Genomic DNA, 57,671 nt, shown 5'->3' with positions numbered 1-57,671 from the left:
GCAGAGGCCGGACCGCAACACAAAAAATCGGAGGATTATCTGACATGTCTAATCAGTACGTTTTCAACGACCGTCTGCCGCTCGCACCGCTTAAGATCGCTGCACTTGAGAGCTGCCGTGATCTTGCGCAGAAAGTCAATGACCACATCGTAAACTTCCGCCGCAACGATACGGAAGAATTAATTCGCCGTCAGGGCAATTTACAGTACCGCGGCTACGATGTTGACTCCTACCTTCTCGACTGCGCATGCCCGCGTTTCGGAAGCGGTGAAGCAAAGGGAATCGTAAATGAATCTGTTCGCGGAACTGATATTTTCTGCATGGTCGATGTGACAAACCACTCTCTCACCTACAAGATGTCCGGATATGTAAACCACATGTCCCCGGATGACCACTACCAGGATCTTAAGAGAATCATCGGCGCTACGGCATCCACCGCACACCGTATCAACGTTATCATGCCGTTCCTTTACGAGAGCCGTCAGCATAAGCGTACTCACAGAGAGTCTTTAGACTGCGCAATGGCGCTTGAAGAGTTAGTAAGCATGGGCGTGTCCAACATCATCACATTTGATGCACACGACCCGCGTGTACAGAATGCGATCCCGTTATCCGGTCTCGACAATTTCATGCCGACCTACCAGTTCGTAAAAGCACTGTTTAAACATGACAATACCTTAAAGATCGATAAAGACCACTTAATGGTCATCAGCCCGGATGAGGGTGCTATGAGCCGTGCCGTATATCTCGCCAACAACCTCGGCGTTGATATGGGTATGTTCTACAAGAGAAGAGATTACTCCAAGGTCATCAACGGAAGAAACCCGATCGTTGCCCACGAGTTCCTCGGAAGCTCCGTTGAAGGAAAGACTGTGATCGTCGTTGACGATATGATCGCCTCCGGCGAGAGCATGCTTGATACTGCAAAAGAGTTAAAGGAGCGCAAGGCCGAGAAGGTCGTTGTATGCTGCACCTTCGGTCTCTTCACCGCAGGCTTCGAGAAATTCGATGAGTTCTACCAGAAGGGCTACATCGACAGCGTTGTCACAACAAACTTAAACTACCGTTCCCCGGAACTCTTTACAAAGGAATGGTATGTGGAAGCTGATATGAGCAAGTACATTGCTGCCATCATCAACTCCTTAAACCACGACGTTTCCATCGGAAACTCCCTGTCCCCGACAGACAAGATCCAGAAACTTATCAGAAAGTACAACGAGGGTCTTCTTTAATTTTAAATCTCAGAGAATATTTACGCCGCCCGGCTTTCCATTATGGATTCCAGGCGGCGTTTTTTCAGATTCTACACATTTCAGGTGCAGAATCCCATTAAAAAAAACGGAAATTCCAACATTTCTGCAGGAATTCCCGTTTTTATTTCTTACAGCATCTTAGTTTCCGTTCACACGTCTCACTTTATTGATGTCAAGCTTATCTGTCGCGGTGAAATCGAATTCGATCGCAAACTGTACATTATCCGGAAGCGCCTTCTTCTTTAATACCTCAAAATACTGGGACGCGTCTTTAATGACGAGTCCTGTTGTATTCCAGTTATCGCCAGGCAGGATCCATACCTTTAAGTTTCCGACCTTCAGCTCATACGGAAGTTTCTGGGATACCCATTCGGTCTTTCCGTACTTGGCAAGGCAGTTATAGACATCTCCCATGGTCAGCTTTCCTGTGGATCCGTCGAAGAGATCTGTCTTCTCGTAGGTTGTTGTTCCGCCATTGTCATGAGCTTCCTGAAGAGTGTCCGCATTCAGTTTCAGGTTTCCTGAATTCACGGCTGCTGCCTGCGTCGGCTGCGGATTTGCCTTTGTGGTCTCCACCGTTTCCTTAACTGCTGCTGTTGTCTCTTTCACAGAAGCCGCCGTAGATTCCTTCTCAGAGCTTCCTGTCGTCTTCTCTTCTGTATCTGCCTCAGTCTCATCCTCGGCAGCATCCGTCTCATCCTCTTCAGCGGTCTCATCCTCATATGGATTGTGGTCTAAAAGTTTTCCATCCACATCCGCATAACGGCCATCTGGAGTCGTATCATCCACCAGCATTCTGCCGTCATCCTCAAAATAGTATACCGCACCGTCAAGCTGCTGGTATCCCGTCACCGCACTGGCGTAGAGACGTCCCGCTGCCGGATTGAAGTAGTAGGAGCCGCCAGTCTCATCTGTATACCAGCCAAGTCTCCAGGAACCATCTTTGTTCAGGCAGTATGTATAGTCGCCTCCGCTGATCACTCCCGCGTCATAGTTTGACGGAGCCAGCGCAAAGGCACGCTTATAATACTTGGAAGCGCCTTCCACGTCCCCTGCTTCCAGAAGTTCATCTGCCTTCGCGTAGGACTCGTCTGCAGCGGAGGAACGGTAGCTGTCCAGTTCTTCTTTATAACTTTTATTTCCAGGTCTCATGGAAACTGCCTTCTCCCAGAATCTCAGGCAGGCATCCACATCCTCGAGTTCCAGATAATAGGAAGATGCGGAATTTAAAAATTCATCAAGCTGGTCATCTGTCACCGTGGAATTCTGGTTTACGAACCGCTCAAGACCACCCTGCACGATACTCTCCGCCTCTTTTACTTTTCCTGCATCTACATATGCGCTGATCAGCATGGAGTATGCATCGATCCGGTCTGGCGCCTCATTGATCACAGCCTTTAAAGTCTCGATCGCCTGATCGTTCTTTCCTTCATCGTAGCAGTACTGTCCGTAGGCAACTCTTGCCTCCAGCAGGGCATTTTTAATACTTGCATCATTCTGATCTGCTTTCTGAAGAACTGACACTGCATTTTCATAATCATCCATCATGGAATATGCTTCCGCAAGCTGCAGGGAATTCTCCACGGTGACACCATCGAGTTCCTGAAGTTTTAAAAGCCATGGGATCGCTGTCTCGTAATCCTCGTTGTCTGTCAGGACCTGGCAGATCGTGCGGACACAGTTATCCTGTTCTTTTTCCAGAGACGTATCCTTTGTCTTCTCATATCCCTGCTGCAGGATCGTCATAGCTTCATCGTACTCTTCATTTCCAATATAGGCTTTGGAAAGCTGGATATAGGCTTTGCTGTAATCCGGATCCAGTTCAATACATTTTAAAAGGGATTCGATGGCACTCTCGTAATCCTCTTCCCCGACGTACTGGGATCCTTCCTTATAGAGATTCTCCGCTTCCGTCGAACTTGCCTGTGCCGCCTGAGTCACATCGTTCACTGAAGCGTCTTTCTTGCCGCAGGCGGAACAAAGTACCACCGCTGTGGCCATAATCAAAAACCATTTTCTCATTCTAATTCCTCATTTTTTGCCGGAGTATTTTGTCATAGAGCAAAATTTTATCCGATTTGCAGTTTGTTTTTTATCCGGCTGATTTAAAGCTTACCAGTTTATAACTATACCATTTTTCTCTCTTTCTGTCCAGATGGAAGTCAGAGGAAAACTATGGCAGAATTTCGGCAAAAACAGGGACCAGCCATACAGCTGATCCCTGCAGTCATCTTTTATTCAGTTTTCACGAGGATCTTCAAAGCTTACGCCTCTACTTCTCCGCCTGCCGTTCTCGCTTCCACTTCCTTCTTCTGAACATCGCCAGGAGCCTGCTCATAGCGGCTGAATTCGTAGGAGAATACGCCGATACCGCCGGTCATGGAGCGGAGGTCTGTGTTGTAGCCGAACATCTCGGACATCGGAACATCAGCAACGATCTCCTGCTTTCCACCATGGAGAGAATTCATTCCGAGAACACGTCCTCTTCTTCTGTTTAAGTCACCCATAACATCTCCGGTAAACTTATCCGGAACAACGACTTTTACGGAAGCAATCGGCTCTAAGAGAACCGGGTTAGCATCCATAAAGCCCTTCTTGAAGGCCAGGGTTGCAGCCATCTTGAAGGCCATCTCGGAGGAGTCAACCGGATGGTAGGAGCCATCGAGGAGCGTTGCCTTGATGCCGACTACCGGATAACCGGCTAACGGACCCTTTGTACAGCATTCCTGTACGCCCTTTTCAACTGCCGGGAAGTAGTTCTTCGGAACTGCGCCGCCGAATACTTTTTCTTCAAAGATATAAGGTGTCTCGAGATCGCCGGACGGCTCGAAGGACATCTTAACGTCACCAAACTGTCCATGTCCACCGGACTGTTTCTTATAACGGCCAGGAGCCTCCACTTTCTTGCGGATCGTCTCGCGGAACGCGAATTTCGGTTTGGAGAGTTCCACATCGACTTTATAACGGCCGAGAAGCTTGCTGACGGTAACTTCAAGCTGCTGATCGCCGATTCCGTAGAGTAAGCTCTGGCGGTTCTCGGTATCGTTCACAACGCGGAGTGTCAGGTCCTCTTCCATCATTCTTGCGAGTGCGCTGGAGATCTTGTCCTCGTCGCCCTTTGTCTTTGCGGCAAAGCGCATATATGTATACGGGGTGGAGATCTTCGGTTTGTGGTATACGATCGGAGCAGATCTTAAAGCGATCGTATCGCCTGTCTGTGTCACGGAGAGCTTCGCGACGGCACCGATATCGCCGGCCTTCAGCTCCGGAACCTCGATCACGTCCTTACCTCTTAATACATAGACTTTCGCGATCTTCTCTTCTGCGTCCTTATTTACATTGTAGAGAGTGCTGTCCGGTTTTAATGTGCCGGTGCAGACCTTCATCAAGGAATATTTTCCGATAAACGGGTCAACGATGGTCTTGAATACTCTTGCGGAGAGGGAAACCTCATCGTTGTATTTTGCGGTAAAGTGCTCGCCATTTGATACGTCAACGCCGACACACTCGCCCTTATCCGGTGACGGGAAGTAGCGGTCGATAGCATTTAATAATGCGTTGAAGCCCTGGCAATTGATGCCGGAACCCATCATGACCGGAACAATAGAACCGTCGCATACGTGGGTCTGTACTGCGGTGTAAATCTCATCCTGTGTAAACTCTTCGCCGGAGAAGTAACGCTCCATGTACTCTTCGCTTGTCTCGGCAACAGCTTCGATCAGGGCGTCGCGGATAATTCCGAGGTTCTTCTTTGTGTACTCCGGGATCTCGCAGTCCTCATAGTCGGACAGGTTTGTGAAGCGGCGGCCCTGCATCTTAACTGCGTTTACGAAGCCGACGAACTTCTCGTTCTCACGGATCGGTACCTGGAACGGAGCGATCTTTCTTCCGAACTTCTTCTCAAGTTTTAAGATCAGTTCACGGAAGGACGCGTGGTCATCATCCATGTTTGTTACAAATATGATTCTCGGGAGTTTATATTCTTCACACAGATCCCATGCTTTTTCTGTACCAACTTCAATTCCTGCCTTACAGTTTACGACGATGATCGCTGCGTCAGCGGCGCTGACTGCCTCTTCCACCTCGCCTACGAAGTCGAAATAGCCCGGAGTGTCAAGAAGGTTGATCTTGATCTTTCCCTCGGCACCTTCGTACTCGATCGGAACCATCGTAGTGGAGATCGAGAACTGTCTCTTAATCTCTTCTTTGTCGTAGTCACTGATCGTATTGCCGTCAGCAACTTTGCCCATTCTCTTTGTAACGCCGGTCAGATAAGCCAGTGCCTCGGCTACCGTCGTCTTACCGGCGCCGCCGTGGCCTAAAAGTACAACATTTCGGATCTGTTTTGTTCCATAAATATCCATATGAATCCCTCCCGTATATGTTTTTTTGCCATTTTTCAAAAGACTTCCGCAAATTACGGAGTTCAGATGTTTTGGCTATACTGCTTATTGCCTATGGTCATATTTTACCAAAACTTTTCGAATTTTTCAAGCTAAATATCGAAATTGCACAAAATATTTTCTGTCATTTTTCGATTGTGGTGGAAAATATGGGTGTTTCAAACGAAAATCTATCAAAAATTGACATCCGCATTCTATTTTTGTAAATTTTTTCGGCAGACACAGATCTTTCTTCTTCTCTTTTCTCTGTTTTGTAGGCAGACATGCGACGCACACCCACAGATTTGCAGATCCTGGCAACGTTTGATTTATCACTTTAAAGTATTGATTTTTCTTGTTGACATTCATATCCCTGTGTTATAAAATCGAAGGGACAAAGGAGGAGCTGTACAATGTCTGATTCTACATTTGGTTTTATCGGCCTTGGTCTGATCGGCGGATCCATCGCCAGAGGCCTTCGACGTGCAAATAAAGATATTACAATCATGGCGTACATGCGGACCCGCTCAAAGCTTGAGCAGGCAAAAGCGGACGGGACCATCGACATGATCCTTGACGGGATCGATGAGACACTCTCCGCATGTGACGTTATTTTTCTCTGCACCCCTGTAGAATACAACGCGGTATACCTCGAAAAGGTACGCCCGTTTCTGAAACCTGGTGCGCTGATCACTGATATCGGAAGCACAAAGACAGACATCCATCAGGCGGTGGAACGTCTGGGTTACGAGGATGTGTTTGTCGGCGGCCATCCGATGGCGGGTTCTGAAAAGACCGGCTATGAGAGCTCTACGGACCATCTTCTGGAGAATGCCTACTACATTATTACACCTACAAAAAAATCCACACCGGAGCAGATCGACCGGATCCGTCAGGTTGCCCTGGGTATCGGTGCTCTTCCCATCGTTCTCGACTACCATGAGCATGATTTTTCCGTCGCGGCCATCAGCCATCTGCCGCACCTTGTGGCATCCAGCCTCGTTAATCTTGTCCATGACAACGATTCAAAGGATGAGATCATGAAGCGGCTGGCCGCGGGAGGTTTTAAGGATATCACACGTATCGCCTCCTCCTCCCCTGTCATGTGGGAGCAGATCTGCATGACGAACACAGAAAATATTCTGGTGCTCTTAAAGCGGTATATCACTTCCCTGGAATCCATTTGCGACACGCTGGAAAACCATAACGGTGACGCGATCTACAAGATGTTCGAGGAATCAGGCAAATACCGTTCCACATTCCCGAACCGCGGACAGGGTCCCATCGAGCGGGATTACTCCTTCTGTGTGGATGTTTTGGATGAGCCGGGATCTATTTCTGTCCTCTCTGCGATCCTTGCCGCGAAGGGAATCAGTGTTAAGAATATAGGTATCAATCACAGCCGTGAGGAAGGTGAGGGGGCGCTCCGGATTTCTTTTTATAAGGAAGATAAGAAGAATGAGGCGGCGGAGCTTTTGAGAAGCCATAACTATGTTCTGACAAAGTAAGACCTGCTGTTTCATTCAGGTATGATCCAGCATATTTCGGTGCCGCATGACTGCCTGTTATACACAGACTGCCGCGTCAAAATATGCACCAGCTTTTTTATCAGTCCGTATTAAACATAAATCTACGAGGAAATTTATATGAAATTACGCAAAGCAGATCACGTCCGGGGCGAGATCACGGTCCCGGGCGACAAGTCCATCTCCCACCGCAGTGTCATGTTCGGATCCATTGCGAAGGGAACTACAGAGATCCATAACTTTCTGGAGGGCGCTGACTGCCTCTCCACCATCGGCTGTTTCCGCCGCATGGGAATCGATATCGAAAATAAGAATGGTGTTGTCACTGTCCACGGAAAGGGCATGCACGGACTGGCTGCCCCTGCCGAGACCCTGGACTGCGGCAACTCCGGAACCACCACAAGACTCATCTCCGGTATTCTCGCGCCGCAGAATTTCGACGTGACGCTGACAGGTGACGAATCCATCCAGAAACGTCCGATGAAGCGCATTATCGAGCCGTTATCCATGATGGGAGCTGATATCAAGAGTGTCCGCGGAAATGACTGTGCGCCGCTCAGGATCTGCGGAAAACCGCTTGCAGGGATCCATTACACTTCCAAAGTCGCATCTGCCCAGGTAAAATCTTCGATCCTGTTGGCCGGACTCTACGCAGACGGGCTCACAAGTATCACGGAGCCACAGGTCTCCAGAAATCATACGGAACTGATGCTGAAGTTTTTCGGCGCAGAGCTGGAATCAAAGGGAACTACCGTTACGATCTGGCCGGCAACAGAGCTTTTTGGAAACCGGATCGATGTGCCGGGAGATATCTCCTCTTCCGTCTATTTTGTGGCAGCAGGCCTGATTCTGCCAAATTCCGAAGTTCTTATTAAGAATGTAGGCATCAACCCGACAAGAGCCGGACTCATCAAGGTCTGTGAGGCTATGGGCGCTGATCTCACCCTGTTAAACGAGGATCACGAGAACGCAGAGCCGACAGCCGACCTTCTGGTCCGCACAAGTTCCTTAAGGGGCTGTGTCATCGAGGGCGATATCATCCCGACTCTCATCGACGAGCTTCCGACCATCGCCATGATGGCATGTTTCGCCGAGGGGACCACGGTCATCCGCGATGCCGCTGAGTTAAAAGTCAAAGAATCCAACCGTATCGCCATCATGGTCGAAAACCTGCGCGCCATGGGCGCCGATGTGGAGGAGACTGAGGACGGCATGATCATCCACGGCGGAAAACCGCTCCACGGTGCCGTCGTCGACAGTCACAAGGATCACCGCATCGCCATGACCTTCGCCGTAGCTGCCCTCGCTGCGGACGGGGAGACTGAGATCATTGATGCGGACTGCGTGGATATCTCTTATCCGGCATTTTATGAGGAGTTGGAAAAACTTACAAAATAGTAAAAAGACCCGAATCTATCTGGTACTTCTCCAGAGATGGATTCGGGTTCTTTTTATAAAAACGCAAAAAGCCGTCCATTCCAAACAGTTTTCATCTTCACACAGAACAACAAAAAAACCCTTGATTCACAAGGGTTTCATCAGCAAGCTCCCGGCCGGACTCGAACCGGCGACCTACGCATTACGAATGCGTTGCTCTACCAACTGAGCCACGGAAGCACCTTTAAAAAATGCTGCTGCATAACGCAACAGCAAGTGACCTGTCCGGGAATCGAACCCGGGTTTACGCCGTGAGAGGGCGTCGTCTTGACCGCTTGACCAACAGGCCTTAGTATTTAAGTAAGTCGAGGCGACAAGATTCGAACTTGCGACCTCTGCGTCCCGAACGCAGCGCTCTACCAAACTGAGCCACGCCTCGTCTCGATTACGTACGTAAGTATAATATAGATTTGCGGAAATGTCAACAGCTTTTTTTGATTTTTTTCTATTTTTTGCATTTTATCTACATTATCTACATTTTCTACTCTTCTTCCCATTTTTAATCCGTCACACATGCCTGACGGATCAAATTTTTGAAAAGAAATTAACAGAAAAGTTTTCTTTTTAAACAGAATAGTGTTATAATATCCGAAAGAGAACTCATCGCATCTGCTTATCTCACTCATGAGGTCCCACTTCTTTAAACGCCGGATCATAACAGCCTTTCCGAGCGGGAATATCATCTCCATCTGGGAGAAGCACTCTGCGAAGATATGCTGTGATCCTGAAAAGAATTTGTCAGCCTGTACTGACCGTGTTCACACATCAGAGTTCATGTGCGTTCAACTTAAATTTTCCGTAATTTTATATCCAGAGGGGGCGTTTTTATGAAAGCAATCAGAATCCTTCTTTCCATTGCCATGCTGATCGCTGCCGGTCTCGGCGCTTTCAATGTAATTCCGTTGCGAACTGCGTACTTCACACTGATCATTCTTGTGGCGATCACTGTGAGTATCCGGATCATCCACCGGATCGCCGGCAACGGCGCCCCAAATACCATCATCCGGATCATCAGCGAGATCATCGCGTCCCTCTGTATCCTCGGCTTCGCATTCTTTACTTACCGCACGATCGGATAGATTTACGAGATATAATCGCAGGCTGGAAAATCAAAATCCATGCCTGCGATTGTTCTATATAAGATCACTTTTTCCTATATCTAACATTATATCCATTAATCCTTTTAAAATGCGCCCTTCGCATCTGATGAAAAAAATTTATCCCATCTACACAAATGTTTTTCGCTCTTTCTAAAACATATCTTACTGCAATAGAAAATCGTCCTCTGCTTTTATAGCAGGGACGCTTTTCCATTACCAGTCATCTATTTTTCTAGCGAGTCCTGTTGGTATGAACCACCACATAACTAATAAAATTATCAGTATTACATCCACTACCTTCCCTAAAAATTGCAAAGGAATCATAGCAAATCCTATGATAGGTAACGTTAATATCTGGATTATATATTGTACTAATTCCCCCAATGAGAAAGAGCCAAAAAACTTCGGCGGCGGATCGTCATAAGGGAATTTTTCACGAAAATCATAAGGATAGAGTAAATGTTTTATATACAATACAACTGCGGTAATTATAACACATTCCGGGTAAAACTTTATATATTTCAAATTTCATTGTTACCTCCCATCTCTACATCATCTTCTTGATCGTCTCGCAGAGTTCCGCTACAGCGGTCTCCTCGTTTCCGTTCTTGATATCTTCCACCACGCAGGTTTTGATGTGGTTGGATAAGAGAACTTTGCAGAAGCCGTTTAAGGCAGACTGGACGGCAGATACCTGAACCAGGATATCCGGGCAGTAGCGTTCGTCCTGAACCATAGCTTTGATGCCACGGACCTGCCCCTCAATGCGGTTTAAGCGGGTCAGAAGATCTTTCTCTTCCTTTTCTGTTCTATGTTTGTGGCGGCAGTGACAGACAGCGTCATCGGACGGTGTTTCTGTTTCGGCAGTCACCGTATTTGCTGCTGCTTCTGCTCCTGTTACCCCTGTTGTCTCCATATTTATATTTACTGTCTCCGCTTCTCCGGCACAGCAACATGATTTTTTCTCCATGCACAACCTCCCCAATCTTACGTTCCTACGATATCATGTTTTCTTCTCTGATCTGCCTCACAGGCATTTGCCTATATAGCAGGAAAGCCACCCCGGGAATCTTTCATCCCGGGGCAGCTGATATTCAATCATTTTTTGCAGTCAACTCTCAACCGATCACCTTGTAATCCTTATCCTCGATGGCTTTTTTAAGCACTTCGGTCGGAACATCTTTTGTGAGTGTCACCGTTGCGGTTCCTTTTACGTGATCTGCCTCTGCAACGGATACGCCGTCAATGGCCTCAAGTGCTTTTTTTACAGTTGCCTCGCAGTGCGGACACATCATACCTTCAACTTTTAATGTCTTTTCCATCATGTTACTCTCCTTTTCTTTATTGTTATGGATTTTTGTTTTTATCTTTTTGTCCCTGTCGGAACGCCGGATATCAAAGAAATTTAAGCGCAGGGCGTTGGATACAACGCAGAAGCTGGATAAGCTCATGGCTGCGGCACCAAACATCGGATTCAGTTTCCAGCCGAATACGGGGATCCAGAGTCCCATGGCAAGCGGGATCCCGATCACATTGTAGAAAAATGCCCAGAACAGATTCTCGTGGATATTCGTAAGCGTCGCACGGCTTAAGCGGATCGCTGCCGGGACATCGGATAAGCGGCTCTTCATGAGGACCACATCCGCTGCATCGATGGCGACGTCGGTTCCGGCTCCGATGGCGATTCCCATATCGGCTCTTGTGAGGGCCGGAGCATCGTTGATCCCGTCACCGACCATGGCAACCTTGCCTTTTTCTTTCAGCTTTCGGATCACGCTCTCCTTGCCGTCCGGAAGGACTCCGGCGATGACCTCGTCGACGCCGGCCTCTTTTCCGACCGTCTTTGCAGTGCGCTCATTATCACCGGTCAGCATGACTACATGGATTCCCATGTTCTGGAGCTCCCGGATTGCCTGTGGACTGTCTTCCTTGATCATATCCGCAACAGCGATGATGCCCACAAGCTTCTCATTCTCCGCAAAGAATAGCGGAGTCTTTCCGCTCTCCGCGAGAGCTTCGGATTTCTTCTTCATATCTTCCGGAACAGCCACATGAGTTCCGATAAACTTCATGTTTCCGCCGTAGATCGTATTTCCATTTAATTTCGCAGAAAGTCCGTTTCCGGGAAGTGCCGCAAAATCTGTCACATCAGCTGCGGAAAGCCCCATTTCCTCACCCTTTAAGAGGACTGCCTTCGCCAACGGATGCTCGCTCTTCTTCTCGAGAGCGTATGCCATGGAAAGAAGTTCTGACTCGCTCACTCCCTCTGCCGGAACGAGATCTGTCACGCGGGGTTCCCCGCTTGTGATGGTTCCTGTCTTATCCAAGGCAACGATCTCTACTTTTCCCGTTTCTTCCAGAGAAACTGCTGTCTTAAAGAGAATTCCGTTCTTTGCTCCCATTCCGTTTCCCACCATAATGGCTACCGGCGTTGCAAGTCCTAAAGCACACGGACAGCTGATGACGAGAACGGAGATTCCTCGGGCTAAGGCGAAGGCCATGGTCTCGCCTGCGAGGAGCCAGCCGATGGTCGTGATGATCGCGATCGTGATCACGGCAGGTACAAATACGCCGGATACCTTATCGGCTATCTTCGCGATGGGCGCTTTTGTTGCCGCCGCATCGCTGACCATTTTTATGATCTGGGAGAGTGTGGTATCCTCTCCGACTCTCGATGCCTCGCAGCGGATAAAGCCGGACTGATTTAATGTCGCAGCCGAGACAGGATCACCTGCCGCCTTATCCACCGGAATGCTCTCCCCGGTGAGGGCAGATTCATTTACTGCGCTGTTTCCCTCTAAGACGATACCATCCACGGGTATATTTTCACCGGGACGGACCACGAAAATATCGCCTTTTTTAACCTGGGCGATCGGAACTGTAGTCTCAACGCCGTCCTTTTCGATCACAGCGGTCTTCGGGGCCAGCTTCATTAAACCTTTTAAGGCATCTGTGGTGCGTCCCTTTGATCTCGCTTCCAGCATTTTCCCGACGGTGATAAGGGTTAAGATCATCGCCGCGGACTCAAAGTAGAACTCGTGCATATAGCTCATGACTGCATCCGCGTTCCCTTTTACCTGAGCATCTGTCATCATAAACAAGGCATAGGTGCTCCAGGCAAAGGAGGCACTGGAGCCCAGTGCTACCAGAGTATCCATATTGGGAGAACCGTGGAGCAGACCCTTAAAGCCACTGATAAAGAATTTCTGGTTGATCACCATAATGATCACGGTAAGAAGGAGTTGTAAGAGTCCCATCGCCACATGATTTCCGTTGAAGAAAGCCGGAAGCGGCCAGTTCCACATCATATGTCCCATGGAAAAATACATGAGAACCAGAAGGAAACCGATCGAAGAAACGAGTCGTTTCTTTAAGACCGGGGTCTCATGGTCTTCCAGGGCAGATTCATCATAGAGAGTGCCGTTTCCGGATCTGTCTGCCTTTTCCACTCCTTTTACGGACGCGCCGTAACCAGCAGCCTGAACTGCCGCGATAATTTCTGAGGAGGAAGCTGTACCTTCAACACCCATGGAGTTCGTGAGCAGGCTCACGGAGCAGGATGTAACGCCCGGCACCTTTGAAACTGCCTTCTCCACGCGGGTCTGGCAGGCAGCACAGCTCATTCCTGTCACTGTATACTGTTCCATATCTGTCGTTCCTTTCTATTTACATATACCAATACGGGGTATACGTAAATAATAGCACGAATTCAAAAAATGTCAAGAATCGTATTTGAGATTTTTTCTTTAAAAATGGACTGCGATTAGGAAGTCATGGCTGCATAACGGCTTTATACGATGTAAAGCCTTCCCTCTGATACCATCTTTTTCGCGGTATCATGCCGGTGTAAATTCTCTTACTTGCCGGTCGTTCCAATGTAATTGATTCCTTCTCCATCCAGTACATCACTGCCGATAAATTTCTTTTCTTCCGGATTGAAAACAAAATCAGACACTTTATATCTGGCAGTCCGTACATCCCGAAGCACTATATGCATTTTTTCCTGTTCGTCCTCCCAGATATCCGCCTCCGGTATACCTAACTGGATCATTTCATCTAAAAATACATAGGAATCCTCTCCGGAAACTGCCTGTATCAGAAATCGACAGCTGTCATCCATGGTCAGTTCTCCATCTATGAGCATATCTTCCTGCACATAGATCTGAAGTTCCCATTGTGAGTCTTCGTGCACAAAAGGGCAGGAAGAATAGATTGCCATTCCTTGTAAATTTCCTTGCGCATTCCCGATTTTCCGCGGTTCTTTCGCTGTTTCTGTCAATTTTTCTTCCATCCCCTGTTTCAGACACCCGGAAATTTTGAAGGTAATTGAATCAATTTGAAGATTGGTTTTCTGATGACGTGAAATAGAAAGTCCAAGCGTATACATGTCCGCGCTGCCATCATCTTTTACACATTGAAATACCATCTCACCATTTCCATCCTCCAATGCAATTATATGAAATTCTGAAATATTTTCCGCAATGTTATGATAATCGCTTACAAAAGTTTCTGGTTCCGACACGATTGACCATTCTCTGCTTTTGTTATCATTATGAAGTTCCAGCAGTAGAGAACCTCCATCAACAGTTTTCGCCGACCACTGATCTCCATCGACAGTAAATGATACTGGTTTATAGGGTCTGTTTAAAAACATGACCAGCGCACCAACTGATGCGCATAGCACAGCAGTTAAAAGGATCATCGTTTTCTTTTTCATACCAATCTCACTCCTTATTAACATGATAACGACATACTCGCAAAAAATCATAACCATCGACGGAATACCATCTCTACTGCTTATCTCTCCGGAATAACTCAACCATCATGATCACAATCCCCAGAACAACGAAAAGGATCGCCATGCCAAACACTTCCGACAGCCCCATTTCCGCCACCGTAGTCATAAATCTCCCCGGTGGAGTTGTCCATCCGGACGTCAGATTACTTCCCGCAACAAACAGCACCGCCATCGCCCAGATACTTCCGATCAAAGATAAAAAGCCACCGATCAGCACTCTCTTCATTCCGCATTCCTCCTCACTGAAAATCTGTTACCACTCACACTTTTTTCATCCTGTTACATTTCCAATTTCTTTCTATCCTTCTCCTGCCTGAACATTCCATATTTTCTGGAATTCACATGTTTTCTGCCAATTTTATTATAGCATACGGTTCTTTTTAATGGAGGATTCTAATGAAATCGTACATGTTTCGTAAGGATTCCGTAACTTCCCATTCATCGTGCAGGAAGCTGCAAAAAGTCTCCGGAACAGATCAAAAAATTTTCCAATCTGTCCCAGAGACTTTTTATCCTGTCACAATCCATATCCTGCGATCCCGGTCTTCCTATGAGACCAAAAATGCGCTATTTCAGTATTCCTTCTATTCTTTTCATACACTCCTCAATCGTCTTCCTCGGTGCCGCCACATTGATCCTCTGGAATCCGGTTCCTGTCTTTCCGAAGATCTTTCCGCTGTCCAGCCACAGCTTTGCGTCGTAGATGATCCGCCGGTCCAGCTCATCGGCATCGATTCCGGTCCCTCTGAAATCCAGCCACAAGAGGTAGGTTCCCTCGCCGTCAATGACGTTCACTCCCGGCATGTTGTCCTTCACATATTTCTTTACGTAGGCGATATTTTCCCAGACATATTTGAGCATGTTCTCATACCATTCATCGCCCTTCTCATACGCCGTCTGTGTCGCCACAAGTCCCAGTACGCCCAGCTGGCTGATTCCCGCGGCATCGACCTGATGCTGAAATTTTTGTCTCAGCTCCTTATTCGGGACAAATATATTCGAGATCATCATGCTGGCCAGGTTGAAGGTTTTGCTCGGAGACGTGCAGACCACGCAGATGTCCTCGAACTCCTTCTTGATGGACGCAAACACCGTATGTTCACCCCGAAACACAAAATCGTTGTGAATCTCATCGCTGACCACTGTGACGCCGTGCTTCACACAGATATCTCCCATTGCAGTCAGTTCTTCCTTCGTAAACACTCTTCCTGACGGGTTGTGGGGATTGCAGAGAAGGAACAGCTTCACATCATGTTCCACGATCTGCTTTTCAAAATCAGCCAGGTCGATATGATACCGGTTATCGTCCCCCAGGATCAGGTCATTGCTGACGATCACACGGTCATTGTCCCGGATCACCTCGGAAAATGGATAGTAGACCGGCTGCTGGATCAGTATGCTGTCACCGGCCTTTGTGAACGCCTTTACCGCCATTGCCAGGGCGAATACCACGCCCGGAGTCTTGATCAGCCAGTCCTCTTTGATCTTCCAGTGATGATGCCGTTCCATCCATCCTGCCACCGCGTTAAAATATACTTCCTGGGTATCACTGTAACCGAAGATTCCATGTTTTGCCCGCTCGATCAGCGCATCCTCCACGTAGGAAGATGTCTTGAAATCCATGTCTGCCACCCAGAGCGGGAGGACGTCCGCCGGCTTTCCTCTCCTCTTTGCAAAATCATATTTCAAGCAGTCTGTTCCGCGCCGCTCGGCGATCTCATCAAAATTCAAATTTCTCTCTGCCATGCCGAAATCCTCTCCTCTTTTCGCGTTTCTGATCCTATTTCAATCCCTTAAATACTTCCGTTAACTCCGCGAGAAGGTCCTCGATATCCTCGATTCCCACAGATACCCGGAGCGTGCACGGCGTGATTCCATTTTTCAGCCGTACTTCCTCCGGCACATCCGCATGGGTCTGGGTCGTCGGGTAGGTGATCAGTGTCTCCACGCCGCCGAGGCTCTCCGCAAATTTGATCATTCTGACACTCTCGAGGATCCGCAGCGCATGTGCCTCTGTGTCCACATCAAAGGTCAGCATTGCGCCGAATCCTCTTGCCTGCTTTTTCATGATCTCATATCCCGGGTGTTCCTGAAGTCCCGGATAATATACATGTTTTACAACCGGCTGTTCCTTCAGCCAGTTCGCGATCTTGATGGCATTCTCCTGGGACCGCTCCATGCGGATTCCAAGAGTCTTGATGCCTCTTAAGATCAGCCAGCAGTCGAACGGTGCGAGCCCGGCTCCGGTCGTCTTTATGATAAACCGAAGTTTTTCCTGAACTTCTTCGTTGTTTGTCACGATAAATCCGGCTAAGGTATCGTTGTGTCCGCCCAGGAACTTCGTTCCGCTGTGGATCACGATATCCGTGCCGAGTTTTAACGGATTCTGAAAATATGGGGACAGGAATGTGTTGTCGACGATCAGGTAGAGTCCGTGTCTTTTTGCGATCTCCGCGATCTTGGAAATATCAGATACGTTCATCATCGGGTTCGTCGGCGTTTCAATGTAGACCGCCTTCGTGTTCTCCTTTATGGCACCTTCGATGTCATCCCTGGAACAGTTTAAGTATGTAAACTCATATCCGTTCTTTTTCGAGACATTGTCGAACAGACGGACACTTCCGCCGTAGAGATCTGCCTCAGCGATAATATGGTCACCCGGCTTGAAGATTTCCATAAGCAGTGTGATCGCCGCCATTCCGCTCGAAAGGGCGAAAGCATCGATGCCGCCCTCCAGGCTTGCAACCACCTTCTCAAGCTGCTCTCTCGTCGGATTCTGAAGTCTGCTGTAATCGTATCCGGTGCTTTTTCCGACACCTGCATGGGCGTAAGTCGCTGTCTGATAGATCGGGTAGCTCAGTGCTCCGTAATTATCTGTTTTTCCTTCTGTTTCCTCTAAGTGTAAACATCGTGTATTAATTCCTCTCCCCATATCTTTTCACTCCTGTCTTGTTTTCTCTTGTAAATAGAAAGTTCATATTCCTACTATCTCCATAGGATATTTGATAATAATCTACCACCGGACGGCAGTTCTGTATAATCTTTCTATTTTATGGTTACATATAGGGAAAACCTATAACTAGTCGATAAAAAGAAACACCAATCCGGGGCATAGAACCGAATCATTTTCTAAAAAAGGTGGGAGTCTTCTCGACTGAAATAAAAAATGAGCAACAAAACCGGATTTACACCAGTCTGCTACTCGTTCATCAACAATGATATCGTCTTCTCGACAAGCTTCGCATACACCCGCTCCACAAACCACGGCTCCGTAGATTTCTTTAACGCCTCCTCCGGCGTAAACCAAGCGACCCCACTGTTCTCATCCGCCTTCACAGACACCTGTTCCTCAGAATCCGCCTCCAGGAGATACGTCACATTCAGATGCAGGTGACTGGACACATACCGTCCTTTTTTCACATGTCCGTCGACGGTGAGCGATTCCAGCGAAAAAATCTCCTCCGACACTGGCCGCACATCGGAAATTCCTGCTTCTTCCTTCACCTCCCGGATTGCAACCGCCAGAAGATCTGTCTCCCCATCCGCATGCCCGCCAAGCCATGACCAGGAATGATAAATATTGTGATACACCATAAGGACTTTACTCCTGTCCTTATCCACCACCCAGGCCGAAGCCGTCATGTGCGCCACCACATTATCCCGAAGGAACGCGTCATCATTCTTCTCGATCCAGTTTAGGATCAAAGCCTTATCCGCCTCTTCCTGCTCATTATAAGGCACATACCTTCTGATCTGACTTACCAGTTTCTGCCGATTCATCGCATAATTTCCTTCCAATATCATTCTTCTCTATCTGATAAAATGCGTCCGCACGACCTCTTCCTTCTCCGGAAGACCATACTTCTCTTTTCCAAGCTCAATGCTCTTCATGAGAAATGTCATATTTCTCGCAAGAACCCGCATCGTCTGAATACCTTCCGCATCCCCCACTGCTTCTCCGGGTCCGCGCCCGTGGATGGCGTTCCAGTACTGACTAGATGCGATCGGCATGTTGCTGATCGTAAAATACTTATTTAACTCGTCAAAAGTCGCCGAACATCCGCCGCGTCTCGCACAGACAACGCTCGCTCCGACTTTCATTGTCTTATCAAAGGATGTACTATAAAACAGCCGGTCCAGAACCGCGATCAGGGTCGCATTTGCGGACGCATAATAAACAGGGCTTGCGACCACCAGTCCATCAGCCTCCGAAAGCTTCACCGCCAGCTTATTCACCACATCGTCGAACACACACTTCCCAAGCTCCGCGCATCGATTACAGGCAATACATCCTCTTACCGCCTCACTGCCGACCTGCACGATCTCCGCGTCGACTCCCTCTTTTTCAAACACCGTCTTCATCTCATTCAACGCGATCGATGTATTTCCATTCGCCCGCGGGCTTCCATTGATCATCAATACTTTCATTATTTATCCTCCACACTCAATTTCAACACGTCCGGTCTCGCGTAATGTCCACAGACATCATGCTCCATCCGGCTCGCCGGGACCTTCTGCATGTCGAGGTCCGCGTAGATGATCTCCTCTTTATCCCACACAGTCTCACTCACCGCTTGCCCGATCAGGGTGATAATTTTCCTCCTGTCGCTACCGTAAACTCAGATGTAAAAAGTGAATTTCCCTTATTGTTTCCCTTGTGCTATATCAACCCACCGGTGTTTACAAACTCTGATAAGGACAAATACAAGGGTGCAGGACATCCGGTAGATGTCCGCTTTGCACCGACCGTAGCGAAGCGAAGACCACAAGAGATCCGGCGGACCTCTGCTCTGTGCCGACCGGTTCACAACGTCCAGTGGACGTTGGCTCTGAACCGACCGTAGTGGAACGAAGAGCGGCAGCGGAGACCAAAAAATATATAAAACAGTATATCACAAAACAAAAGCAACATGGTAAACTGATCGAAATATTTATGATTTTTGTAACTATCCCTTCTCTCCCTTCAGTACCCAGCGTCGATGAGACTCCTGGCACATGCCTCATAAAGAAAAAAGATGTGCCCCATCGGCTCAAATCTTCCCCGGGCCAATGATCTGCACATCTTTTTCACTTTAATCAGGACACCTGATTTCTCAATATCTCATCCACCGTCAGATACGCTCTCTCATACCCCAGTACCTCACCGAGCTGCATCATATACGGTTTCTGCAGTCTTGCCTTTTTCAACGCTTCATCCTGCATGAACACGTCCCTGGCCGTTCCATCCGCCAGCACCTGTCCATGAGCCATAATGATCACGCGCTCAAAATTCTCCGCCACAAAATCCATATCGTGAAGGATCGCGATCACAAGCTTTCCTCTCTCCGACAGGCTGCGGATAATACCGCCAATGATCTGGCGTCCCTTCCAGTCCTGGGCGATCGTCGGCTCATCTAAAATCAAAACATCCGTGTCCATGGCAAGAACCGAAGCGATCGCAGTCATCTTCCGCTCATATAACTCAAGGTCATAAGGATTTTCCTTCTCCTTACCCGACAACCCTGTCAGCTCCAGCGCCCGCTTTGCCTCTTCCTCCGCGCGTTTCGGATCCATCCCGATATTCATCGGACCAAACATGATCTCGTCCATCACATTGTATTTGAAGATCTGATCATCCGGATTCTGGAACACATAGCCAACATTTCCAGCTAACATCGCCACCGTTTTTCCAGAAATGTCCTCGCCGCGGAAGTAAATATTTCCGGATACCGGCTTCAGCAGTCCCTTCAACAGCTTTACCAACGTAGTCTTTCCCGCTCCGTTCTGGCCAATGATCGCCGTCGGACGCTTATCCAGTCTCATGTTCAACGCCTTTAAGACCGGCACATCCGGAAGATAGGAAAAATCCAGATTCTTAATGAGGAACTGTTCCTCGCCTAAAACTTCTGAATTCTTTTTTTTATCCGCCTTTGCAGCTCCTTTTGCCTCTGCTCTTCCCGCATGTCTCTCTTTCAGCACTCCGGCAGCCTCTTCCACAGTGACCGGATACGTTCCATCCGGCAGAGTCACATGTTCTGCCTTACAGATCCGGGTAAATGCCGGTTCCTGAATCCCATAATCCGCAAGATCCGGCATGGAAAATACCTTCTGCGGCGTATCAAACGCGATCTGCTTTCCACCATGCAGAAGAAGAATGCGGTCGCAGTAAGCCGCCAGTTTCTCGATCTTCTGCTCGATCATTAAGATCGTGATACCGGAATTCGTCAGGGTCTCAACCGCCCGGAATACCTCGTCGCTTCCCTCCGGATCAAGCTGGGAAGTCGGTTCATCAAGGATCATGACATCCGGCCGCATGACCAGCACGCTGGCGATCGCCACACGCTGCATCTGACCTCCGGACAGATCAAACGGATTTCGATCGCGATACTGCCAGATATCAAGGAGCTTCAGGGCGTTCTCCACCCGCTCCTTCATCTCTTCGGCCGGAATTCCCAGGTTCTGCATTCCGAAAGCGACTTCCTCATATACATTGTCCTTTGCTCCGGACAGCTGGTTAAACGGATTCTGGAACACCAGACCCACATGACCACAGAGCTGTGATACCGGAGTCTTTCCGGCCTCTATGCCGTCCACAATGACTTTTCCGCCGTAAGCTCCCTTGTAGAACTGCGGAACAAGTCCCATGATCGCCTGGCTCAGCGTACTTTTTCCTGCTCCGTTTTCCCCGATAACACCGATAAACTCACCCTTTTCTATCGAAAAGTTTAAACCATCCAACGCCAGTTCCTTCGCGTGGGGATAGCGGTATCGTAAATTTTCAACAATTATCTCAGACATACGACGACCCTCCATGCAATAGCTGCCAGAATGCAGAGTCCCAGTAAGATCGTGATCTCACGGTCTCCCTTGTGACGTTTCCGATCTGCCAGCCAGGTTTTCTTTTTTCCTGCGCCGAATCCACGCACCTCCAGAGCGATCGCCCGCTCTCTGGTATTGATCAGGGAACTCATGACCACCGGGGAGATCAGCGGTAAGAATGCCTTAGCACGGATCCGCAGATTTCCTTCTGTCTCCAATCCGCGGCTGCGCTGCGCGTCCATGATCGTATTCATAGTTCCCATCATCTGCGGGATGATCTGGAACACGGATGTCACGATGTAACCGAAACGCGGTGAAAACCCACGTTTCTCCAGCTCATCCACAAACTCAGACGGCTTGGTAGAGAGGACGAACACCGCAAAGGACAGCAGCATGTTCAGAATGTTTAAACCGATATGGAGGGCGTAAAGTGTGCCCTCTCTGTAAAATTTCAGCCCGCCGATCAGAAACAGCACATTCTCGTTTCTCTGGTTGAACAATCCATGGATCAGGAAAATCGTCAAAAGGATCGTAAAAGAAAAAGCGATCAGCGGAAACGTCTTTTTCAGGATCTTTCCGCTGGCCAGAACACAGAGACTGACTGCGATAAACACACCAAACATCCAAAGCTTTCCAGTGATCAGCGGAATACTGATGGCGGCAGCGATATACATCAATTTTGTAAAGGGATGCACCTTCGTCAGATATGTCCCGTTATCTACAAACAGGCTGATACTTTTCATATATTTGTTTCCCGGCAGCTGCTCCGAAGAACAGCTGCATTTCCTTTTCTAAATCTGATTAGTCCAGAGTCTCGATCTCGGAATTTGCCTCATACAGCGTTGTAAGCTTCTTTGGAAGACCCTTTAAAATAAAGAATACAACGATCAGAGTGATCAGTTTGTCCGGAACATCCACAACAACTTCATCTAACAGAGATCCCAGAAATACCGGCATGGAAGCCGCCTGAGTTGCTGCGAACACAGCGTCACCCCATACATTTCCAGTAGTACCGCCCCAGAATAATACGTTTAACGGGGTGGAGATCACAACCGCTGCAAGACCGGCTGCACAGGCTGTAAGAATTGCCTTCGGGAATGATTTCATAAATCCAAGGCGGGCCATGATTCCAACTGCCGCTCCAATACCTAAGCTTGTCAATGCATAGATAAGCGTAATATTATCTCCCGCGGAAAAACCATAGATCAGGTTGTTCGCCGCACCACAGATCGCGCCGATGATCGGACCGCCAAGGCATCCACCGATGCATGTTCCGATAGAATCCAGCCATAACGGAAGTTTTAATACACTCGCAAACAGCTTTCCAAGATAATTGATACCGATGCAGGCTGGGATCAGCACGATTACTGCCGCATCAAACTTTGTTTTAAATAAATTCTTCATACCTCATATACCCTTTCTTTTTTCTTAATCTTCATCCTTACCAGTTTATCAGGAGCTTCTCACGTCTTTCCTGACCATTCCTCCCAGAAGCGCCAGATTCCGCTCCCTTAGACTCACTAAAATCTAAGACGGCAGCATCTGCTCCCTTCCCATACATATCCTCCCTCCGGAACATACTAAATTGTGGCTTCACCGCAACCATCCGGTTGGCGCATCAAGCGCAAAAGCTTCCAAATAGGTAACTGTTCAGTACCTTCACAGTCACGAGCAAAAATCCATGAAAAATTGCCTGCGGCAATGGGATTTTTGCCTACCCGCCTATGTTTTCTTACGGTCAGCGCAGTAAATGCGCAGACCTACTGAACCCAAATAGTTACAATTTAACAACAATTCCAAATAAAGATAGCATTGATTTTGTGTAAAGTCAATGAAAACGCCTGATTTCAAGCAAGATTGTTAATAAAGTAACATTCGTTTCGCTTGTAAATTCTCCTCATCAAAACTATACTAAACTTTAGATACACGGTTCTATCACCAGGCCGCCAAGAATCAGGAGGAATCTCTTTATGGATCAAACAGCAAAAACAAATCAGGATTTATTACTTGTCATTGACATGCAGAATGTCTACACTAAAGGTCAGGAATGGGCCTGCGAAGAAGTCGAAAAAGCATCCGACTCCATTCTCCGCCTTCTAAACAGCCGCGCCCTTTCCCAGGTGATCTTCACCCAGTACCTCGCCACAAAACACCCGGAAGGCGTATGGAAAGAATACAACAAAGTCAACGCCGCCGTAAACGCAGACCCCTGGCTCAACGAAATGATGTCCGAGTTTCTGCCCTACACAAAAAAATACCCTGTATACACAAAAAGCGTCTACTCCTCCTTCGTCATCCCGCAAGTACGTGAACTCGCAAAACACGCCTCCCGCGTCGTGATCTCCGGCGTAGTAGCAGAATGCTGCGTACTCTCCACCGCCCTCTCCGCCATCGATGCCGGATGCAAAGTCATCTACCTCACCGATGCCGTAGCAGGGCTCAATGCGACCTCACGAAAAGAAGCCGAAAATATCCTTTCCTACCTGTCCCCTCTCCACACCGAACTCATGACCACCCAGCAATACCTGGACAGCCTCCTCCAAGAGGAATAAAAACCTCAGATGCTTCACGATCCCCCAACGTCCTCACACTGCCCACATCCTCACAATCCCTCAACGTCCTCACACTGCCCACATCCTCACGATCCCTCAACGTCCTCACACCGCCACAACAACCTCGCGATGCCGCGGCGCCCAAAGGGCCCCGCGCATCGTCTGGCTTCCGCCAACACTTTTTCTCCCTCCACAGCCTTCCCTTTCCCCTCCCCCCTCACTCCCGCCAACACACAGCGCCGGTGAAACTCCGGGCACAGACCGCCTGGGTGGAGGGAGCTGGCTTCCTCTTGGCTCGCAGGAAAATGCGTTGGAGGCCCGGGGACACTTATCTGAGCAACGCAAGTTGCGAGTTGTGTCCCCGGACCTCCGCCCTTAGCATTTTTCTGGGAGCTTAGAGGAACCCTCCCGGAATCCCACTAAGCGTTCGCGCCCGGAGTCTCACCGGCGCGTCCCCCCCAGCCACTATGAAATTTAGAAATCAAACAGCGACAACTGATTCGACTCCGGAAGTCCCTTCAGGATCCCCAGTTCCTCCATCAGATCACAGATCGTCTTACTGACCTTCGTCCTGTTCCTGAAATCCTCTTTAGACAGGAACTTCCCATCCTTCGCCGCCTCCTCGATCGAGTCCGCAGCCTTCTCTCCCAGACCATCAATACTGTTAATGGAAGGCATCAACTTGTCTCCCACAACCTGAAAATGTCTGGCCTTCGCCGTATAAATATCCAGCGGCAGAAAATCAAACCCCCGCGCATACATCTCCTGCACGATCCTCATATCCCTCAGCGTATCCTGCTCCTTCTTCGAAAGCGTATCCGCCCTCTTCTTATAATCCGCCAGATGATACTCCAGCTTCTCACGCCCTAAACACATGATCTCATAAGAAAACGCACTTGCACGAATACTGAAAAAAGCCGCATAATACGCCAGCGGATAAAACACCTTACAATAAGCGATACGCCAGGCCATCATAACATACGCCGCCGCATGCGCCTTCGGGAACATATATTTGATCTTCTTACACGACCAGATATACCAGTCCGGCACCCCATGCTTCGTCATCTCCTCTTCCCAGTCGGGCTTCAGTCCCTTACCCTTACGGACCGCCTCCATGATCGTAAACGCAAGACCTTCCTCAAGCCCCTGCTGGATCAGATAGATCATGATATCATCACGCGTACAGATCGCAGTCTGGATCGTCGCCTTTCCTTCCTGAATGAGTGTCTGGGCATTTCCCAACCATACATCCGTACCATGGGCAAGACCGGCGATACGCACAAGGTCTGAAAAGTACTTCGGCTTTGTATCAATTAACATCTGCATCGCGAAATCCGTACCAAACTCCGGCACGCCGAGTGCTCCAAGCTTACAGCCACCGATATCCTCCGGCTTGATCCCCAGCGCATCCGTACTCTGGAACAGGCTCATGACCTCCCTGGAGTCAAGCGGGATATCCTTGACCGGATCGAGTCCTGTGAGATCCTGCAGCATACGGATCATCGTCGGATCATCGTGTCCGAGAATATCGAGTTTCAACAGGTTGTGGTCGATGGAATGGTAATCGAAATGGGTCGTGATCGTCTTCGTGGTCATATCGTTCGCCGGATGCTGTACCGGGGTAAACGAATAGATCATCTCGCCGAGCGGCAGAACAACGATACCTCCCGGATGCTGTCCCGTTGTACGCCGTACGCCGACACACCCCTGAACGATCCGGTTGATCTCACAGTTCCTCTTCCGTTCCCCATGCTCCTCAAAGTAATTCTTCACATAGCCGTAGGCCGTCTTATCTGCCAGAGTACCGATGGTCCCCGCACGGAACGTCTGCCCTTTACCGAAGATAACCTCCGTATAGTCATGGGCACGGCTCTGGTATTCACCGGAGAAGTTTAAGTCGATATCAGGCTCCTTATCTCCCTTGAATCCCAAGAACGTCTCGAACGGAATATCAAAACCGTCCTTGACCATCGGATGTCCACAGACCGGACACACCTTATCCGGCATGTCACATCCCGCCATACCTCCGTACTTCTTCACTTCCTCTGAATCAAAGTCATAATAATGACAGTTCGGGCAAGAATAATGGGGACTTAGCGGGTTTACCTCCGTGATACCGGACATCGTGGCGACAAAGGACGAACCTACCGAGCCTCGTGATCCGACCAGATACCCGTCCTCGTTGGATTTCCATACTAATTTCTGCGCAATGATGTACATAACCGCGAATCCGTTGGAGATAATGGAGTGCAGCTCCCGCTCCAGACGGTCCACAACGATCTTCGGAAGATTCTCGCCGTACATCTCGTGGGCGCGGTTGTAACAGATGTTTCGCAGCGTCTCATCAGACTTGTCGATGACCGGCGGACACTTATCCGGCCGCACCGGCGCGATCGGCTCACACATGTCCGCGATCATTCTCGTATTCGTGACAACGACCTCATAACACTTGTCACTTCCCAGATACTCAAACTCTGAGAGCATCTCTTCCGTTGTCCGCAAGAACAACGGAGCCTGTTCATCTGCATCCTTAAATCCCATTCCTGCCATCAGGATCTTCCGGTAGATCGCGTCATCCGGATCCATAAAATGCACATCGCAGGTCGCGCACACCGGCTTGTTAAACTGCTCGCCGAGGGAAACGATCTTCCGGTTGATGTCCATCAGGTCATCCACTGTTTTCACCGTGCTCTTCTCATCCCTCAGCATAAACATGTCGTTTCCAAGAGGCTGGATCTCCAGATAATCGTAGAACTTCACGATCTTCGCAAGCTCCGCATCCGGCACGCCCCGCAGGATCGCCTGATAAAGCTCCCCCGCCTCGCAGGCTGATCCAATGATCAGGCCCTCCCTGTACTGGTTCAGCACGCTCTTCGGAATTCTCGGTCTTCTCGAGAAATATTTAAGGTGGGACCATGAGACAAGACGATACAGATTCACGCGTCCCAGGTCATTCTTTGCGAGAATGATGACATGGTACGTCGGCATCTTCATGATCGTCTCATCGCTCACGTGGCTGAACTCCTCCAGCTGGTCGAGATTCGTCATATCGTGCTGTTTTTTTAACATTTCCACGAATTTCAGGAAAATTCCAGCAGTTGCCTCCGCATCGTCCACGGCCCGGTGATGGTTCTCCAGGGAAACACCCAGTGCCTTCGCTACCGTATCCAGCTTAAACCGGTTCAGGTTCGGAAGAAGTGCTCTCGCCAGAGTCACCGTATCCAGGACTGTCGGATCAAAGGGCAGTCCCAAAAGACCCGCATTGTGGGAGATAAAGCTCACATCGAAGGACGCGTTGTGGGCAACCAGTGCCGCATCCCCCACAAACTCCAGGAATCTCGGCAGCACCTTGTCCACCGTATCCGCCCCCATGACCATGGCATCGTTGATCCCTGTCAGACGCTCGATATCGAAGGGGATCGGAACCTCCGGATTCACAAACTCATCCATCCTGTCGATGATCTCGCCATTTCTCACCTTCACGGCACCAATCTCGATGATCTTATTCTTTGTCGGCGAGAATCCCGTGGTCTCGATATCGAACACCACATAGTCCCCATCGAGACTCTGATTTCTGGAATTGACGACCATCTCCTTCATGTCGTCCACCAGATATCCCTCGACACCGTAGAGGACCTTAAAAGTATCCCCTTTGTCAAGGGCATGGTTCGCGTCCGGGAACGCCTGGACACAGCCGTGGTCTGTGATCGCCAGGGCCGGCATTCCCCACTTCTTCGCCCGCTTTACCAGGTCCTTTACCTCGGAAACGCCATCCATATCGCTCATCTTCGTATGGCAGTGGAGCTCCACTCGCTTCACCGGGGCATTATCCACACGCTTGGAGGTAAAGTCCTCGCTCTTCTTAATGCCCACGATGGAACCGATAGTCAGCTCGCCGTCGAACTTATCAATGGTGGTGATTCCCTTGATCTTGATGAAGTTTCCTTCCTTGATAGCCGCAGTGGCGTCCTCCTCCTGACCCTCTCTTAAGAACATCTTTACAGTAATACTGTCTGTAAAGTCTGTAAGATCGAAGATCATGAGCTTGTTTCCGCTCCGGAGTTCCCGCTTCTCCGCCCGGATCACTTTACCACGGATCACGACCTCGCCGATCTCACCGTCGATGTCATGGATATTCACCGCATCGCCCTCAAAATCGCGCCCGAAAAGAACATCCGGGTTCTCCGACTTTCGGTACGGGATCCTTCCGTCGGAGCCTTTCCGGAAACCGCCGGAGAATCCACCTTTTCCCTTCTCTCCGAAGGTCTTCTTCGTGAATCCGCCGCCGTTTCCGTTCTGTCCGCCGCCCGCGGACTTTCCAGTCTGGTTTCCGCCGCCCTTTCCAGCCGCGTCCGTCTTCTGCTTTGCAGCTCCAAAACCGGCCGATGTCTTTGTGCCGGAACCGCTCTTTCCACTGGCTGCCTTTCCCGGATCCGCGCCGGATCTGCCGCCGGAAGCTCCAGAACCGGCCGCACTTTGAGCCGCCATCTGAACATCCGCGTTTCCATTTCCATCTCCGAATGTCCCGTTAAATCCACCGTTTGACGTTCCTTCATCCCAGGGGGCACTCTCCGCTGCACCTTCTAAGTAATTCTCCTCACTCTGTACACCTACAACGAGTTCTCCTCCCGGCTTCATGAATACCGGCTGATCCATCGGGTCTTTCTTTTCACTCTCTTTATATAAAAATTCCACCTCAGCCGCAAGCCCGCAGCGCTCCGTGAAGATCTTTTCCAGTACCCGTCCGACTTCCTTAGACCGCTCCCTGTAGATCAGATTGTCCTCGATGGTCATGACCATCTTATCGTCGGTGACAAACTTCGTGTCCGCCCGGCGGAGAATATTATACTCGATCATCCCGTAGTTCTTTAACTCCATGAGGATACTGTCCCGGTAGACATCGTAGAGCTTCTCCGGGGTATACTGTGCCGAGAGGCGGTATTTCTCTAAGATCTTGATCGTGATCGGTCTCCCCGGGAACAGCTGCTTCGCGATCCCGGCCTCTAAGGCATAAATATTCTTTTTATGGATCAGCCGGGGACTCCTGATATAAACACGAATAGAGCTTCTGTCCTTTGTCATGGTGACCTTTTCCACCACAACAAGCTTCAAAAGCTCTTTCAGTTCATCAGCAATATTAAGCCCCGGGAAAACTTCAAGGAATGGTTTTTCCATACTTATTTCTGCATCTCCTGCATCTTCAAAAGCTCTTCCCGAAGAACGGAAAGAAGTTCATGTTCCGGTACCTTTTTGATGATCTCTCCCTTTTTGATCAGGAGACCTTCGCCGATTCCACCGGCGATTCCGATATCCGCACTTCTCGCCTCGCCAGGTCCGTTGACCACGCAGCCCATAACGGCTACCTTCACATCAAGATCCATGCCGGATACCATATCCTCTACCTGATTTGCCAGGTGAATGAGGTCGATCTGGGTCCTTCCGCAGGTCGGACAGGAAACAACTTCCACGCCGCCCTTCCTGAGCCCTAACGTTTTCAGGATCAGTCTCGCGCTCTTTACTTCCTCCACCGGATCTCCGGTTAAGGAGACACGGATCGTATCGCCAATCCCCTCATGGAGAATGATTCCAAGACCCACAGAGGACTTGATATTTCCGGAAAGCAGTGTTCCGGACTCTGTGATCCCCACATGAAGCGGATAATTCGTCTTCTTTGCGATAAGCTCGTGGGCTGCCACACACATTAAAACGTCGGAGGACTTGATGCTGATCACAAGATTATCGTATCCCAGTTCCTCCACAACGGCCACTTCCTTCAATGCGCTCTCAACGAGAGCTTCCGCCGTCACACCGCCGTATTTTGCGAGGAGGTCTTTCTCCAGAGAGCCACTGTTTACTCCCACGCGGATCGGGATCCCGTACTCTTTCGCCTTATCGACGACAGCCTTCACCCGCTCTCTCGCCCCGATGTTGCCCGGGTTGATGCGGATCTTATCCGCTCCGCTCTCGATAGCTGCGATAGCCAGGCGGTAGTCAAAGTGAATGTCGGCAACCAGCGGAATATGGATCTGCTTCTTGATCTCGCGGATTGCAGCAGCCGCTTCCATGGTCGGAACCGCCACACGGATAATGTCACATCCGGCGTCCTCCAGGCGGTGGATCTGCTCTATCGTTGCCGCCACATTCTCCGTCTTCGTGTTGCACATGGACTGGATCAGAACCGGATTTCCCCCGCCGATCTTTTTGTCCCCAATCTGAATTTCCTTTGTATGATCTCTATACATCCATCTCTCTCCCACTTCAAAAAACGAAATTTCACTCCTGCTAAAATATCATTCTCAAATCATTAAATACAACAAACACCATAAATGTCATGAGCAGCGCCATCCCGGCCATATTCACCGCGCTCTCCACTCTCTGGCTCACCGGCTGTCTCGTGACGAGTTCCCAGAGTAAGAATACCAGCCGTCCGCCGTCAAGCGCCGGGAACGGTAGCAGGTTCATAACGCCCAGGTTCGCCGAAAACATGACCATAAGATTTAAGAGGTTCATCACCACCGTCACGAATCCGTACTGGGTGTTCTCTTCCACAGTCTGATCGATGATCGTGACAATGCGGACAGGTCCTGCGATATCGTTTGTGGAGACCTTGCCCCCGGCGATCATCTTCAGGCTGTCGATCACCGTGAGGATCCAGTACCGCACCTCGTAGACGCTGTACTGCAGAACCTGCACCAGTGACTCCGGGGCATCCCGGTGTCCCTGAAGAAGGACGCCGAGGTAATACCTGCCGTCCTTAAACTCCGGCTGGATCACCGTGTGTTCTGTCGTCCACGACGATGATGTTTCGTCATATCGTCTATACTCCACCTGCACGGGATCCTGTCCGGCCGTCATCAGGTACATGGAGATCTCCCTGGAAAGATGGATCTTTCTGCCATCAAGCTTTGTGATCACATCGCCCTCTTTCAGTCCAGCCGTCTCCGCAGGCATTCCCTCGGAGGTTCCGGCGATGACTGCAGGATCGATTCCGGCCCAGGATAAGATCACCAGGGAAAAAACGAACGCCAGGATAAAGTTGAAGATCGGTCCTGCGGCGATCACCGCCATCTTCGCCAATGGTCCCTTATCAAAGAAGGAAACTCCCTTCACATCCGGGACTTCTTCCTTTTCATCCTCATCTTCCCCGAATTCTCCAAGCATCGCACAGGAGCCGCCGAGAGGCAGAAGCTTTAAGGAATACCGGATTCCGGTCTTTTGGCTCACCCATGAGAGAAGTCTCGGTCCGAATCCCACCGAGAACTCCACCACGGCAATCCCGTTTAACCGCGCCAGGAGATAATGTCCAAATTCATGAAACAGGATGATTCCGCCAAGGACAACCACCGCTGCCAGATACCCAAGATCCAACTTTAATATTCACCTGCTTTCATTAAAACATCATAACTATTCAGTACCTTCATCGTTACATGCAAAAATCCATTCCAGATCAGCTTTGCTGATGGGATTTTTGCTTTCCAGCTCGAGTTTTCTTACGGTCAGCGCAGCAAGTGCGCAGATCTACTGAACAGTTGCAAAATATCATTCAATCTTTGCACATACCTTTGATGTGTGAAACAGAGTTTTTCAATCATTATACAGCTTTAGAAATTCCACTGCTTCTTCAGGAACTCGTAAGTCTCCGCTTCCGTCTCAAGCACCTCATCCAATGACGGATGGGCGATCTTCTTATGATGTTCCATTGCAGCCTCGAGCATATCCGTGATCTCCAGATAGCTGATCTTCTTCCCGAGGAACTTCGCAACCGCGAACTCGTTCGCCGCGTTAAACACTACAGGCACGGAACCGCCCGCTTTTCCTGCTTCTCTCGCGAGTGCCAGGCCGCGGAAATTCTCGTAATCCGGCTTGTCGAATATGATCTCCTTCATGGACCAGAAGTCGAGACGATCTCCCCTCATTGGTCTGCGCTCCGGGTAATAGAGAGCATACTGGATCGGAAGCTTCATATCCGGCGTTCCGAGCTGCGCCATCACAGCACCGTCCTCAAACTGTACCATAGAGTGTATCACACTCTTCGGCTGCACAACGACCTGGACATCGTCCATTCCCACATCAAAAAGCCATTTCGCCTCCATGACCTCGAGACCTTTGTTGACCATGGTGGAACTGTCGATGGTGAGCTTCGCTCCCATGGACCAGTTCGGATGCTTTAAGGCATCCTCCACCTGGACATTCTTCATCTGCTCTCTCGCCCATCCGCGGAACGGGCCGCCGGATGCTGTTAATAGGATCTTTTCAATCTTATTCCCGTGTTCCCCGTTTAAACACTGGAAGATCGCGCTGTGCTCACTGTCCACCGGAAGAAGACGGACTTTTTTCTCCTTCACAAGCGGGATGATGAGATGTCCCGCAGTGACAAGCGTCTCTTTGTTTGCCAGGGCAATGTCCTTTCCTGCCTCGATGGCAGCCATCGTCGGGCGGATGCCGATCATGCCCACCACTGCCGTCACGAGGATCTCATATCCTTCCATGACCGCAATCTCCAAAAGTCCTTCCATGCCGGAGACGATCTTCGTGTCTGTATCTGCCACGCGGACAGCCAGCTCTTTTGCCTTCTCCTCATCCCAGACACCGCAGATCTTCGGGGAGAATTCACGGATCTGACTCTCCAGCGCATCGATGTTTCTTCCCGCCGCGATTCCTACAACTTCAATATCTCCGTTTGCACGGACTACATCCAAAGTCTGGGTTCCGATGGAACCTGTGGAACCCAGAATAGCAATTCGTTTCATCTCTTTGTCCTTTCCTACCGGATGCCCATAAATGTGATAGCGAAATAGATCGCCGGGGCGGTAAAGATCATGCTGTCAAACCGGTCTAAGATTCCGCCATGGCCAGGGATCAGATTTCCGTAATCCTTGATGTCATGGTTTCTCTTGATGGCGGAAGCCGCCAGATCTCCCACCATGGAGATTACCGCCGCGATGGCGCAGGCAGCTCCCGAGATCACGCCCGGATTTATCACCTGGATCATATTGTTCTTAAAGAAGGTTCCGTAGAGGAATCCTAAGACTGCCGCGCCCACGACACCTCCGATGGCACCCTCCACGGTCTTTTTCGGGCTCAGCTTCGGGGTCATCTTATGCTTTCCAAAAAGCTTTCCCGCGCAGTAGGCGAAGGTATCACAGCCCCAGGAGCTTAAAAGGATCAGCCATACGAGATATTTTCCGTCCGGCATCTCCCGCACCTGATAGAGGTAGGAGAACATGATCCCCACATAGAAGATTCCAAAGAACGCCACCGTGATCTGCTCCGTCCCGTACTTCGGGAACGTCACCACGTAGATCGTCATTAAGATCATGAGGGAAATGATAGCGAGGAACGTCACATACTGCTCCCTGTTTCCCATGATCCAGTAATAAGCAACGACAGCCGCATAGCCCACAAACCCCGGTGCCGATCTCTCGATCTTCATGACCCGGTAAAGCTCATAAAGTCCGATCAAGGAGATCGCCATGGAGCCGAAATAAAGGACTGCACTGCCCTCAACAAGCAGAAACGCCGCAATGATCACAAGGACGATTCCGCTGATCAGTCTTGTCGTAAACATAAGATCACCTCTTACTCCGTTTTTACCGCCGTAACTCCTCCGAACCGGCGCTCTCTCTTATCGTACTGGCGGATCGCGTTCAATAATTCTTCCTTATTGAAATCCGGCCACAGGCATTCTGTCACGTAGAGTTCTGAGTACGCGAGCTGCCATAACAGGTAGTTAGAGAGGCGAAGCTCCCCGCTGGTGCGGATCATGAGATCCGGATCCGGGATTCCTGCCGTGTCCAGGTAGGACGCGAAAACTTTCTCCGTCATATCCTCCGGCGCGATCTTCCCTTTCTCCACATCCGTCATGATCTTTCTCACTGCTCTCGTGATCTCATCGCGGCTTCCGTAGTTTACGGCGATCACAAAGGTCATTCCTGTATTTTTTTTTGTCTTTTCTTCCAGGACATTGATCGCGCCCACGATATCCGGCGCAAAACGGCTTCTCTCGCCGATCATGCGGACACGGATGTTGTTCTTTTCAGCCATTGCGAGAAGCCTCTTCGCGTAGAAACGGAATAACTGCATCAGCGCGCCGACTTCCTCCTCCGGGCGTTTCCAGTTCTCTGTGGAAAATCCGTAAACTGTCAGATACCGGATTCCAAGCCGTGCTGCGTCCTCAACGACCTGCTCCAGTGTCTCGCAGCCCTTTTTATGTCCAAGCTGTCTCGGAAGTCCGCGCTTCTTCGCCCATCTTCCATTTCCGTCTAAGATCAGCGCCACGTGGGCGGGAATCTTTAAATTCTCTTCCATGATTGTTCTCCCTTTATCTTTTGGCTCGTTGCCCGCGCAGACTATGAGAAACGTAAGTATTTCTCAAGTTGCCGCGTCTTCTACACTCTGTTCCGGTCGTTGCTGGACAAGCGCCACTGGCGCTTAGCAACGTCAAAACCTCGTGCAAGCACGGGCCTTGACTCGTTGCCCGCGCAAACAAACGGGGACAGGAAAACTTCCCCTGCCCCCTGTCTGTTTTGTGTAGTAGGAAACTCCGATTAAACGGTAAGAATTTCCTTTGTCTTGTTCTCAACGGCCTTGTCGATCTTCTCGATGGACTTGTCGGTAAGCTTCTGGACTTTCTCGGTAAGCTCTTTTAAATCGTCCTCAGAGATCTCATCGTTCTTCTCCATCTTCTTGAACGCTTCATTCGCGTCGCGGCGGATATTGCGGATCGCTACCTTAGCGCCATCGCCTTTTTTCTTAACATCCTTTGCAAGCTCTTTACGTCTCTCCTCGGTGAGCTCCGGGAATACGAGACGGATCACGGAACCGTCGTTGCTCGGGTTGATTCCAAGCTCGGAGGTCTGGATCGCCTTCTCGATCGGGCGGATCAGACTCTTCTCCCACGGCTGGATCAGGATCATTCTTGCCTCCGGAACGGAGATATTTCCGACCTGCTGGATCGGTGTCGGTGTTCCGTAGTAATCCACTTTGATCTTGTCAAGTACATGCGGGTTCGCACGTCCTGCGCGGATGGATGCGTACTCGTTTAAGAGGGCATCGATGGATTTTTCCATTTTCTCTTCATATACTTTTAATTCTTCGCTCATGGTTTCCTCCTGTTATCAGACGGTAACGATCGTACCGTTAATTTTTCCCTGCATGGCGTTCGCGATTCCATCCTTTTCGTTTAAGGAGAATACCGCCATCGGCATTTTGTGTTCCATACACATAATAGAAGCAGTCAGGTCAACGACACCGAGCTGCTTGTCGATCACTTCCTGGATCGAGATCTCGTCATACTTTTTCGCATTCGGATTTACCTTCGGATCACTGTCGTATACGCCGTCGATGGACTTTGCGAGGAGAATGCAGTCCGCATCCATTTCGATCGCCATCAGAGTGATCGTCGTGTCGGTAGAGAAATACGGCTGTCCGATTCCACCGGCAAAAAATACGACCATTCCGTGCTCAAAATACTTGTTCGCACGGTCCTTGGAGAACAGTTTTGTCATATTTCCGCACTCAAACGGGGTAAGGATCTGTGTCTTCATTCCCGCGTTCCGGAAGATCTCGGATACATAAATACAGTTCATGACAGTCGCAAGCATTCCGATCTGGTCTGCCTTCGGGCGGTCGATCGCGTCGCTTGTACGTCCACGCCAGAAGTTTCCGCCGCCGATCACAACGCCGACCTGTACACCTGCATCAACAGATGCCTTGACCTGTCTTGCAACTTCCTTTACCGTATCTTCGTCAAAGCCAGTCTTTTTCGGACCTGCAAGGGCCTCTCCGCTGAGCTTTAAAAAAACTCTTCTGTTTTTCATTTTCTCTGATCTCCTCGTAATCTTCTGTGACTGTTTCGTTCCAGTCGCCACAAATCTCTTTTTCCTTTCCACAGGGCAGACCACGACCGCCCCGCGGACTTAGGATAAGTATAACACACTTTCGTCTGTTTGCCAACAGTTTCAGAGCGGCAGGATCCGCTTGTGGATGTTTCCCTGTCCTACCTCTTTTTATCTTCCCGGAAGCTCTTGAGCACCAGTGTTGTCGGATACCGGTACGCGTAGGTGCAGCCCTTCATAAGCTCCACTTCCTCCGGATTCCTGCACACGCTGAGGATCATATTTTCTTCTTCAGAGGTCAGGTACGCCTCCCCGTTTCCGTCGCGTTCCTTGATATCTTTATAGATCCGGTATTTCTTATAAAAATCCGGGCAGGATCCCTGGCGCATCTTAACCGGCTCCGGAACGATATTGACCCGGTACTGATCCGACATTCTGGCTAAAATGTTGTGGATCCTTTCACAGTATTCCCTCGAGACGAGTCTCGGTGAAGGAATACAGATCATATAGTTCATAATTGTGCCTTCCTTTGTCGTTTTTGAAAAGCAGATGACAGACTTCTGCCACATGCCTGCACTAGTATAGCATGAAATCCGCGTCTTGTGAACCACAAAATGCAGGCAGCCGCACCGCCAGGTATTCCATGTCACCTCCATGCAGAAAAAAAACACCCGCGGCCGGATCGCTCCATGCCGCGGGCATATAATTCATCGTAACTATTCAGTGCATTCATTCATAGTTACAATTCTACCTATATTAGTGCTTCTTCTCCTCGTCCTTCAACAGGTTCGTCATGCTGTGCATGCTGATGCACAGGGTGGATGTGTTGTGAAGCAGGGCGGATGTCGCCGGGGCAAGCACGCCCATCACGCCTAGGATGATGAGACCAAAGTTGAAGCTGATGACAAAGCGGTAATTTCTGTGAACACGCCGCATCAGCGCATTGCTGATTGCTTTTAAAGTCACAAGCTGGAACATCGCGTCCTCAGAGATTGTGATGTCCGCGATCTCTCTTGCGATCTCAGCGCCCTCGCTGATCGCGATGCCGACGTTTGCCGCGGAGAGTGCCGGAGAATCGTTGATTCCGTCTCCCACCATGATAACCTTATGGCCTGCGTTCTTCTCTGCTTCAACGAAGTTCGCCTTATCCTCCGGAAGGACCTCGGAGTGATGCTCGTCCACGCCGACTCTTGCGGCAATGGCGCGGGCCGTTCTCTCGCTGTCTCCTGTCATCATGACGATCTTCTTGATACCAAGCTTTCTGAGCTCCTTCATAACTTCCGGAGCTTCCGGACGGAGCGGATCCTCGATGCAGATCACAGCCGCCAGTCTTCCCGCGATCGCGAGATACAGGTGGGAGTACTCTGCCGGAAGGGCTTCAAATTTCTCTTCTTCGCCCTCCGGGACTACACACTGCTCGTCCTCGAATACAAAGTGGTAGCTACCGATCACGACTTTGTCCTCGCCGATATGGGATGCAATTCCGTGTGCAACGATATAGTCAACCTTAGAGTGCATCTCCTCGTGGACAAGTCCGCGCTCTCTGGAGGCCGCAACAACCGCGTTCGCCATGGAGTGCGGGAAGTGCTCCTCTAAGCAGGCAGCAATCCTTAACATCTCAGCCTGGTCGCGTCCCTCGAAGGTCACAACGTCTGCAACCACCGGCTGTGCCTTTGTGAGGGTGCCTGTCTTATCGAATACGATGGTGTCCGCCTCAGCGACTGCTTCCATGAAGGAGCCGCCTTTGACAGTCATCTTGTAGCTGCTCGCCTCTCTCATAGCAGAGAGTACGGAAAGCGGCATTGCGAGCTTCAACGCACAGGAGAAGTCAACCATAAGGATCGAGATCGCCTTTGTCACATTTCTTGTGAGAAGGTAAGTAACGATGGTTCCGCCGAGACTCCACGGAACGAGAGCGTCCGCAAGTCCGGATGCCTTTGTCTCTAAGGAAGACTTTAACTTCTCGGACTCCTCGATCATCTTCACAATGCGCTCGAATCTTGTGGATCCAGCTGCTTTCTTGACGCGGACGATGAGGTTTCCTTCCTCGACCGCGGTTCCGGCATAGACGTACATGCCGTTCTCCTTGCGGACCGGCTCAGACTCACCGGTCATTGATGCCTGGTTTACCATCGCCTCGCCGGAATCTACAATGCCGTCAAGCGGGATCACGCTGCCGACGCGGACGGAGACGAGATCTCCTTCCTTAATATCAGAGATCGGGACAAGTACTTCCCCGTCCTCTGTCTTCTGCCATACTCTCTCGATATTTAAGGACATGCTGCCCGCAAGATCGCTGACAGACTTCTTGTGGGTCCAGTCTTCCAGAAGCTCACCGATTCCGAGAAGGAACATGACGGATCCTGCTGTGTTGAAGTCGCACCGCAGCATGGACACCGTGATCGCCGTCGCATCGAGGACCTCGACCTCAAGCTTTCTTCCCGCAAGCTTTCTGATGCCTTTAATAACGAATGGAACAGACTGGATCGCTGTCCATACCGCACGGACCGGAGCCGGAAGGAAGATCTTTGTAAGGCATCTTGTAAGACACTTTGTCACGAGCTTTTCCTGGAACTCCTGATTTAACTCTCTCGTGCTTGTCACAGGCACGATCTCGTTTAACTCTTCATCGTCAAAGGAGAACCTTAAGATCTCAGCAATGAGATCTTCCTTTGAGCCTGTGTACGTGATCGCCGCATCTCCGATTCTCTCATATACCTTTGCTGCCGTTACCTGCGGAAGGGATGCGAGATAAAAGGAAAAGAGGTCCGCCTGTCTGACTGACAGGCGGCCTCTGGTGAGATGGATTCGGATACGGCCCTTGATATCATGTTTTACCGTAAATCTGATTCCTGATTTCATAATGATTATTCAGCGTCCTCTGCTTTTTCTGTTGTCTCTGTGAAGTCTTCTGCTGCTTCCTCTTCCTCACCGAATGCTTCTTCAGCACGTGCTCTGTTGATCTCCTTAGCCTCTGCAAGAACATCCTCAGCGTTTGCCTGGATGTTGGAAGCTGTTGTCATAACGCACTCTTTTGCGCGGAGACCTGCTGCGAGGCAGTTGATGTATAACTTCTTAGCGTCCTGGCTTCCGAGAACCTTGACACCAGCTGTCCCGAAAAGAACACCGCCTGCAAATACTGCAACATTTTTTAATTTCAAGCATTTCTTAACATCTAACATTTTAAATTCCTCCTGTAAGTAAAAAATATAATTTAATAGTAAATGATCTGTCCTGTTTAAAGCCTGCTGACCTGGCTTTTAGCTGCCGGATCACTTGTGCTTATATCCGGTATACATCACCATAGCAAAGCAGAAAACAGTTGCCCACGCCCAGAATTTATGGTGTTTCATCGGTTTTCACTCCCTTGCATTTTACTTGGCAGAACGTCGAAAACCGGAAGGCTTTCAAACGTTTCCCACATGGTAACTCTTTTCCTGCCGGTTAGTCAATCATAATATTTTAAAATATTTTATGTTGAAAAAAAATGTCATTTTCTGATAATTTGCTGTCATCCATAACTCCATGACCTGCTGTTTTCTCCGCGTTTATGACGCACTGAAGGAACAGCATTTTTCTTTCTCTTTTTCGGTCTGTCTGAGACCGTTCTTTCCGTGGAACTCCGGGGCGATAACCTCGTTTTCCCCGTCTGCGCGCACTCCTGTTTCATCCGTAAATACATACTGGTAAACGCGCTTTAAGACGCCCATCTCCTCCAGCATGCGGATCGTGCGGTAGACTGTGGAAAGACCCACGGTGGAATCTCTCTGTACCGCCTCATAGTAAACTTCCTTGCAGTCGGTCCAGTTCTGTTCTAAGATCACATCAAGGATGACCATTCTCTGCTTTGTAATACGCTTCCCAAGTCTCTGGAACTCATTAACGATGTCTTTCTTCTGCCACATCCGGCATCCCTCTCATTCCTAAAAAGTGTGTTCCTGCCCTGCAGAGAGCCAGGCATTTGGAGTTTCAACCGAAACCGTTTTTTCGTTTACGCCTGCTTCCACTCGATATTGCGGAGCACATAGCCGGTCTTGCTCACGATGTCACGGATCTCACGGTCTGTCAGCTTTGTTTTCATGCGGACATCGGCTTCCTTCTTCTCGAGGTTTACCTCAGCCCAGTTGCCATCCTTCTCATTGAACGCATTCTCCACATGGAGCTTGCAGTGTTTGCATTTCATGCCGTCCACTCCGATGACTGCGTAGTACGGATAGTCTGAAGCATTTTTATCCTGCACTTTGATCTTCTTTTCTACATCTTTCGTTCCGCAGCAGCCATAGGTGAACTGGCGGATCGAACCTTTCACCGCGAAGATCGCGACAACGATCAATGCGACGATAATAATACCATTTATCATGACGGATCACGCCTCCTCTTAATTTTCAGAAACTACAGTTTTTCATTCCCCATGGGGTATCTTCTTTCACCTGTTAGTTTCTACTAACAAAGATTAGCACCAACTAACCATCTTGTCAATCCTCTTTGTCACTTTTTTGACATTTTATTTCAATACAAAAAATACTCTCATCCCTGACAGTGCCGTTCTTCTCATACTGGCTCTTCGCCTGCTCTCCGGAGACAGGCATCTGCAGTTGTTCCTGCTGCCCTCTTCTCTTTTTATTTTGCATAAAGTTTTACTTTAGCGGAACTTTCAAAAATGAATGTGCCTTGGCACATTCTCGCGCGAGCTATTACGCAAAACAGGCAGCCTGTCTCCAGGCTGCCCATCTCTATATAATATTCATTTACTGTGCGATCGAAAACATCTCATTCACGGTCTTCGAATCCAGGCTGTGGTTGTATACAAGATTCTCATACTCCACCAGCTGTTCCTTCCAATCGTAGTCCCCGCTCTCCGCGTCCTCCCAGCTGTGGTAGGTTCCGTCGGATTCCCAGATTCCAAGGTGATGGATGATCGGAAGCTTTTCGGAAAGCTGTAAGAGGAATTCGTTATACGGAGTCAGTGACAGGTTCGCGCGCTTTAATACATAGGAGGAAAGGTAAATTGCACCTAACCGTCCCATGTCCTCCGAAGGCTGGTCGTAGTTGGTCCAGATCACAAACGGGGTCTCGTACCAGACCATTTTCTGCTCATTCGGAACCTTCGCACTCTCCACGCCCATAGCCTCATCGAAGAACTCGTCCTCGATTCCCGGCTGATGGTCGCCGAACATGACGATCATCGTCGGCTGGTCGCACTGGGAGAAATAATTTACAAGCCACTCAAAAGCTTCATCAGATTTCTTCACGAGGGACAGATACATGTCTGCCTCCGGATACTTTCCTTCCATGTCCCCGGTGAGCCATACTTCCTGGTCAAAATTCGCGTATGGGATCGTATAGCCGCCGTGGTTCTGCATGGTCACATTAAAGAGGAACAGCTTGTCATCCGGATTTGCCTTCTGCTCGATATACTCGGTGATGACCTTAAAATCGCTCAGGTCACTGATATAATTTCGAAGTTCATCCCGGCTTTCGTAGGCGCTGATATCCATGAAATCGCTGAAGCCCATGTTGTTGTAGCAGATGCGGCGGTTCCAGTTCTCAGCCGGGTACGGGTGCATGGCAACCGGTGTGTATCCCTGATCCCTCACCGTGCTGACCATGGAGCGGACGCCCGGATTTACATAGAACTGATAAGCCACACTTCCTCTCGGCATCAGATACATAGAGTCACCGATCAGAAATTCAAACTCAGAGTTGCTGGTCATGGCACCAAATACCGGCATGCAGAGCTTTCCTTTTACGGTGTTCTCCGTCAGGCTGTGGAGAAACGGGAGATAATCGATATTTGTCGTAAAATCTCCGTCCACCGCCAGATCGGAAAGACTCTCGTTCATGATACAGATAATATTCGTCGGCTGGACCGCGTCCCCGGACGCCACCACTGCAGCAGTCTCCCCATTCCGCTCCTTCTCACTGTCCACATATTTGTCGCAGATTTCCTGGATCTTCGCCTGGGAGTAACCTCCCGGCGCTTTCTTTACCAGATATTTGATCGAGATTGCGGAGGACAGGATATAGCCATTCTCTGCGTAGGAGGTCGTCGGATCCCAAAGGTTTACCTCCAGAGACAGGCCTGAGATCATAAAGTTATAAAAGCAGGCGATAAACGCAGCAACCGCACCAGCAGAAACGCTGAATACCACTGCTCTTTTCTTTTTTCCTTTTACCCGCACAAACACAAACTGCGCCAGCGCGTTCCATATGATCAGGAGAACACCGCAGATGATCATCATAAATGTCGGGGTGTAATCGTAGCTTCCTGCAACCGTCATCGCGGTCTTCACCGCCAGAACATCGCCCATCATGATCGGACGGCTTCTGAAGGAAACGACAAACGCCTCCGCCAGGGAGATCGCATAGAGGATCACAGAAGAGACCGGAACGGAAATCCGGGTGCTGCCGGAGATTCCGAATACCAGAAGGTACAGCGCGAACATCCATACAATGTTGAGCACCGCGTTCTTCGGAAGTACCATCACAAAGTTTCCGGTCACGAACTCGAACATGACATAGGAGAACACCGGCGATAATAAAAATAATGCGATAGCGCCTGCATGTTTCAGTCTGTGGTCTTCCCTCTCTTCATACTCCCCTGTTCTTTCTTCAAACTTTTCGTCCATATACGTTTATTTCACTTTCTAAATCTGTCTGTCAGAAACTTGTTCAGCAAAATCTCATCCGCAGGGCTTGCCACCGGCAGCTGCTTCCGGATCCATAGCAATTTAAAAGAACTGCTGTCGATAGTTTTCCAAGTGCATAGCCGCCCAAACGTGTGCCTGCTGGACTTTTATCTTCTATTACATTAATTTCTATGGGAATTCTCTCCCTCACGGATCGCCCAGCGCATCTTCGTGGATCTCGCCCTCGGATTTCTCTGACATTCCTCCGCGGACGGGCGGATCACATCGTTTGCCACGTCACTGTAAAGTCCATCTTTTTTGCCTTCTTTGAAGTAATACTTTACGAGACGATCCTCGCCGGAATGGAACGTCAGGATCGCCGCTCTTCCGCCCGGTGCCAGGATACCCGGAAGCTTTGTAAGGAAACTTTCCAAAACCTCAAATTCCTGGTTTACATCGATCCGGAGTGCCTGGAAACATCTCTGGCAGGACTTCTTCACCGCTTCCTTACGCTCTTTTTCCGGAATGAAGGAAAGTGTTGTCTCAATGACTTCTTTAAGTCCTGTCGTCGTCTCAATATACTGGCGCTTTCTATTTCTCTTCGCAATCTCCCTCGCGATCTCCTCCGCATACGGCTCGTCGGAATTTTCCACAAACATTCCGGCGATTTCTTCCATATCCATCTGCTTTAACCGCTCCGCCGCGGAGATCCCCTTTTCCGGATTCAGTCTCAGGTCTAACGGACCGTCCGCCTTGTAGGTAAATCCGCGTTCCGGGTTATCGATCTGCATGGAGGACACACCGAGATCCGCCAGAACGAAATCAAAAAGTCCGGTCTCCGGGACAAGCTTATCGATATCCGCGAAGTTCATCTGCTTCACCGTAAGGATGTCCTCGTCAAATCCGCGCTCCTTTAACCGTGCCTTCGTCTTCACGATCTCGATAGGATCCACATCAAGGCCGTACATGTGTCCCTGTCCCTCGAGTTTCTTCAACATCTCCGTTGTGTGCCCGCCGTAACCCAATGTAGCGTCAAGCCCCTGCATTCCCGGTCTGATATCCAGGAAATCCAGGATCTCGTTCACACAGATCGAGATGTGCATGCCTGCCGGAGTGCTGCCTTTTTTGATGACCTTCTCGACCGTGTCAGCATATTTCTCCGGATTCTGTTCTTTATACTTTTCCTCAAACCGTTTCGGATGTGTCCCGCTGTAACGGACACGCCGCTTGTGTACCGGTGCTCCCTGTACCTCTTTTTCTTCCATGTCAAAACCTCGTATTTATCGCTGTTTTTCTACACATACCGGTTTATCTTAACATATTCTTCATATAAATGTAAAGTATCTTTTCGTTGACAGAAATTATGGCTCTTCCGGAGTGCTGCCGTTCACGCCCAGCCAGATAGCCACCGGTTTTTCCAGTACTTCACACGCCTAATCACTCAATCGTCAAAATCCTGTCATATTTGTTCGAGATGCGCATATATTTCAAATTTGTCATCTTTTTTCTAAATATTCTGCCTTTTACTTGTTTTTGCATCATAAAACTGATATAATGATTTTATTATAACTGCTCCGTGTTTCCGTGTCTTCGATCAGCGAAAAAACTCAAAACGCTGGTCTGACGGACAGTTATCATATAATTACAATACCTGGAGGGATGCTACATGAAAGGCAACATTATCGTTGGACAGTCCGGTGGCCCGACTGCCGCTATCAATTCCAGTCTCGCGGGCGTTTACCGCACCGCTATCGACCGCGGAGCAAAAAAAGTATACGGCATGCGTCACGGCATTCAGGGTCTCTTAAACGAAGATTATATCGATCTTACCGAACATATCCAGACGGATCTGGACGTAGAACTTTTAAAACGCACACCTGCTGCCTATCTCGGATCATGCCGCTATAAGCTCCCGGAGATCCATGAGGACATCGCTACATACGATAAAATCTTTTCTATTCTCGACAAGCTTGAGATCGAGTGCTTTATCTATATCGGCGGAAACGATTCCATGGATACGATCAAAAAGCTGTCCGACTACGCGATCTTAAGGGGTCATCCAACCAAATTTTTAGGCGTTCCGAAGACTATCGACAACGATCTCGCCCTGACCGACCACACACCGGGATACGGCAGCGCGGCGAAATACATCGGAACATCAGTGAAAGAGATCATCCAGGACAGCCAGGCGCTGATCTACGATAAGGGCCTTGTCACCATCGTCGAGATCATGGGCCGAAACGCCGGATGGCTCGTTGGTGCCGCGGCGCTCTCCAAGGGCGAGGATTGCGATGGCCCGGACCTGATCTATGTCCCGGAACTTCCCTTCGATATCGACAATTTCCTTGTCCGCATTAAGGAACTCCTGGCAGAAAAGACTTTCGTTGTGGTTGCCGTCTCCGAAGGCATCCGCCTGGCGGACGGACGTTATGTGTGCGAGCTCACCGACGGTGTGGATTTCGTTGACGCCTTCGGCCACAAGCAGCTCACAGGCACCGCGAACTATCTTGCCCGCCGTCTGGCTCAGGAGATTGGCTGCAAGACGAGAACCATAGAGCTTAGCTCCATGCAGAGAGCGGCCTCCCATCTGGCATCCCGAATCGACATTCTGGAAGCTTTCCAGGTCGGCGGTGCCGCCGTGAAGGCAGCCGACGAGGGCGATACCGGTGAGATGGTCATCATCAAACGTCTCTCCGATGACCCGTACCAGTCCACCACAGACCTTAGAAATGTCCACAAGGTCTCCAATGTGGAAAAAGTGGTCCCGAGGGAATGGATCACCGAGGACGGTACCTACGTCACCGACGAGTTTATCAGCTATGTCCGCCCGCTGATCCAGGGTGACGTGTCACCAGTTATGGTGGACGGAATTCCGCGATATCTGTATCATAAGAAGAAATAATGGCAGAAACCTTTTCCCTGCCGCGGCGGGCCGCAACGGCAGCAGCTTTTTATAACCGCATAAGTTTCCTTTAAGGATTTCTAATGAGCTTAAAAGACCTCCTACAGGAATACAGAACCATAAACTTAGATTCTGTCTCCTGGGAGGTCTTTCTTTATTCATCTTTATTCATTCCTGCTGCCATCATTCATGGTTTCCAAGCTTTCCAATGATTCCGACAGGCACTTTCTGACATTTTTACGCGTCAGATCTTGAAAACGCATTCTTCATGGAATTGCTGAGCTCAAAGAGCACATGATCCAGGGTATTTCCTGTCTCCTCTTTCAACATCTTCGCGATCTCGCGGTTCGCTTCTTCTAAAAGTCTTCTGCTCTCCGCCGGATCCGTAACCTTCGCCGCCTCTTTATCATACTTGTTGAGCAGCGCATGCCCCTTCGCCTCCACAGCGTTCTGGTAGCGCTCGATGTGGATCGCGGATTTTGCGAAGGACGCGTCCGCCATAGCCGCGATCATTCTCGCGGACCAGTAGAAGTTCTCTGTAGAGACTTCCTTCGTGGTGTTCGCAAGGTACTCCGGTGTCTCGTCCACAGCCGCGTAGAACGGAACCAGGGTGTTGAACGCGTTTGACGCGAAAGCCAGCCACTGGACCGCCTGACAGTTTGCCGGGGCACCCGGGCGCATCTGGATCAGAGCAAGGAAATCATTGCGGTTGATGCCGATAGCGCGGTATTTGCCCTTCTGGAGTCCGTCACCGCTCTTTGCGTACGGATCATAAGGGGTTCCCTGGAAATGGGAGGAAAGAGCATACTTGACATCCTCCACCGTGATCTTCTTCTCCGGAACCATGCTCCACGGGATATCGTCGGATTCCGGTCTGTAGTCCGCGTCCGGTCCGTCCCACTTCTTTGTCTTCGGATTAAAGTAGCGCTCCATGAACCATGCTCTTGGTGTATTGTAGATATGGTCGGAATCGCTGTGGCTTCCAAATGCCGCGCGGGCATCAAAATGGCTTCCATTTCCTCCGTTTAAGGAGAGGTCCAGGTGGTTCTCAGCGATAAACTCTCTTAAGTCGGAAGAACACATATGTTCATTCTGCTCGGAGAACGCGTCGTTTAAGTCAAAATCATCGATACCGAACTGGTTCGGCATCACCACGTAACGGTCATCCGGAACACGCTTTGCGATCCAGTGATGTCCGCCGATGGTCTCAAGCCACCAGATCTCGTTGACGTCCTGGAACGCGATACCGTTCATCTCGTAAGTCCCGTACTTCTCCAAAAGACTTCCGAGGCGGATCACACCTTCTCTCGCGCTGCTGATATACGGAAGCGTGATGTACACAAGGTCTTCCTCACCGATTCCACCGACGATCTCCTCTTTTCCGTCCTCCGCCGGCTGTAACTTTACAAGCGGGTCTGCTCCGAGAACACGGGCGTTGGATGTGATGGTTTCCGTAGCTGTCATGCCGACATTCTTTTCATTAACGCCGCTGGCCGCCCAGATTCCCTTTCCCTTAATGGCGTTCGGAACTGCCGTAAACTTCATCGGATCTCCCGGAAGATCGATCTCAGCATGAGAGAGAACAGACTTATAAACCTTCGGCTGCTCCTCCGGGTGGATCACCACAAATTTTTTCGCCGTAAAATGTCCGGAACCGGAATCATCATTTCGCGCGATCATCGTTGAACCGTCATAAGACGCGTTTTTTCCTACAAGAATCGTTGTGCATGCCATGTCAAATACCCTCCAAAACTATAATATGCGGCCGTCACTGTCCGCCAGCCGCGGATACGTCCAGTTTAGTACGCTTCGGAGTTTCTGTCAACTAACTGAGGTACCGCGGCAAAGCAGCACCTCACACAGAACCTCCTGTCAACAGTCTCTTTCAGGTTCATGGTAATCGGCAGCTTCTTCCGAATGCACAGCAGCGCAGAACGCCCCAGGGGAATTTTCTCTCCCTGGGGCATTCTCTTATTTCTTCCAAATATTCAATTACTTAAAGTACTTCACACCACTCTCAAACAGCTTCAGATCCTGCTCGCCTGTGATGTTCTTTGCAACATAGTCGCCGCGTCTCTCAGCATGGCCCATCTTACCGTAGACACGTCCATCCGGGCTTGTGATACCTTCGATCGCCATGAAGGAGCCGTTCGGGTTCCAGTATTCGTCCATGGTCGGAACACCGTTAAGGTCAACGTACTGGGTCGCAACCTGTCCGTTTGCGAAGAGCTTGTCGATCCATTCCTTCGGAGCCACGAAACGTCCCTCGCCGTGGGATACCGGGTTTGTGTAAACGCCGCCAAGTTCTGCGCCTGCAAGCCACGGGGACTTGTTGGAAACGACCTTTAAGTTAACCATCTTGGAAACGTGGCGTCCGATGGTGTTGTAGGTTAAGGTCGGGGAATCCGGCTTCTGCTCTACGATCTTTCCTTCCGGCACAAGACCAAGCTTGATGAGAGCCTGGAAACCGTTACAGATACCGAGCATTAATCCGTCACGCTCATTTAAGAGCTTCATGATCTCGTCCTTTAATACCTCGTTGCGGAACGCAGTAGCGAAGAACTTTGCGGAACCTTCCGGCTCATCACCTGCGGAGAAGCCGCCCGGGAACATAACGATCTGGGACTCTTCGATGCTCTTTCTGTAGACTTCTACGGAATCGCGGATGTCCTCGGCGCTCATGTTCTTGAATACCTTTGTGATGACCTTTGCTCCCGCACGCTCGAATGCCTTCGTGCTGTCGTACTCACAGTTTGTTCCCGGGAAAACCGGAATAAATACGGTCGGAGTACCGATCTTATGATTGCAGATCACAACGTTCTCTGCCTTAAATACTTCGTTCTTAACTTCTTCTTTCTTTACCGCGCTCTCTGTCGGGAATACATCCTCGAGAGCTGCGTCCCATGTCTTTAATGCCTCGTCGAGCGCAATGGAGACATTGCCGTACTCGAAGGCTGCCTTGTCGGTAACTTCACCGATGACACGGTAGCTCATCTGAAGCTCGCCGACCTTATCAGCCGGAACCTCGCAGACGATATTGCCCCATGCCGGTGCAAAGAAGTCTCTCGGATCCACGTCATGCTCGATCTTGACACCGAGGTGGTTTCCGAAGGCCATCTTGCTGACTGCCTCTGCGATTCCGTTTGCCTCTGCGGCGTACGCGGAGATCACGCGGCCTGCCTTGATGTCCTCATGGAGTTTATCATATCCAGCCATGATCTGGGCATAATCCGGAAGATCATAGGAATCTTTTTTAATTTCAAATACAACGATCTTATTTCCGGCCTTCTTGAATTCCGGGGAGATCATGTTCTTCGCGCTTGCAACGTCAACCGCGAAGGAAACCAGGGTCGGCGGGACGTCGATCTCTTTTCCGCTCTCCTCATCAAAGGTACCGGACATACTGTCCTTACCGCCGATGGACGGAAGTCCGAAGCCCAGCTGCGCATTGTAGGCACCGAGAAGTGCTGCGAACGGCTGGCTCCATCTTGCCGGCTCGCTGCTCATTCTGCGGAAGTACTCCTGGAATGTGAAGCGAATCTTCCTGTAGTCGCCGCCTGCTGCCGCGATCTTAGCGACAGATGTGAGGACTGCATAGATCGCGCCGTGATACGGACTCCAGCTGGAAAGATACGGATCAAAGCCGTAGCTCATCATGGTCACAGCGTCGCACTTTCCTTCCAGAACCGGAAGCTTAGCGACCATGGTCTGGATCTCCGTCTGCTGATATTTTCCGCCGTACGGCATCATAACGGTAGATGCGCCGATGGAGGAGTCGAACATCTCCACGAGACCTTTCTGGGAGCAGACATTTAAGGAACCGAGCATCTTCAGCCATTTTTCCTTAACGTCTCCTACTTCTTTCTTTTCAAACGGAGTTCCCTCATGGTTCGGAACCTCCAGGGTAACGTCTGTCTCCTGATGAGCGCCGTTTGTGTCGAGGAACGCACGGCTTAAGTCAACGATGGTCTTTCCCCGCCATGTGAGGACGAGTCTCGGGCTCTCTGTGACTGTTGCGACTGTGACAGCCTCAAGGTTCTCCTCTTTGGCGTATCCTAAGAATGTGTCAACATCTTTCGGATCAACGACAACTGCCATTCTCTCCTGGGACTCAGAGATCGCAAGCTCTGTTCCGTCAAGACCTGCGTACTTTTTCGGTACTTTATCGAGATCAATCAGAAGTCCGTCAGCGAGTTCACCGATCGCTACGGAAACTCCGCCTGCGCCAAAGTCGTTGCACTTTTTGATCAGTCTGGAAACTTCCGGACGGCGGAACATTCTCTGGATCTTTCTCTCGGTCGGGGCGTTACCTTTCTGGACCTCAGCGCCGCAGACCTCGATGGATGCCTCTGTGTGTACCTTGGAGGAACCTGTCGCACCGCCGATTCCATCACGGCCGGTACGTCCGCCGAGAAGGATGATCACATCACCCGGATCGGATGTCTCACGGATCACGTTCTTTCTCGGAGCTGCCGCCATAACGGCACCGATCTCCATTCTCTTCGCAACATAGCCCGGATGGTAGAGTTCTTTTACATAACCGGTCGCAAGACCGATCTGGTTTCCGTAGGAGCTATATCCATGGGCAGCCTCTGTAACGATCTTTCTCTGCGGAAGCTTGCCCTTTAATGTCTGATTTAACGGCTTTGTCGGGTCAGCGGCACCTGTGATGCGCATTGCCTGGTATACATAGGTACGTCCGGAAAGCGGGTCACGGATCGCGCCGCCAAGACAGGTTGCCGCGCCGCCGAAGGGTTCGATCTCTGTCGGGTGGTTATGGGTCTCGTTCTTGAAGTTTACGAGCCACTCCTCGGTCTTTCCGTCGATCTCCACCGGAACGACGATGGAGCAGGCGTTGATCTCGTCGGATACCTCAAGATCCTCTAACTTGCCCTCTTTGCGGAGTTTCTTCATACCCATGATCGCAAGGTCCATGAGACATACGAACTTGTCGTCGCGTCCTTTGTAGATCTCCTTGTGGTCAGCAAGGTACTGGTTGTAGGTATCCTCGATCGGTTTCTTGTAGTCGCCCTCTGTGAATGTCACATTCTTGAGTTCTGTGGAGAATGTGGTGTGGCGGCAGTGATCGGACCAGTATGTATCAAGCACGCGGATCTCTGTCACGGACGGATCTCTGTGCTCTTCGTTCTTATAGTAGTTCTGGATGTGAAGGAAGTCTTTGAAGGTCATTGCAAGGTTTAAGGAACCGTAGAGTTCCTTTAAGGCCGCCTCGTCCATATCCTTAAATCCGTCAAAGACCGCAACGTCTTCCGGCACATCAAATACGGTGACAAGTGTCTCCGGGATCTCCTCGGACGCCTCTCTGGAGTCCACCGGGTTGATACAGAAGGACTTGATTGCTGCGATCTCCTCCCCGGAAAGCTTTCCGGAGATCACATAGGTCATTGCGGAGCGGATCACCGGCTCCTCGTTCTCGTTTAATAACTTTACACACTGCTCTGCGGAATCGGCTCTCTGGTCAAACTGTCCCGGCAGATACTCAACGGAGAATACCACATCCTCCGCGCTGTGCGGGAATGTCTCCTCAAACACATCGTCTACCGGCGGCTCGGAAAAGATCGTTCCGAGTGCCTCTTTATATACGTCCTCAGAAATATTTTCAATATCGTAGCGGACTAACACACGGACGCCCGTTACCCCTGTAATGTCAAGATAGCTTGCGATCTCCTCGCGAAGCTCTCTTGCCTTGATTGCATATTCCGGTTTTTTCTCAACAAATACGCGCTTTACGCTCATAGTCTCTCCTCCTGGAAAACGGCTTTGTCAGATGGTTTTCATTTTGCCTTAATCATAGCACAGGTCAGTGTGATTAGTAAAGTTAATATATTTAATTATTTTTATTATTTATACTTATATATTGATTTTAACTCTGTAAGCTCTGGTTGATCTTGCTCATGCTCAGCGCGTCCATGGTCACCTTCATGATCTCCCGGACCTCGTCCTCGGTCATCTTCATGCGCTCCGCAAGCTCGGAAAGCTTTGCCTCGCGTCCAAGCTCCTCCGCCATGGATTTCGATACCTCCTGAAGCACATTGACGCGGGCTAACATCTCCTCCTCGATATCCGCTTCCTTCTTCTGATCGTTGATGATCTCCTCCATACGGACACGGATCCGGCTCTCCAGAAGTTTTTCAAAACTACCCTCGAACCCTTCATCTGCCAGCATCATGAGCTCCAGACTGGCTTCCTGGATCAGGTCCGCCATCGGGACACCTTTGTTAATGTAATCCTGGACGAAGAACAGGGCATTCTTTAAGTTGCCCTCGATGAGGCGCTCTCTCGCCGCCTTGTTTCCGTTCCGGATCTCGCCGAGAAGCTTCGCGTTCTCCGCCTCGCTGCATGGCGGGATCGCCGCGATCTCCTCCATATATACGCGGTAGATGTCCTCCGCGCTTAAATCCTCCTCGGAGTTGTTGAACTCGTCGTCAACCTTCGCGTTCTCTATTTCGTTCTCATATCTCATTTTTTCTGCCATAGCCTCTATAAACCTCTCTGATTTTTCTTGATTACTGCTTCAGCTTTCACAGTTATTCTCTCTTCGCAAAGCTTTTTGCTTCTCCTTTGCACCTGTTTTTCTTATTTTTCGCACGACGGATTTCTTCTTCCCGCCCCGCCGCCTTTCCGTAATCATACCATATTTTCCACCCGGCTTCCAGACAAAACCACACTTTCTCGTTTTTTCCTCTTTTCAAATCCCTGTTCCTGTGATAAAATAGCCTTGTTTCATTAGGAGGACTAATAATGGATATTAACTATGAATTATATAAAGTATTTTATTACGTTGCAAAAACTCTGAGCTTTTCCGAGGCATCGAAATGCCTCTATATTTCCCAGTCAGCCGTCAGCCAGTCTGTGAAGGTTCTGGAAAAAAAGCTGGGCCAGACGCTCTTTATCCGAAGCACGAAGCGGGTCCAGCTCACCCCGGAAGGCGAGATCTTATTTAAACACATCGAACCTGCAATGAACCTGATCCATAAAGGCGAGACCCAGCTCTTAGAGGCCAACACCCTGAACGGCGGCCAGCTCAGGATCGCCGCCAGCGACACGATCTGCCGCTATTTCCTTGTCCCATATTTAAATAAGTTCCATAAACTCTACCCGAACGTTCATATTAAAGTAACGAACTCCACCTCGATCGACTGTGCCCGCATTTTAGAGAATGGACAGGTGGACTTCATTATCACCAACTACCCAAATTCCGGTCTCTTGAACACCCACAGTGTCCGGGCGATCCGGGAATTCCGCGATGTTTTCGTTGCGAGTGCTGACCATTTTCCGTTGCAGGACAAGACCTTCACCCTCGCCGAGCTTCTCGATTACCCGATCATGATGCTGGACCGCAAGAGTACCACAAGTGAGTTCTTACACTCCATGTTCCAGAAGTCCCATCTCGATCTGGTCCCGGAGATCGAGCTCAGCAGCAATGACCTTCTGATCGACCTGGCCCGCATCGGCCTTGGAATCGCCTTCGTGCCGGATTTCTGTATCCCAAAGGACGAAAAGCAGCTCTTTATCTTAAAGCTCTCCGAGACACTTCCGGTCCGCCAGCTTGTTGTGGTCCATAACGAAAACCTTCCGGTCTCCCAGGCCGCGAAGCAATTCATGGATATGTTGTAAGACCTGCAGCAGCCCTTCACCAGACCTGCATATTCCCTGCACCGTCCCGGCAAACGACTGCCCGGATATCCATCTACCTGCCCCGTGACTCCCAGAAGTCCGAAAGGCACTGACCGACGTTCTTTCTGTTTACCATCTGGAAATGCTCCCATTCCCTTGGGAACAGTTCCAGATATTCTTTTTTCAGGAACCTGTCATCGAGAAGCAATATGATTCCCTCGTCCTCCGTCGTCCGGATCACACGGCCCGCCGCCTGTAAAACCTTATTCATTCCCGGATACTGATACGCAAAGTCAAATCCCGCTTCTTCTTTCTCCTCAAAATACCCCCTGAGAACCTCCTGTTCCACGCAGACCATTGGGAGTCCCGTTCCGACGATCACGGCACCGATGAGCCGCTCTTCCTTCAGGTCGATCCCCTCCGAGAACACGCCGCCCATGACGCAGAACGCCGCAAGAGAATGATCCCGGGGCTTTTCGAATTCTTCCAGGAATTCCTGGCGTTCCTGTTCCTTCATGCCCTGTCCCTGGACCAGGAGATCCGCTGGGAAGTCCATGTCCTCCACGGCATATTCCACCTGTTCCATATACTGGTAGGACGGGAAGAATATCATGTAGTTGCCGCTCTTAGAGAGGACCACCTCCCTGATATACTCCGCCACCTTCCGGTATTCGCTCTCGCTGCGCCTGGAGTAGCGGCTGCTGACGTCCGTCGCAACCATGAGAAGACGTTTTTCTTCCTCGAAGGGCGAGTCCGCATAGACCGCGTAGTCGTCCTCGTTTCCGGAGAGCAGTGTCTTGTAATACCGGATCGGCAGCATGGTTGCCGAAAACAGGATCGTGCTGTTTCCCTGGGACATGCAGAGGGAGAGGTTCGCCGACGGGTCCACGCAGAAGAGCCTTACTTTAAAGGAAGTGACTCCCACGTTCTCCGCGTAGATCCGGTAATGGTCATCCAAAAGCTCGTACACGTTTAAGAAATCCCTGAGACCAAAGTAAAAGTCCAGAACTGTATCCCTGCCCTCAAACTCCGGAAAATCTTCCAAGAATGTCTCCATATCGGAGAACACTGCCATCGCAGCTGCCGCTAAGGATGTCACATCGGAGAGCAGCTGCCATGTCTCGCACTCCCGCTTCATTCCCAGCATCACCTGGCTGCATTTTTCCAGATTTTTCTCCAAGCGGGGCGCTTTCTGCTTTACGAGGCGCTTTACGGTGAGGAGATCTTCTTTTTTTAATTCGGCGCTGTACATCTCCCTCGCGCGGGAGACCAGATTGTGGGCCTCATCCACGAGGAACAGATAATCACCTTTCTGTCCGTCCGCGAAGTAGCGTTTCAAGCGCACATTCGGGTCAAACACATAGTTGTAATCGCAGATGATCCCGTCGGTCCAGCTGGAGATGTCCAGACAGTATTCAAATGGGCATACCCGGTACTTTTCCGCGTACTGCAGGATCTTCTCTCTTGTCATCTCCTGTTCCAGGTGGAGAATATCGAATACCGCCTCATTGACCCGGTCAAAGTGGCCTTTCGCGTATGGGCATGCGTCCGGGTTGCACTCGCACTCGTCCATGGGACAGAGTTTTTCCTTTGCCGTTATTGTCACCGAGGTGAAGATCAGACCATGATCCCTTAAGATCCGAAACGCCTCCTCCGCCACGGTCCTCGTCACGGTCTTTGCGGTGAGGTAAAAGAGCTTGTCTCCCTTTCCTTCCCCGATGGCACGGACCGCCGGGAATACAGTGGAGAGCGTCTTTCCGATTCCCGTGGGAGCCTGGATAAACAGGCGTTTTTTCCGACTGACGGTCCGGTAGACGGATACTACAAGGTCACGCTGTCCCGCCCGGTAAGGGAACGGGAATTCCAGGTGCCCGATGGAGGCGTCACGGATCAGCTCATGGTGGTAGAGGTACCTCGCCCACTTAAAATATTCGTGAACCACGCCGGAAAACCATGTCTCCAGCTCTTCTCTCGAGCGGTCGGTCTGGAATCTTTTTATTTCCTCTGTTTCAAGGTTACAGTAGGTCATCTGCAGGCGGATCCCGTCGAGATCTTTGTCGCAGCAGTAAAAATATCCGTAGCACATGGCCTGGGCGAGATGGACCTCGATGGGCTCCTCCAGCCTTGAAATGTCCGTGTACATGCCTTTGATCTCGTCGATCACCGGGATCCCGTTTTCCGCGAAGATTCCATCGGCGCGTCCCTCCACGAGAAGCGTGATCTCCTGCTCCTCGTCCTGGACCTCATGCTTTAAGGGGACCTCCGCCCGGTAGCCGGCTCCCATCCGCTTCTGGATCTTCCTGTGGATCCTTCCTCCCGCCAGCATGGCATCCTTCTGGGCGTTTCCGGAACAGCGGTTGTCGATATCCCCGGAGCGCAGCACGAATTCCACCAGGTTCCGGACCGAGATCCGGATCGCTTTCCTGTTTTCTTCGCTCATGAGACGCTCCTTTCCTGTGGATATGCTGATCGACCACCGCTCACCACCCCACATATGTTCCTCTTTTTCCTGAATCCTGCTATATGCCGCACATATCGCTCCCGCAAGTATAACATTTTTACAATTTCCTGTAAAGTAATGCCGTGTGTTCACAGAACATATGGCAGGTCATCTGTCAGAAGCTTTCCGTGCTATTTTCCCGTGCTGCCGGAATTTTCACGCTTTGTGCCGCCCGCCGGACGCAAAAAAGACAGCCTGCCGTACTTTTCATACAGCCGCTGCCTCTTTCTTTATCTTTATGTATATTTTTACGCTACCGCGTGCATCGGATTCTTTCTCTCAAGAAAAGCTTCGAACGGCGCATTCTCGCCGTCATATTCAACGGTGAGGATCTTTGTCAGATCAAGGCTCAGTACTCCGAGAAGAGACTTCGCGTCGATGATCATACGGTTATAAAATACATTTACATCAAAATCGCAGCCGCTTGCGATGCTGACAAACTCCTTCGCCTCGTCTGCGGACACAAATTTTACTTTTTTCTGTTTCATCATGATTCCTTAACTCCTTTTTTGTTAAACCCTTTGATGTCAAATCCTTTATATTTTTACGATTCTACATTTATACCACATTCAAATTCAAGCGTCAATCGACAATTATCACCATCTTTTTGATAGTTTTATGACAAATTTTGTCATTTGTTACAGAAAAGCAGCCAGATTTGTCTGATGTCTCCGTCAACTCCGGATGTTTTCACACAAAAATCCGGCAATCTGCCCGACAACTCCTATTCTCTGTGGAATACAATCAAAAAAGCCGGATGCACAGCGGCAGTCATCTCTGACATTACCATACTATGCATCCGGCAGTCTTTGGCATTTACATATTTACATTAAAATATACTTGAGGATGAAGAGCACCGCCAGGATATACATGACCGGAGTGATCTTCTCCTTCTTTCCGGCAAAGAGGTTCATGACAACATAGGCGATAACTCCCATGGAGATTCCCTCGGAGATGCTGTAGAAGAACGGCATCGCGATGATGCAGAGGAATGCCGGGATTCCTTCTGCCGGATCCTTGAAATCGATCTCCGATACGGAGCCGATCATGTAGAAGCCTACAACGATCAGGGCCGGAGCCGTCGCAAAGGACGGGATTGCAAGGAAGATCGGGGATAGGAACAAGGATAACAGGAACAGGATACCGGTCGTTAAGGATGTAAGACCGGTTCTACCGCCCTCTGTCACGCCGGAAGCACTCTCCACGAATGTTGTAACTGTGGATGTACCGAGGCAGGCACCGCAGGTCGTACCGACCGCATCTGCAAGGAGTGCGCCCTTGATCCGCGGGAGTCTTCCCTCGGAATCCAGCATATCCGCCTTCGCGGACACACCAATCAGGGTTCCAAGTGTGTCGAAAAGGTCAACGAACAGGAACGCGAATACGATAATGATGAATTCCAGTACCGGAACACCCTTTAAGCTGAACTTGAACATGATCGGCGCCAGGCTCGGGATGGAAATTCCGTTGGAAAAATCCGGGAGCAGGTTGTAGAAGCCGAGATCCGGATTCGGGATGTAAATGCCCGCAAACTGGCAGATGATTCCGAGGATCCAGGTGATCAGGATACCCCAGAGAATATTTCCTTTGACATTCTTTACGATCAGGATTCCAGTGATCAGAACACCAAAGATCGCAAGGAGTACGGTGATCCCCGCGTCGCTCATGGACGCTGTGAGACCGTCAGCGAGAGTTTTGTTGTAGCCGTCAACAGAGAACAGACCTACAAGCGTTGCTCCACCGATCACGATCTTCGCATTCTGAAGACCAAGGAATGTGATGAAGAGACCGATTCCAACGCTGACCGCTTTCTTTAAGTTAAACGGGATCGCGTTGAAAATCGCTTCCCTGATGTTGAAGCAGGACAGGATGATAAAGATGATACCTTCCGTGAGAACTGCCGCAAGAGCAACTTCCCAGGAATAGCCCATACCGAGAACGACCGTGTATGCAAAGTAAGCGTTCAGACCCATTCCGGGTGCCAGGGCGAACGGGTAGTTCGCGAACAGTGCCATGCAGAGTGTTCCGATGAAGGATGCCACCGCTGTCGCTGTGAAGACCGCGCCGTGATCCATTCCCGCCGCCGCAAGAATGTTCGGGTTTACCGCCAGGATGTACGCCATCGTCATAAACGATGTCACACCGGCCATGATCTCAGTCTTAACAGTTGTGTTGTTTTCCTTGAGATGGAAAATTTTTTCGAGACTCATTTGTTTCCCTCCAATTTGTTTTATCAGTTTTTGTTATAAAACCGCTACTTTCTATTATACGTGGTACTAATAGAAAAGGCAAGGGAAAGAAATTGGGGGTTCCGAATAT

The 57,671-nt window shown here is 49.9% G+C and carries 44 protein-coding genes and 3 tRNA genes; 7 read left to right on the top strand and 40 right to left on the bottom strand.

From position 1 onward, the window contains the following. Positions 1–44: 44 nt before the first annotated feature. The gene (locus DW677_RS02305) at positions 45–1,232 is read left to right on the top strand and encodes a ribose-phosphate pyrophosphokinase (RefSeq protein ID WP_117566412.1); all 1,188 of its coding nucleotides are present in this window, start codon (positions 45–47) and stop codon (positions 1,230–1,232) included. 159 nt (positions 1,233–1,391) lie between these two features. Here DW677_RS02305 and DW677_RS02300 read toward each other — a convergent pair whose 3' ends face one another. Together DW677_RS02300 and DW677_RS02295 are read right to left on the bottom strand one after the other, a co-directional pair. Next, entirely contained in the window at positions 1,392–3,275 is a 1,884-nt protein-coding gene (locus DW677_RS02300; protein ID WP_117469473.1) for a tetratricopeptide repeat protein, read from the bottom strand. Between the two features lie 242 nt (positions 3,276–3,517). Beyond that, positions 3,518–5,617, bottom strand: coding sequence for an elongation factor G (locus DW677_RS02295; RefSeq protein ID WP_117469472.1), 2,100 nt, complete (start codon positions 5,615–5,617; stop codon positions 3,518–3,520). Positions 5,618–6,015: 398 nt separating this feature from the next. On the opposite strand from DW677_RS02295, the gene DW677_RS02290 reads away from it, so the two are divergent. Further along, positions 6,016–7,143, top strand: a complete 1,128-nt coding sequence (locus tag DW677_RS02290) for a prephenate dehydrogenase (RefSeq protein WP_278286564.1) — start codon at positions 6,016–6,018, stop codon at positions 7,141–7,143. A 138-nt stretch (positions 7,144–7,281) separates the two neighbouring features. Further along, positions 7,282–8,559: a 3-phosphoshikimate 1-carboxyvinyltransferase gene (gene aroA, locus DW677_RS02285; RefSeq protein WP_117469470.1), complete on the top strand. Its 1,278-nt coding sequence runs from the start codon at positions 7,282–7,284 to the stop codon at positions 8,557–8,559. 146 nt (positions 8,560–8,705) lie between these two features. Here aroA and DW677_RS02280 read toward each other — a convergent pair. From DW677_RS02280 to DW677_RS02270, 3 genes are all read right to left on the bottom strand, one after another. Continuing rightward, positions 8,706–8,778: transfer RNA gene (locus tag DW677_RS02280), tRNA-Thr, on the bottom strand. Between the two features lie 37 nt (positions 8,779–8,815). After that, a tRNA-Glu gene (locus tag DW677_RS02275) sits at positions 8,816–8,887 on the bottom strand. Positions 8,888–8,903: 16 nt separating this feature from the next. Continuing rightward, positions 8,904–8,977, bottom strand: a tRNA-Pro gene (locus DW677_RS02270). A gap of 448 nt (positions 8,978–9,425) precedes the next feature. Here DW677_RS02270 and DW677_RS02260 point away from each other — a divergent pair. Continuing rightward, positions 9,426–9,677 (top strand): hypothetical protein, encoded by a 252-nt coding sequence (locus tag DW677_RS02260; protein WP_015554284.1) that lies wholly within the window; start codon positions 9,426–9,428, stop codon positions 9,675–9,677. A 234-nt stretch (positions 9,678–9,911) separates the two neighbouring features. Here DW677_RS02260 and DW677_RS02255 read toward each other — a convergent pair whose 3' ends face one another. The 13 genes from DW677_RS02255 to DW677_RS02195 form a co-directional block, all read right to left on the bottom strand. Continuing rightward, entirely contained in the window at positions 9,912–10,223 is a 312-nt protein-coding gene (locus DW677_RS02255) for a hypothetical protein (protein ID WP_117471749.1), read from the bottom strand. Between the two features lie 22 nt (positions 10,224–10,245). Further along, positions 10,246–10,569, bottom strand: coding sequence for a metal-sensing transcriptional repressor (locus DW677_RS02250; protein WP_117471811.1), 324 nt, complete (start codon positions 10,567–10,569; stop codon positions 10,246–10,248). Positions 10,570–10,816: 247 nt separating this feature from the next. After that, entirely contained in the window at positions 10,817–13,345 is a 2,529-nt protein-coding gene (locus DW677_RS02245; RefSeq protein ID WP_117566411.1) for a heavy metal translocating P-type ATPase, read from the bottom strand. 209 nt (positions 13,346–13,554) lie between these two features. Next, positions 13,555–14,415, bottom strand: coding sequence for a hypothetical protein (locus tag DW677_RS02240; protein WP_117566410.1), 861 nt, complete (start codon positions 14,413–14,415; stop codon positions 13,555–13,557). Between the two features lie 73 nt (positions 14,416–14,488). Continuing rightward, positions 14,489–14,722 carry a hypothetical protein gene (locus tag DW677_RS02235; protein WP_015554280.1) on the bottom strand — a complete coding sequence of 78 codons (234 nt, stop codon included), beginning with the start codon at positions 14,720–14,722 and terminating at the stop codon, positions 14,489–14,491. 341 nt (positions 14,723–15,063) lie between these two features. Beyond that, positions 15,064–16,242 (bottom strand): MalY/PatB family protein, encoded by a 1,179-nt coding sequence (locus DW677_RS02230; protein ID WP_117566409.1) that lies wholly within the window; start codon positions 16,240–16,242, stop codon positions 15,064–15,066. Between the two features lie 34 nt (positions 16,243–16,276). Continuing rightward, entirely contained in the window at positions 16,277–17,428 is a 1,152-nt protein-coding gene (locus DW677_RS02225; protein WP_117566408.1) for a PLP-dependent aspartate aminotransferase family protein, read from the bottom strand. Between the two features lie 266 nt (positions 17,429–17,694). Next, the gene (locus tag DW677_RS02220) at positions 17,695–18,276 is read right to left on the bottom strand and encodes an NUDIX hydrolase (RefSeq protein ID WP_343220169.1); all 582 of its coding nucleotides are present in this window, start codon (positions 18,274–18,276) and stop codon (positions 17,695–17,697) included. A gap of 30 nt (positions 18,277–18,306) precedes the next feature. Further along, entirely contained in the window at positions 18,307–18,924 is a 618-nt protein-coding gene (locus tag DW677_RS02215; RefSeq protein ID WP_117566407.1) for a flavodoxin family protein, read from the bottom strand. Beyond that, complete coding sequence (locus DW677_RS02210) at positions 18,924–19,055, bottom strand: hypothetical protein (protein WP_330579524.1); 132 nt, start codon at positions 19,053–19,055, stop codon at positions 18,924–18,926. Before DW677_RS02210 ends, DW677_RS02215 begins: the two co-directional genes overlap by 1 nt. 517 nt (positions 19,056–19,572) lie before the next feature. Beyond that, the gene (locus DW677_RS02205; protein ID WP_117566406.1) at positions 19,573–21,273 is read right to left on the bottom strand and encodes an ABC transporter ATP-binding protein; all 1,701 of its coding nucleotides are present in this window, start codon (positions 21,271–21,273) and stop codon (positions 19,573–19,575) included. Then, complete coding sequence (locus DW677_RS02200) at positions 21,261–22,037, bottom strand: energy-coupling factor transporter transmembrane component T (protein WP_117566425.1); 777 nt, start codon at positions 22,035–22,037, stop codon at positions 21,261–21,263. The genes DW677_RS02205 and DW677_RS02200 overlap by 13 nt, the downstream gene beginning before the upstream one ends. Positions 22,038–22,095: 58 nt before the next feature. After that, positions 22,096–22,698: an ECF transporter S component gene (locus tag DW677_RS02195; protein ID WP_117504062.1), complete on the bottom strand. Its 603-nt coding sequence runs from the start codon at positions 22,696–22,698 to the stop codon at positions 22,096–22,098. Positions 22,699–23,264: 566 nt separating this feature from the next. On the opposite strand from DW677_RS02195, the gene DW677_RS02190 reads away from it, so the two are divergent. Next, positions 23,265–23,846 (top strand): cysteine hydrolase, encoded by a 582-nt coding sequence (locus DW677_RS02190; RefSeq protein ID WP_117552217.1) that lies wholly within the window; start codon positions 23,265–23,267, stop codon positions 23,844–23,846. 474 nt (positions 23,847–24,320) lie between these two features. On the opposite strand, the gene DW677_RS02185 is transcribed toward DW677_RS02190, so the two are convergent. The 15 genes from DW677_RS02185 to rsmH all read right to left on the bottom strand — a co-directional run bounded on the left by DW677_RS02185 (position 24,321) and on the right by rsmH (position 43,577). Next, positions 24,321–29,021, bottom strand: coding sequence for a PolC-type DNA polymerase III (locus DW677_RS02185; protein WP_117566405.1), 4,701 nt, complete (start codon positions 29,019–29,021; stop codon positions 24,321–24,323). 2 nt (positions 29,022–29,023) lie between these two features. Then, positions 29,024–30,088 (bottom strand): flavodoxin-dependent (E)-4-hydroxy-3-methylbut-2-enyl-diphosphate synthase, encoded by a 1,065-nt coding sequence (gene ispG / locus DW677_RS02180; protein ID WP_117504058.1) that lies wholly within the window; start codon positions 30,086–30,088, stop codon positions 29,024–29,026. Positions 30,089–30,128: 40 nt separating this feature from the next. Further along, positions 30,129–31,214, bottom strand: coding sequence for a M50 family metallopeptidase (locus DW677_RS02175; RefSeq protein WP_242990509.1), 1,086 nt, complete (start codon positions 31,212–31,214; stop codon positions 30,129–30,131). 233 nt (positions 31,215–31,447) lie between these two features. Then, positions 31,448–32,596, bottom strand: coding sequence for a 1-deoxy-D-xylulose-5-phosphate reductoisomerase (locus tag DW677_RS02170; protein WP_117566404.1), 1,149 nt, complete (start codon positions 32,594–32,596; stop codon positions 31,448–31,450). Between the two features lie 14 nt (positions 32,597–32,610). Next, positions 32,611–33,414 (bottom strand): phosphatidate cytidylyltransferase, encoded by an 804-nt coding sequence (locus tag DW677_RS02165; RefSeq protein WP_117469453.1) that lies wholly within the window; start codon positions 33,412–33,414, stop codon positions 32,611–32,613. A gap of 11 nt (positions 33,415–33,425) precedes the next feature. After that, entirely contained in the window at positions 33,426–34,154 is a 729-nt protein-coding gene (locus DW677_RS02160) for an isoprenyl transferase (protein ID WP_117566403.1), read from the bottom strand. A gap of 239 nt (positions 34,155–34,393) precedes the next feature. Beyond that, entirely contained in the window at positions 34,394–34,948 is a 555-nt protein-coding gene (gene frr, locus DW677_RS02155) for a ribosome recycling factor (protein WP_021904275.1), read from the bottom strand. A gap of 15 nt (positions 34,949–34,963) precedes the next feature. Continuing rightward, positions 34,964–35,665, bottom strand: coding sequence for a UMP kinase (pyrH, locus tag DW677_RS02150; protein WP_021904274.1), 702 nt, complete (start codon positions 35,663–35,665; stop codon positions 34,964–34,966). A gap of 179 nt (positions 35,666–35,844) precedes the next feature. Further along, positions 35,845–36,198, bottom strand: coding sequence for a hypothetical protein (locus tag DW677_RS02145; RefSeq protein WP_117566402.1), 354 nt, complete (start codon positions 36,196–36,198; stop codon positions 35,845–35,847). Positions 36,199–36,439: 241 nt separating this feature from the next. After that, positions 36,440–38,545, bottom strand: coding sequence for a heavy metal translocating P-type ATPase (locus DW677_RS02140; RefSeq protein ID WP_343220174.1), 2,106 nt, complete (start codon positions 38,543–38,545; stop codon positions 36,440–36,442). Positions 38,546–38,550: 5 nt separating this feature from the next. Next, positions 38,551–38,865 (bottom strand): DUF6110 family protein, encoded by a 315-nt coding sequence (locus DW677_RS02135; RefSeq protein WP_015554255.1) that lies wholly within the window; start codon positions 38,863–38,865, stop codon positions 38,551–38,553. Positions 38,866–39,231: 366 nt separating this feature from the next. Then, positions 39,232–39,588 (bottom strand): transcriptional repressor, encoded by a 357-nt coding sequence (locus DW677_RS19145; RefSeq protein ID WP_117483212.1) that lies wholly within the window; start codon positions 39,586–39,588, stop codon positions 39,232–39,234. Positions 39,589–39,674: 86 nt separating this feature from the next. Then, positions 39,675–40,043 carry a heavy metal-associated domain-containing protein gene (locus tag DW677_RS02125; RefSeq protein WP_117566401.1) on the bottom strand — a complete coding sequence of 123 codons (369 nt, stop codon included), beginning with the start codon at positions 40,041–40,043 and terminating at the stop codon, positions 39,675–39,677. Between the two features lie 388 nt (positions 40,044–40,431). After that, positions 40,432–42,312: an LTA synthase family protein gene (locus DW677_RS02120; protein ID WP_117504050.1), complete on the bottom strand. Its 1,881-nt coding sequence runs from the start codon at positions 42,310–42,312 to the stop codon at positions 40,432–40,434. Between the two features lie 182 nt (positions 42,313–42,494). Further along, on the bottom strand, positions 42,495–43,577 hold the full coding sequence (gene rsmH / locus DW677_RS02115; protein ID WP_015554250.1) for a 16S rRNA (cytosine(1402)-N(4))-methyltransferase RsmH: 1,083 nt from the start codon (positions 43,575–43,577) through the stop codon (positions 42,495–42,497). A 401-nt stretch (positions 43,578–43,978) separates the two neighbouring features. On the opposite strand from rsmH, the gene DW677_RS02110 reads away from it, so the two are divergent. Beyond that, positions 43,979–45,214, top strand: a complete 1,236-nt coding sequence (locus tag DW677_RS02110; RefSeq protein WP_117566400.1) for a 6-phosphofructokinase — start codon at positions 43,979–43,981, stop codon at positions 45,212–45,214. Positions 45,215–45,451: 237 nt separating this feature from the next. On the opposite strand, the gene DW677_RS02105 is transcribed toward DW677_RS02110, so the two are convergent. The 4 genes from DW677_RS02105 to DW677_RS18210 all read right to left on the bottom strand — a co-directional run bounded on the left by DW677_RS02105 (position 45,452) and on the right by DW677_RS18210 (position 51,927). Beyond that, a complete protein-coding gene (locus DW677_RS02105; protein ID WP_117469448.1) occupies positions 45,452–46,948 on the bottom strand; it encodes a C69 family dipeptidase in 1,497 nt (498 codons plus the stop codon). Between the two features lie 258 nt (positions 46,949–47,206). Further along, positions 47,207–50,971, bottom strand: coding sequence for a phosphoribosylformylglycinamidine synthase (locus DW677_RS02100; protein ID WP_117566399.1), 3,765 nt, complete (start codon positions 50,969–50,971; stop codon positions 47,207–47,209). A 127-nt stretch (positions 50,972–51,098) separates the two neighbouring features. Beyond that, entirely contained in the window at positions 51,099–51,710 is a 612-nt protein-coding gene (locus DW677_RS02095; RefSeq protein WP_015554247.1) for a sigma-70 domain-containing protein, read from the bottom strand. A gap of 52 nt (positions 51,711–51,762) precedes the next feature. Continuing rightward, positions 51,763–51,927 carry a hypothetical protein gene (locus tag DW677_RS18210; RefSeq protein ID WP_181968285.1) on the bottom strand — a complete coding sequence of 55 codons (165 nt, stop codon included), beginning with the start codon at positions 51,925–51,927 and terminating at the stop codon, positions 51,763–51,765. A gap of 49 nt (positions 51,928–51,976) precedes the next feature. Here DW677_RS18210 and DW677_RS02090 point away from each other — a divergent pair, with 49 nt between their 5' ends. Then, positions 51,977–52,852 (top strand): LysR family transcriptional regulator, encoded by an 876-nt coding sequence (locus DW677_RS02090; protein ID WP_117469445.1) that lies wholly within the window; start codon positions 51,977–51,979, stop codon positions 52,850–52,852. Between the two features lie 73 nt (positions 52,853–52,925). Here DW677_RS02090 and DW677_RS02085 read toward each other — a convergent pair whose 3' ends face one another. The 3 genes from DW677_RS02085 to DW677_RS02075 form a co-directional block, all read right to left on the bottom strand. After that, positions 52,926–55,346 carry an ATP-dependent DNA helicase gene (locus DW677_RS02085; RefSeq protein ID WP_347473011.1) on the bottom strand — a complete coding sequence of 807 codons (2,421 nt, stop codon included), beginning with the start codon at positions 55,344–55,346 and terminating at the stop codon, positions 52,926–52,928. Between the two features lie 254 nt (positions 55,347–55,600). Then, on the bottom strand, positions 55,601–55,843 hold the full coding sequence (locus DW677_RS02080) for an HPr family phosphocarrier protein (protein ID WP_015554244.1): 243 nt from the start codon (positions 55,841–55,843) through the stop codon (positions 55,601–55,603). Between the two features lie 333 nt (positions 55,844–56,176). Further along, positions 56,177–57,562 (bottom strand): NCS2 family permease, encoded by a 1,386-nt coding sequence (locus tag DW677_RS02075; protein WP_117504042.1) that lies wholly within the window; start codon positions 57,560–57,562, stop codon positions 56,177–56,179. Positions 57,563–57,671 lie beyond the last annotated feature (109 nt).

It is taken from the genome of Clostridium sp. AM25-23AC (genome assembly GCF_003435125.1).
GTDB classification, from domain to species: Bacteria; Bacillota; Clostridia; order Lachnospirales; family Lachnospiraceae; genus Pilosibacter; species Pilosibacter fragilis.
The sequence above is the reverse complement of the archived record's forward strand: the minus strand, read 5'-3'. Positions and strand labels throughout refer to the sequence as shown.

What these genes read in the sequence shown, in the direction of transcription:
- DW677_RS02215 (WP_117566407.1), bottom strand. Translation starts at nt 18,924, where the DNA reads ATGAAAGTATTGATGATCAATGGAAGCCCGCGGGCGAATGGAAATACA.
- DW677_RS02185 (WP_117566405.1), bottom strand. Translation starts at nt 29,021, where the DNA reads ATGGAAAAACCATTCCTTGAAGTTTTCCCGGGGCTTAATATTGCTGAT.
- DW677_RS02160 (WP_117566403.1), bottom strand. Translation starts at nt 34,154, where the DNA reads ATGGAAGAGAATTTAAAGATTCCCGCCCACGTGGCGCTGATCTTAGAC.
- DW677_RS02235 (WP_015554280.1), bottom strand. Translation starts at nt 14,722, where the DNA reads ATGAAGAGAGTGCTGATCGGTGGCTTTTTATCTTTGATCGGAAGTATC.
- DW677_RS02135 (WP_015554255.1), bottom strand. Translation starts at nt 38,865, where the DNA reads ATGTTAGATGTTAAGAAATGCTTGAAATTAAAAAATGTTGCAGTATTT.
- rsmH (WP_015554250.1), bottom strand. Translation starts at nt 43,577, where the DNA reads ATGGAAGAAAAAGAGGTACAGGGAGCACCGGTACACAAGCGGCGTGTC.
- pyrH (WP_021904274.1), bottom strand. Translation starts at nt 35,665, where the DNA reads ATGAAAAACAGAAGAGTTTTTTTAAAGCTCAGCGGAGAGGCCCTTGCA.
- DW677_RS02295 (WP_117469472.1), bottom strand. Translation starts at nt 5,617, where the DNA reads ATGGATATTTATGGAACAAAACAGATCCGAAATGTTGTACTTTTAGGC.
- DW677_RS02075 (WP_117504042.1), bottom strand. Translation starts at nt 57,562, where the DNA reads ATGAGTCTCGAAAAAATTTTCCATCTCAAGGAAAACAACACAACTGTT.
- DW677_RS02260 (WP_015554284.1), top strand. Translation starts at nt 9,426, where the DNA reads ATGAAAGCAATCAGAATCCTTCTTTCCATTGCCATGCTGATCGCTGCC.
- DW677_RS02105 (WP_117469448.1), bottom strand. Translation starts at nt 46,948, where the DNA reads ATGGCATGCACAACGATTCTTGTAGGAAAAAACGCGTCTTATGACGGT.
- DW677_RS02195 (WP_117504062.1), bottom strand. Translation starts at nt 22,698, where the DNA reads ATGAAGAATTTATTTAAAACAAAGTTTGATGCGGCAGTAATCGTGCTG.
- DW677_RS02120 (WP_117504050.1), bottom strand. Translation starts at nt 42,312, where the DNA reads ATGGACGAAAAGTTTGAAGAAAGAACAGGGGAGTATGAAGAGAGGGAA.
- DW677_RS02165 (WP_117469453.1), bottom strand. Translation starts at nt 33,414, where the DNA reads ATGTTTACGACAAGACTGATCAGCGGAATCGTCCTTGTGATCATTGCG.
- DW677_RS02145 (WP_117566402.1), bottom strand. Translation starts at nt 36,198, where the DNA reads ATGAACTATATGATCTGTATTCCTTCACCGAGACTCGTCTCGAGGGAA.
- frr (WP_021904275.1), bottom strand. Translation starts at nt 34,948, where the DNA reads ATGAGCGAAGAATTAAAAGTATATGAAGAGAAAATGGAAAAATCCATC.
- DW677_RS02300 (WP_117469473.1), bottom strand. Translation starts at nt 3,275, where the DNA reads ATGAGAAAATGGTTTTTGATTATGGCCACAGCGGTGGTACTTTGTTCC.
- DW677_RS02245 (WP_117566411.1), bottom strand. Translation starts at nt 13,345, where the DNA reads ATGGAACAGTATACAGTGACAGGAATGAGCTGTGCTGCCTGCCAGACC.
- aroA (WP_117469470.1), top strand. Translation starts at nt 7,282, where the DNA reads ATGAAATTACGCAAAGCAGATCACGTCCGGGGCGAGATCACGGTCCCG.
- DW677_RS02085 (WP_347473011.1), bottom strand. Translation starts at nt 55,346, where the DNA reads ATGTGGGGTGGTGAGCGGTGGTCGATCAGCATATCCACAGGAAAGGAG.
- DW677_RS02110 (WP_117566400.1), top strand. Translation starts at nt 43,979, where the DNA reads ATGAAAGGCAACATTATCGTTGGACAGTCCGGTGGCCCGACTGCCGCT.
- DW677_RS02125 (WP_117566401.1), bottom strand. Translation starts at nt 40,043, where the DNA reads ATGATAAATGGTATTATTATCGTCGCATTGATCGTTGTCGCGATCTTC.
- DW677_RS02100 (WP_117566399.1), bottom strand. Translation starts at nt 50,971, where the DNA reads ATGAGCGTAAAGCGCGTATTTGTTGAGAAAAAACCGGAATATGCAATC.
- DW677_RS02225 (WP_117566408.1), bottom strand. Translation starts at nt 17,428, where the DNA reads ATGGGGAGAGGAATTAATACACGATGTTTACACTTAGAGGAAACAGAA.
- DW677_RS02305 (WP_117566412.1), top strand. Translation starts at nt 45, where the DNA reads ATGTCTAATCAGTACGTTTTCAACGACCGTCTGCCGCTCGCACCGCTT.
- DW677_RS02200 (WP_117566425.1), bottom strand. Translation starts at nt 22,037, where the DNA reads ATGAAAAGTATCAGCCTGTTTGTAGATAACGGGACATATCTGACGAAG.
- DW677_RS19145 (WP_117483212.1), bottom strand. Translation starts at nt 39,588, where the DNA reads ATGTGGCAGAAGAAAGACATCGTTAATGAGTTCCAGAGACTTGGGAAG.
- ispG (WP_117504058.1), bottom strand. Translation starts at nt 30,088, where the DNA reads ATGTATAGAGATCATACAAAGGAAATTCAGATTGGGGACAAAAAGATC.
- DW677_RS02230 (WP_117566409.1), bottom strand. Translation starts at nt 16,242, where the DNA reads ATGGCAGAGAGAAATTTGAATTTTGATGAGATCGCCGAGCGGCGCGGA.
- DW677_RS02190 (WP_117552217.1), top strand. Translation starts at nt 23,265, where the DNA reads ATGGATCAAACAGCAAAAACAAATCAGGATTTATTACTTGTCATTGAC.
- DW677_RS02095 (WP_015554247.1), bottom strand. Translation starts at nt 51,710, where the DNA reads ATGGCAGAAAAAATGAGATATGAGAACGAAATAGAGAACGCGAAGGTT.
- DW677_RS02205 (WP_117566406.1), bottom strand. Translation starts at nt 21,273, where the DNA reads ATGTCTGAGATAATTGTTGAAAATTTACGATACCGCTATCCCCACGCG.
- DW677_RS02080 (WP_015554244.1), bottom strand. Translation starts at nt 55,843, where the DNA reads ATGATGAAACAGAAAAAAGTAAAATTTGTGTCCGCAGACGAGGCGAAG.
- DW677_RS02240 (WP_117566410.1), bottom strand. Translation starts at nt 14,415, where the DNA reads ATGAAAAAGAAAACGATGATCCTTTTAACTGCTGTGCTATGCGCATCA.
- DW677_RS02170 (WP_117566404.1), bottom strand. Translation starts at nt 32,596, where the DNA reads ATGAAACGAATTGCTATTCTGGGTTCCACAGGTTCCATCGGAACCCAG.
- DW677_RS02140 (WP_343220174.1), bottom strand. Translation starts at nt 38,545, where the DNA reads ATGAAATCAGGAATCAGATTTACGGTAAAACATGATATCAAGGGCCGT.
- DW677_RS02220 (WP_343220169.1), bottom strand. Translation starts at nt 18,276, where the DNA reads ATGAATCGGCAGAAACTGGTAAGTCAGATCAGAAGGTATGTGCCTTAT.
- DW677_RS02090 (WP_117469445.1), top strand. Translation starts at nt 51,977, where the DNA reads ATGGATATTAACTATGAATTATATAAAGTATTTTATTACGTTGCAAAA.